Source organism: Comamonas sp. BIGb0152 (genome assembly GCF_024809975.1).
Lineage (GTDB): Bacteria > Pseudomonadota > Gammaproteobacteria > Burkholderiales > Burkholderiaceae_C > Comamonas.
In genome coordinates, this window is sequence record NZ_JANUDY010000001.1 from 112,180 (window position 1) to 169,850 (window position 57,671).

50 protein-coding genes and 1 pseudogene (2 of these 51 only partly in view) are annotated in these 57,671 nt (G+C 62.0%); 31 read left to right on the forward strand and 20 right to left on the reverse strand.

Features of this window, described 5'->3' with window-relative positions; all coding sequences use genetic code 11:
* The 3 genes from M2375_RS00535 to xdhC all read right to left on the reverse strand — a co-directional run.
* A protein-coding gene (locus M2375_RS00535) for a GntP family permease (RefSeq protein ID WP_259163278.1) crosses the window boundary here: on the reverse strand, positions 1–282 show its 5' portion. Its footprint begins 1,107 nt before the window's first position; the window shows 282 of its 1,389 coding nt (coding positions 1–282); its start codon is at positions 280–282; its stop codon lies off the left edge, out of view.
* A gap of 158 nt (positions 283–440) precedes the next feature.
* Positions 441–1,673: a urate hydroxylase PuuD gene (locus M2375_RS00540; RefSeq protein WP_259163280.1), complete on the reverse strand. Its 1,233-nt coding sequence runs from the start codon at positions 1,671–1,673 to the stop codon at positions 441–443.
* Between the two features lie 300 nt (positions 1,674–1,973).
* The gene (gene xdhC, locus M2375_RS00545) at positions 1,974–2,777 is read right to left on the reverse strand and encodes a xanthine dehydrogenase accessory protein XdhC (RefSeq protein ID WP_259163282.1); all 804 of its coding nucleotides are present in this window, start codon (positions 2,775–2,777) and stop codon (positions 1,974–1,976) included.
* Between the two features lie 64 nt (positions 2,778–2,841).
* Between xdhC and M2375_RS00550 the strand changes: the two genes are divergently transcribed.
* On the forward strand, positions 2,842–3,423 hold the full coding sequence (locus tag M2375_RS00550) for a hypothetical protein (protein WP_259163283.1): 582 nt from the start codon (positions 2,842–2,844) through the stop codon (positions 3,421–3,423).
* 72 nt (positions 3,424–3,495) lie between these two features.
* Here the strand turns inward: M2375_RS00550 and M2375_RS00555 are convergent, their stop codons facing one another.
* Entirely contained in the window at positions 3,496–4,080 is a 585-nt protein-coding gene (locus tag M2375_RS00555; protein ID WP_259163284.1) for a YSC84-related protein, read from the reverse strand.
* A 195-nt stretch (positions 4,081–4,275) separates the two neighbouring features.
* Positions 4,276–4,626, reverse strand: a complete 351-nt coding sequence (gene uraH / locus M2375_RS00560; protein ID WP_133854778.1) for a hydroxyisourate hydrolase — start codon at positions 4,624–4,626, stop codon at positions 4,276–4,278.
* 92 nt (positions 4,627–4,718) lie between these two features.
* On the opposite strand from uraH, the gene M2375_RS00565 reads away from it, so the two are divergent.
* From M2375_RS00565 to M2375_RS00590, 6 genes are all read left to right on the forward strand, one after another.
* Positions 4,719–5,396, forward strand: a complete 678-nt coding sequence (locus M2375_RS00565) for a GntR family transcriptional regulator (protein WP_021027041.1) — start codon at positions 4,719–4,721, stop codon at positions 5,394–5,396.
* Positions 5,393–6,352 (forward strand): allantoinase PuuE, encoded by a 960-nt coding sequence (gene puuE, locus M2375_RS00570; RefSeq protein ID WP_259163285.1) that lies wholly within the window; start codon positions 5,393–5,395, stop codon positions 6,350–6,352. Before M2375_RS00565 ends, puuE begins: the two co-directional genes overlap by 4 nt.
* Before the next feature lie 68 nt (positions 6,353–6,420).
* A complete protein-coding gene (gene uraD, locus M2375_RS00575; protein ID WP_259163286.1) occupies positions 6,421–8,196 on the forward strand; it encodes a 2-oxo-4-hydroxy-4-carboxy-5-ureidoimidazoline decarboxylase in 1,776 nt (591 codons plus the stop codon).
* On the forward strand, positions 8,193–9,464 hold the full coding sequence (locus M2375_RS00580) for a M20/M25/M40 family metallo-hydrolase (RefSeq protein WP_259163288.1): 1,272 nt from the start codon (positions 8,193–8,195) through the stop codon (positions 9,462–9,464). Before uraD ends, M2375_RS00580 begins: the two co-directional genes overlap by 4 nt.
* A 241-nt stretch (positions 9,465–9,705) precedes the next feature.
* Positions 9,706–11,193 carry a nucleobase:cation symporter-2 family protein gene (locus M2375_RS00585; protein WP_259163289.1) on the forward strand — a complete coding sequence of 496 codons (1,488 nt, stop codon included), beginning with the start codon at positions 9,706–9,708 and terminating at the stop codon, positions 11,191–11,193.
* 103 nt (positions 11,194–11,296) lie between these two features.
* Positions 11,297–13,600 carry an NADP-dependent malic enzyme gene (locus M2375_RS00590; protein WP_259163292.1) on the forward strand — a complete coding sequence of 768 codons (2,304 nt, stop codon included), beginning with the start codon at positions 11,297–11,299 and terminating at the stop codon, positions 13,598–13,600.
* 148 nt (positions 13,601–13,748) lie between these two features.
* Here M2375_RS00590 and M2375_RS00595 read toward each other — a convergent pair whose 3' ends face one another.
* The 5 genes from M2375_RS00595 to M2375_RS00615 form a co-directional block, all read right to left on the reverse strand.
* Entirely contained in the window at positions 13,749–15,113 is a 1,365-nt protein-coding gene (locus M2375_RS00595; RefSeq protein WP_259163294.1) for a four-carbon acid sugar kinase family protein, read from the reverse strand.
* 5 nt (positions 15,114–15,118) lie between these two features.
* On the reverse strand, positions 15,119–16,396 hold the full coding sequence (locus tag M2375_RS00600; RefSeq protein ID WP_259163297.1) for a ribulose-bisphosphate carboxylase large subunit family protein: 1,278 nt from the start codon (positions 16,394–16,396) through the stop codon (positions 15,119–15,121).
* Positions 16,397–16,426: 30 nt separating this feature from the next.
* Positions 16,427–16,966 (reverse strand): VOC family protein, encoded by a 540-nt coding sequence (locus M2375_RS00605; RefSeq protein WP_259163299.1) that lies wholly within the window; start codon positions 16,964–16,966, stop codon positions 16,427–16,429.
* 129 nt (positions 16,967–17,095) lie between these two features.
* Positions 17,096–18,982: a TRAP transporter large permease subunit gene (locus M2375_RS00610; protein ID WP_404979254.1), complete on the reverse strand. Its 1,887-nt coding sequence runs from the start codon at positions 18,980–18,982 to the stop codon at positions 17,096–17,098.
* 38 nt (positions 18,983–19,020) lie between these two features.
* Positions 19,021–20,040 (reverse strand): TRAP transporter substrate-binding protein, encoded by a 1,020-nt coding sequence (locus tag M2375_RS00615; protein WP_259163300.1) that lies wholly within the window; start codon positions 20,038–20,040, stop codon positions 19,021–19,023.
* 116 nt (positions 20,041–20,156) lie between these two features.
* Here M2375_RS00615 and M2375_RS00620 point away from each other — a divergent pair, with 116 nt between their 5' ends.
* A complete protein-coding gene (locus M2375_RS00620) occupies positions 20,157–21,212 on the forward strand; it encodes a LacI family DNA-binding transcriptional regulator (RefSeq protein WP_259163302.1) in 1,056 nt (351 codons plus the stop codon).
* 236 nt (positions 21,213–21,448) lie between these two features.
* Complete coding sequence (locus M2375_RS00625) at positions 21,449–22,087, forward strand: hypothetical protein (protein WP_259163304.1); 639 nt, start codon at positions 21,449–21,451, stop codon at positions 22,085–22,087.
* A 91-nt stretch (positions 22,088–22,178) separates the two neighbouring features.
* On the opposite strand, the gene M2375_RS00630 is transcribed toward M2375_RS00625, so the two are convergent.
* Positions 22,179–22,832, reverse strand: coding sequence for a flavin reductase family protein (locus M2375_RS00630; protein ID WP_259163305.1), 654 nt, complete (start codon positions 22,830–22,832; stop codon positions 22,179–22,181).
* A 255-nt stretch (positions 22,833–23,087) separates the two neighbouring features.
* On the opposite strand from M2375_RS00630, the gene M2375_RS00635 reads away from it, so the two are divergent.
* The 4 genes from M2375_RS00635 to M2375_RS00650 all read left to right on the forward strand — a co-directional run bounded on the left by M2375_RS00635 (position 23,088) and on the right by M2375_RS00650 (position 26,897).
* Positions 23,088–24,113 carry an ABC transporter substrate-binding protein gene (locus M2375_RS00635; RefSeq protein WP_259163306.1) on the forward strand — a complete coding sequence of 342 codons (1,026 nt, stop codon included), beginning with the start codon at positions 23,088–23,090 and terminating at the stop codon, positions 24,111–24,113.
* 70 nt (positions 24,114–24,183) lie between these two features.
* On the forward strand, positions 24,184–25,212 hold the full coding sequence (locus M2375_RS00640) for an ABC transporter substrate-binding protein (RefSeq protein WP_259163307.1): 1,029 nt from the start codon (positions 24,184–24,186) through the stop codon (positions 25,210–25,212).
* A gap of 57 nt (positions 25,213–25,269) precedes the next feature.
* Positions 25,270–26,100 (forward strand): ABC transporter ATP-binding protein, encoded by an 831-nt coding sequence (locus M2375_RS00645; RefSeq protein WP_259163308.1) that lies wholly within the window; start codon positions 25,270–25,272, stop codon positions 26,098–26,100.
* A 20-nt stretch (positions 26,101–26,120) separates the two neighbouring features.
* Positions 26,121–26,897: an ABC transporter permease gene (locus tag M2375_RS00650; RefSeq protein WP_259163310.1), complete on the forward strand. Its 777-nt coding sequence runs from the start codon at positions 26,121–26,123 to the stop codon at positions 26,895–26,897.
* A gap of 105 nt (positions 26,898–27,002) precedes the next feature.
* Here M2375_RS00650 and M2375_RS00655 read toward each other — a convergent pair whose 3' ends face one another.
* The 3 genes from M2375_RS00655 to M2375_RS00665 all read right to left on the reverse strand — a co-directional run bounded on the left by M2375_RS00655 (position 27,003) and on the right by M2375_RS00665 (position 28,981).
* A complete protein-coding gene (locus M2375_RS00655) occupies positions 27,003–27,764 on the reverse strand; it encodes an anti-sigma factor domain-containing protein (protein WP_259163311.1) in 762 nt (253 codons plus the stop codon).
* A complete protein-coding gene (locus tag M2375_RS00660; protein ID WP_259163312.1) occupies positions 27,761–28,339 on the reverse strand; it encodes a sigma-70 family RNA polymerase sigma factor in 579 nt (192 codons plus the stop codon). Before M2375_RS00660 ends, M2375_RS00655 begins: the two co-directional genes overlap by 4 nt.
* A 69-nt stretch (positions 28,340–28,408) precedes the next feature.
* The gene (locus M2375_RS00665) at positions 28,409–28,981 is read right to left on the reverse strand and encodes a DUF3455 domain-containing protein (RefSeq protein ID WP_259163313.1); all 573 of its coding nucleotides are present in this window, start codon (positions 28,979–28,981) and stop codon (positions 28,409–28,411) included.
* Between the two features lie 260 nt (positions 28,982–29,241).
* On the opposite strand from M2375_RS00665, the gene M2375_RS00670 reads away from it, so the two are divergent.
* Together M2375_RS00670 and M2375_RS00675 are read left to right on the forward strand one after the other, a co-directional pair.
* On the forward strand, positions 29,242–29,808 hold the full coding sequence (locus M2375_RS00670; protein ID WP_259163314.1) for a fasciclin domain-containing protein: 567 nt from the start codon (positions 29,242–29,244) through the stop codon (positions 29,806–29,808).
* 328 nt (positions 29,809–30,136) lie between these two features.
* A complete protein-coding gene (locus tag M2375_RS00675; protein WP_259163315.1) occupies positions 30,137–30,904 on the forward strand; it encodes a FadR/GntR family transcriptional regulator in 768 nt (255 codons plus the stop codon).
* A 27-nt stretch (positions 30,905–30,931) separates the two neighbouring features.
* Here M2375_RS00675 and M2375_RS00680 read toward each other — a convergent pair whose 3' ends face one another.
* Together M2375_RS00680 and M2375_RS00685 are read right to left on the reverse strand one after the other, a co-directional pair.
* Positions 30,932–32,893: an NACHT domain-containing NTPase gene (locus M2375_RS00680; protein WP_259163316.1), complete on the reverse strand. Its 1,962-nt coding sequence runs from the start codon at positions 32,891–32,893 to the stop codon at positions 30,932–30,934.
* A 323-nt stretch (positions 32,894–33,216) separates the two neighbouring features.
* Complete coding sequence (locus tag M2375_RS00685) at positions 33,217–33,717, reverse strand: hypothetical protein (protein WP_259163318.1); 501 nt, start codon at positions 33,715–33,717, stop codon at positions 33,217–33,219.
* A gap of 193 nt (positions 33,718–33,910) precedes the next feature.
* Between M2375_RS00685 and M2375_RS00690 the strand changes: the two genes are divergently transcribed.
* The 12 genes from M2375_RS00690 (at position 33,911) to M2375_RS00745 (ending at position 50,115) form a co-directional block, all read left to right on the forward strand.
* Positions 33,911–34,945, forward strand: coding sequence for a ligase-associated DNA damage response exonuclease (locus M2375_RS00690; RefSeq protein WP_259163320.1), 1,035 nt, complete (start codon positions 33,911–33,913; stop codon positions 34,943–34,945).
* On the forward strand, positions 34,942–36,657 hold the full coding sequence (locus tag M2375_RS00695) for an ATP-dependent DNA ligase (RefSeq protein WP_259163323.1): 1,716 nt from the start codon (positions 34,942–34,944) through the stop codon (positions 36,655–36,657). The genes M2375_RS00690 and M2375_RS00695 overlap by 4 nt, the downstream gene beginning before the upstream one ends.
* Positions 36,650–39,283 (forward strand): ligase-associated DNA damage response DEXH box helicase, encoded by a 2,634-nt coding sequence (locus tag M2375_RS00700; RefSeq protein ID WP_259163325.1) that lies wholly within the window; start codon positions 36,650–36,652, stop codon positions 39,281–39,283. The genes M2375_RS00695 and M2375_RS00700 overlap by 8 nt, the downstream gene beginning before the upstream one ends.
* Positions 39,283–39,987, forward strand: a complete 705-nt coding sequence (gene pdeM / locus M2375_RS00705; protein ID WP_259163328.1) for a ligase-associated DNA damage response endonuclease PdeM — start codon at positions 39,283–39,285, stop codon at positions 39,985–39,987. The genes M2375_RS00700 and pdeM overlap by 1 nt, the downstream gene beginning before the upstream one ends.
* Before the next feature lie 189 nt (positions 39,988–40,176).
* A complete protein-coding gene (locus tag M2375_RS00710; RefSeq protein ID WP_259163329.1) occupies positions 40,177–41,217 on the forward strand; it encodes a hypothetical protein in 1,041 nt (346 codons plus the stop codon).
* A 340-nt stretch (positions 41,218–41,557) separates the two neighbouring features.
* A complete protein-coding gene (locus M2375_RS00715) occupies positions 41,558–43,636 on the forward strand; it encodes a catalase (protein ID WP_259163330.1) in 2,079 nt (692 codons plus the stop codon).
* 284 nt (positions 43,637–43,920) lie between these two features.
* Positions 43,921–45,285, forward strand: a complete 1,365-nt coding sequence (locus M2375_RS00720) for a GntP family transporter (protein ID WP_259163332.1) — start codon at positions 43,921–43,923, stop codon at positions 45,283–45,285.
* A gap of 112 nt (positions 45,286–45,397) precedes the next feature.
* On the forward strand, positions 45,398–46,321 hold the full coding sequence (gene ltnD, locus M2375_RS00725) for an L-threonate dehydrogenase (protein ID WP_116925784.1): 924 nt from the start codon (positions 45,398–45,400) through the stop codon (positions 46,319–46,321).
* Positions 46,318–47,595, forward strand: a complete 1,278-nt coding sequence (gene otnK, locus M2375_RS00730; protein WP_259163333.1) for a 3-oxo-tetronate kinase — start codon at positions 46,318–46,320, stop codon at positions 47,593–47,595. Before ltnD ends, otnK begins: the two co-directional genes overlap by 4 nt.
* 14 nt (positions 47,596–47,609) lie before the next feature.
* The gene (locus M2375_RS00735) at positions 47,610–48,296 is read left to right on the forward strand and encodes an aldolase (protein ID WP_259163334.1); all 687 of its coding nucleotides are present in this window, start codon (positions 47,610–47,612) and stop codon (positions 48,294–48,296) included.
* Positions 48,297–48,364: 68 nt separating this feature from the next.
* On the forward strand, positions 48,365–49,174 hold the full coding sequence (gene otnI / locus M2375_RS00740) for a 2-oxo-tetronate isomerase (RefSeq protein WP_259163335.1): 810 nt from the start codon (positions 48,365–48,367) through the stop codon (positions 49,172–49,174).
* Between the two features lie 95 nt (positions 49,175–49,269).
* Positions 49,270–50,115 carry a MurR/RpiR family transcriptional regulator gene (locus M2375_RS00745; RefSeq protein ID WP_259163336.1) on the forward strand — a complete coding sequence of 282 codons (846 nt, stop codon included), beginning with the start codon at positions 49,270–49,272 and terminating at the stop codon, positions 50,113–50,115.
* Between the two features lie 204 nt (positions 50,116–50,319).
* On the opposite strand, the gene M2375_RS00750 is transcribed toward M2375_RS00745, so the two are convergent.
* Entirely contained in the window at positions 50,320–51,981 is a 1,662-nt protein-coding gene (locus M2375_RS00750; RefSeq protein ID WP_259163337.1) for a hypothetical protein, read from the reverse strand.
* A gap of 184 nt (positions 51,982–52,165) precedes the next feature.
* On the opposite strand from M2375_RS00750, the gene M2375_RS00755 reads away from it, so the two are divergent.
* Positions 52,166–52,432: a hypothetical protein gene (locus M2375_RS00755; protein WP_259163338.1), complete on the forward strand. Its 267-nt coding sequence runs from the start codon at positions 52,166–52,168 to the stop codon at positions 52,430–52,432.
* A 246-nt stretch (positions 52,433–52,678) separates the two neighbouring features.
* On the opposite strand, the pseudogene M2375_RS00760 reads toward M2375_RS00755, so the two are convergent.
* A pseudogene (locus M2375_RS00760) lies at positions 52,679–53,107 on the reverse strand (transposase); the annotation flags it as partial.
* A gap of 263 nt (positions 53,108–53,370) precedes the next feature.
* Between M2375_RS00760 and M2375_RS00765 the strand changes: the two are divergent.
* The gene (locus tag M2375_RS00765; protein ID WP_259163339.1) at positions 53,371–54,339 is read left to right on the forward strand and encodes a tripartite tricarboxylate transporter substrate binding protein; all 969 of its coding nucleotides are present in this window, start codon (positions 53,371–53,373) and stop codon (positions 54,337–54,339) included.
* Positions 54,340–54,417: 78 nt separating this feature from the next.
* On the opposite strand, the gene M2375_RS00770 is transcribed toward M2375_RS00765, so the two are convergent.
* Positions 54,418–54,639 (reverse strand): hypothetical protein, encoded by a 222-nt coding sequence (locus M2375_RS00770; RefSeq protein WP_259163340.1) that lies wholly within the window; start codon positions 54,637–54,639, stop codon positions 54,418–54,420.
* A 368-nt stretch (positions 54,640–55,007) separates the two neighbouring features.
* Here M2375_RS00770 and M2375_RS00775 point away from each other — a divergent pair, with 368 nt between their 5' ends.
* Complete coding sequence (locus M2375_RS00775) at positions 55,008–56,438, forward strand: MFS transporter (protein WP_259163341.1); 1,431 nt, start codon at positions 55,008–55,010, stop codon at positions 56,436–56,438.
* A gap of 9 nt (positions 56,439–56,447) precedes the next feature.
* Entirely contained in the window at positions 56,448–57,095 is a 648-nt protein-coding gene (locus M2375_RS00780) for an aspartate/glutamate racemase family protein (RefSeq protein WP_259163342.1), read from the forward strand.
* A gap of 31 nt (positions 57,096–57,126) precedes the next feature.
* On the opposite strand, the gene M2375_RS00785 is transcribed toward M2375_RS00780, so the two are convergent.
* Positions 57,127–57,671: the 3' portion of an FAD-binding oxidoreductase gene (locus M2375_RS00785; protein WP_259163343.1), read on the reverse strand. Its footprint extends 733 nt past the window's final position; the window shows 545 of its 1,278 coding nt (coding positions 734–1,278); its start codon lies off the right edge, out of view; it ends in the stop codon at positions 57,127–57,129.

The window sequence follows — 57,671 nt, forward strand, 5'->3', positions numbered from 1 at the left end:
GGCATTGGCCAAGCGCTCAGTGGTGCCCGAATCAGCCAGGATCTTGCCCAGCATGGCGCCCAGCGCAATCACCACGCCCACGGCGCCCAGGGTTTTGCCCGCGCCATTGGTGATGTTCTTGGCAATCTCGCCGGGTGCCATGCCGGTGGCAAAGCCCACGCCGATACAGACGATGAGCAAGGCCAGCAAAGGGTGCAAGCGGATGCGCGAGACAATCAGCGCGACCAGCACCAGCACGCTCACCAGGGCGGTGAGCAGCAATTGGATATCGAAATTTGACATGCGAGAAGAGGTGGATTTGTGACACGCATCCCCGGCCGCCCATCGCAAAGAGGGGCTTGGGCATGCCCCAACCCGCGTATCCTACGCCGATCCGCAGGCCCGGGCTGTAGTCGGGCTTCGCCGCGCCGGGCGCTTGCCCAACCCCCTTGCAGCTGCCCTCAGGGCGCCGTCGCGGCACCTGATTCAAACCAGCGCTTGACCAGATCGCGCTCGTCCGCACTCAGCCCATCGGGGTTGCCAAAGGGCATTTTGCGCAGCAGCACCACCTGCTGGTAGATCTGCTGGGTGTGCTGGGCCACCTCGCCGGGGCTGTCGAGCTTCACATTCTTTTGCGCCAGGCCGGTGGCGCTGTGGCACAGCACGCAATGCTGGGCAAACACCTTGGCCACCTCGCCATAGGGCACGGCGCCGGCGGCGGGCTGGCTGGCGGGAGCGGCCGTGGCCGCCACGGCCGGCTTGGGGCCGGGCCGCAGCCAGGCGATCACACCCAAAATTACCAGTACCCCTATCAGCGCATAAGGCCAGGGGTGCTTGTTGCGGCCGAGCTTGTGGCCATGGCGCAGCACAAAGAACTGGCGAATGGCCGCACCGGCAAACATCATGCCGATCAGCACCAGCCAGTTGTACTTCTGGTTGTAGAGCCAGCCATAGTGGTTGGACAGCATCGCAAACAGCACCGGCAAGGTGAAATAGGTGTTGTGCACACTGCGCTGCTTGCCGCGCTTGCCGTAGATGGGGTCGACCGGGTCGCCGTTCTTCAGCGCCCGCACCACGGTGCGCTGGCCCGGGATGATCCAGAAGAACACGTTGGCGCTCATCGAGGTGGCCAGCATCGCGCCCATCAGCAAGAAGGCTGCCTGGCCCGGAAAAATATGGCAGGCCAGGTAAGCGGCGATGCAGACCAGCACCAGCACCATCGCACCCACAATCGCGTCGCCATGCTTTTTAAAGCCAAAGACGCGGCAGATGCCGTCATACAGCAGCCAGAAGACCGCCAGAAAGCTCAGCGCCGCGAACACCGCCAGCGGCGCGCTCATCGCATTCGGGTCGGCCGGGTTGACCAGGTAGATATTGGCGTTCCACAGGTAAGACACCGTCAACAGCGCAAAGCCGGACAGCCAGGTGGTGTAACTCTCCCAGTAGAACCAGTGCAGGTGGTCCGGCAGCTTGGGCGGGGAGACATTGAACTTCACCGGGTGGTAGAAGCCCCCGCCATGCACGGCCCACAACTCACCGCTGACGCCCTGCTTTTTCAGGTCCTCGTCTTCCGGCGGGGTCAGGCTGCTGTCCAGAAACACAAAGTAGAACGACGAGCCCACCCAGGCAATGGCTGTGATCACATGCAGCCAGCGCAACAACAGGTTCGCCCAATCGAGGATATAGCCTTCCATTGCTCTCATCCTTGGCAGCGTGGGGGCTGCCAGTGCAAGGGAGGGGGTTGTACCCCGCTCTCCTCGTCAAGACACCAGCAGTTGGATGCTGGCGACTTGTTGAACCTGCTCACCACGGCGGGCGATCTGAGCAGCAGACAGGCCGCAATCCACAGCCATCATCGTCATGACCGGGGCACCGCTGCGACCTTTTGTAGACTTAAAGTGTATGCAATTTCTGCCGCCCGTTGGTCGGCAAAAAGCCGCAAGTCCCCTAGATAAAACCCTGATGCAATGCAGCAAAAGCGGAGGCGGCGCCGCTCAGCCTTGCAGGTGTTGCAGCAACTGGGCAGCCACCGCTATCGCAATCACCTCCGGCGCCTTGCCCTGGATGCCGGGCACGCCAATCGGGCAAGTGATGCGGGCAAACTCATCGTCGGCAAAACCCCGTTCGGCCAACCGGTGTGCAAAGCTGGCGCGCTTGGTGGCGCTGCCGATCAGCCCGATCAGGTTCAGATCACCATGGTCGCGCTGGCGCTGCAGGCAGGCCTGGGTGATCCGCAGATCCTGCTGGTGGTCGTGGGTGAGGATGAACACACTGCTGCCTGGGGCCAGATCTGTCACCGCCCTCTCGATGGGGTCGGAATACTCGGCCTGCACATGGGACGGCAGCTCGGGCGGAAACAGCGCCTCGCGGCTGTCCACCCAGGTGATGTGCAAAGGCAGGTTGCTCAGCACCTGCACCAAGGCTGCGCCTACATGCCCTGCCCCGAACACCGCCACCGGGCTGCAATCGGGGGCCAGGCGCTGCGCCAGGGGCTCGCTGTCGGCCTGCGCAATGCGCTGAAAACGCAGCTGCACCGCACCGCCGCAGCACTGACCCAGCCGGGGGCCCAGCGCAAAACGCTCGCTCAAAGGCGCGCCACCGCTGGCCAGCAGCTCGCGTGCCTTGCTGGCCGCCAGCCACTCCAGGTGGCCGCCGCCAATCGTGCCCAACTGGTCCTGGGCAAACACGGCCATCCAGGCACCGGCATCGCGCGGTGCTGATCCCTGTGTAGACTCCACCTGTACCAGACAGGCATCCTGCGTCGCGAGGCGCCCCAACAATTGCTGTAGTACCGGCATGCCTTGTTCCATGATGAAAATACGGCCTGCCGTGCTGCACAGCCGCAATAGACAGATTTGTACCATGAGCGATCGACCACCCACCTCCTTGCTGTCACGCCTTTGGCATACGCTTTTTCGTATACCGCCCAGGGCGCCAGCGCCTGCACCTGCACAGGCATCGGCAAACGCCGCGACCCAGACGCTTGACCGAGATTCAGAGGGTGATATTGCCCTCCGCCACACCGAGTTGCCAGACCGGCGCAGTCCCCTTGCGCGCACCGACGGCGCACAAGAAGAGGCTCCCGGCACGGACGGCAACCCCGCCGATGAAGAGGCCTACCGCAAGCACTGTGCCCAGCACCTGTATGCCCGCTACCCCGAGCGCATCTACCCGGGCATGCTGCCGCCCATGCTCTATGCCATCGGGGTGCTGGAGCTGCTGCTCGATGAAGACGGCCAGATCCAGGAGCTGAACTGGATGCGCGAGCCCGCACAGGCGCAAGAGGTACCAGCCCTGATTGAGGCACTGGTGCGGGCGGCGGCGCCGTTCCCCGCCCCCACGCACCTGGCCGACGGCGAGGTCATGGTCTCTTACACCGATACCTGGCTGTGGGATGCATCCGGCCAGTTCCAGCTGCACACCTTGAGCGAAGGCCAGCGCTGAGGGCCAGCCAAAGCCAGGCGCAAAAAAACCGGCCTGCTGGCCGGTTCCTGTTCAAAGCCCTAAGGCCTTGTCTTATTCCTTGATACGGGTGATCTTCGCACCTTGCAAGGACACGCCAGCTTCCAGGCCGGCATTGTTCAGCACAAAGCTGGTCACAGGGGCTTGGGCCGACGTGGTGTCGACGCTGCCATTGGCGCCTATACGGCCAGCGGCCACGGTGGCATCTGCGCCCACCGACCAGCCATTGCTCTGGCGGAATTTCTCCAGCGCCTCTGTCGTGTTGAACACATAGATGACCGCCTTGGACTGGCCACCGGCCTGCCAGCCAATCGACGCGCCGGTCGTGCTGTAGTAGCTGTCGCTGCGGTTGCCAACGCGCAGCACGCCACGGCCATGCTCCACCCCGATCACAAAGCTGCCGCCAATGACCGACGGGAACACCAGCACACCCTTGGAGCGGGCCACCAGCTCCTTGGAACCCGGCGCCGTCTGGTACAGGCGCTCCAGCGCTGCATTGGTACGCGCATCCACCGACGTCTCATCGGCGCGTGGCGCATTGTTGGTGTCAGGCTTGGTGACCGTGCAGGCCGCCATCGACAGAGCTCCCGCAACCACCGCAGCAGCTACACCCAGGGTGCGCATAGAAAAACGTTGCATACCTACTCCTTTTGATCTGGTGTTATTTCGATCAGGTTTGCCCCGCCATGGATACAGCGGCGCACCTAGGAGCAGATAGTAGCCACACCTGGTGACGCTGGCAGGCCGCAGATACAACTTGCGGCTTCGGCCTACAGTTTTGGCGATGCGTGCTTGAGACAGGTCAAGGCTCGCCACCGCAGCAGGCCAGCGGCCTCAAGACCCCCGATACGTCGAATAGCTCCAAGGACTCACCAGCAGCGGCACGTGGTAGTGCTGGTCGGCATGGGCCACGCCAAAATCCAAATTCACCTGGTTCAGAAAGTTGGGGCTGGGCAGCTCCACGCCCTTGGCGGCAAAGTAGGCCGCCACTTCAAAGCTCAGGCGGTAGGTGCCGGGGCGCAAGGTCGCGTTGTCAAACAAGGGGGTTTGGGTGCGGCCGTCGTGGTTCAGGGTTTCGCGGCGGATCAGGCGCAGCTCGCCGCCGTCGGTGGCGTACAGCGCGATGTCCATGCCCGCAGCGGGGCAGCCGTGCATGGTGTCAAGAACGTGGGTGCTCAGGCCCATAGGTAAATCTCCTGATGATTCTGGGTAAGATCGGACTGGTGATGTGCACTAAAAGTGTATACACTTTTTGTCATTAGGCCTACTATCCTGACATGGAATCCACCTCAACGTCCACCATCGCCCAAGCCCTCACCCGTGCCATCGTCGAGCACCGGTTGCTGCCGGGCACCAAGCTGGCCGAGCAAAAGCTCGCGGACCATTTTGGCGTATCGCGCACCTTGGTGCGGCAGGCGCTGTTTCAGCTGTCGCAAAACCACCTGGTCACCCTGGAGCCCGCACGCGGCGCCTTTGTGTCCACCCCTTCGGTGACCGAAGCACGCCAGGTGTTTGCCGTGCGCAAGATGCTCGAAGCGCAGATGACCCGCAGCTTTGTCGAAACCGTCACACCCAAACAGATCAAGGTCTTGCGCGAGCATGTGCGGCAAGAAGCCGCTGCCGTGCACCGTGCCGATGTCACCGAGCGCACCGAGCTGCTGGGCGACTTCCATGTGCGCATGGCTGAGCTGATGGGCAACGATGTGCTGGCCCAGCTGCTGGGCGATCTGATCTCACGCTGCGCGTTGATCACCCTGATGTACCAGTCGGCCAGCGCCGCCGCCCATTCGCACGAGGAGCACGAAGAGATTGTGCAGGCCCTCGCCCGCAAGGATGCCGAAGGCGCGGTGCAACTGATGATCGCGCACCTGGAGCATGTGGAGCAAGGCCTGCAGTTCGAACGCGAGATTCCCAGCAACGATTTATCCATGGCTCTGTCCTCGATCACGCTATGACCTACGACGCTACCACCCCCTACCCCCGCGACCTGATTGGCTACGGCCGCGATGTGCCCCATGCCCAATGGCCCCAGGGCGCACGCATTGCGGTGCAGTTTGTGCTGAACTACGAGGAAGGCGGCGAAAACCATGTGCTGCATGGCGACCCGGGCAGCGAGCAGTTCCTCTCGGAGATGTTCAACCCGGCCTCCTACCCCGACCGCCACATGAGCATGGATGGCATCTATGAATACGGCTCGCGCGCTGGTGTGTGGCGCCTGCTGCGCGAATTTGAAAAGCGCGGCCTGCCGCTGACGGTGTTTGGCGTGGCCACGGCCTTGCAGCGCCACCGCGAGCTGGCCCAGGCGTTCTCCGATCTGGGCCATGAGGTGGCCTGCCACGGCCTCAAGTGGGTGCATTACCAAAATACGCCTGAAGAGGTCGAGCGCGCCCATATGCAGCAGGCGATGGACATCTTCCACAGCCTCTACGGCAGCCGCAGCACGCACGGCCTAGGTTGGTACACCGGCCGCGACAGCCCCAACACCCACCGCCTGGTGGCCGATTTGGGCGGCTTTGCGTACGACAGCGACTACTACGGCGACGACCTGCCCTTCTGGATGAAGGTGGGCAAAAGCGATGGCACGGCTGCCCACCAGCTGATCCTGCCCTATACCTTGGACTGCAACGACATGCGCTTTGCGCTGCCCCAGGGCTACTCGCACGCCGATCCCTTCTTCCAGTACTTGAAGGACAGCTTTGATGTGCTGTATGCCGAAGGCGACCCGGCCGGCGAGAACCGCCCCAAGATGATGAGCATCGGCATGCACTGCCGCTTGCTGGGCCGCCCGGGCCGCATCACCGCCCTGCAGCGCTTTTTGGACCATATCCAACAGCACCAGAACGTCTGGGTCTGCAAGCGCATCGATATTGCCCGCCACTGGGCCCAGCACTTTCCCGCCCCCACGCTTTGAAAGATGACACAGCGCCACGCCGGAGCGAAGAGAAGCGCTAGCACTCCATCCATTCGATAGGAAACACCATGGCCCTGACCCTGGAACAACTCAACCAAGCCACGCCCGATGCGGCGCTGGCCATGCTCGATGGGCTGTACGAGCATTCGCCCTGGATTGCCCAGGCCGCGCTGGCCCAGCGGCCTTTTGCCTCGCTCGCCCAGCTCAAGCACGCGATGGTGCGCGTGCTGGCCCAGGCCCCGGTCGATGCCCAGCTGGCCTTGATCCGCGCCCACCCCGAGCTGGCGGGCAAGGCCATGGTGGCCAACACCTTGACAGCAGAATCCGCCCTGGAGCAAAACCGCGCCGGCCTGACCCAGTGCACGCCTGAGGAGTTTGCGCAGATCCAGCAGCTCAATGCGGACTACAACGCACGCTTTGGCTTCCCCTTCATCCTGGCGGTGCGCGGGCCACGCGGTGTTGGCTTGCTCAAGCAGGACATCATCGCCACCTTTGCAAGGCGCCTCAACCACCACCCGGATTTTGAGCGCAACGAGGCCCTGCGCAATATCCACCGCATTGCCGAGATACGCCTGAACGACAAGTTTGGCTACGAGCCGGTACTGGGCAATGACGTCTGGGACTGGCAGGAACGCCTGGCCCAGCACAGCGACGAGGGCTTTGCCGAAAAAGGCCAGCTCACCGTCACCTACCTGACCGATGCCCACCGCGCCTGCGCCCAACGCATCAGCCACTGGATGCGCGACAGTGGATTTGACGAAGTCGAGATCGATGCGGTCGGCAACGTGGTGGGCCGCTACCGCCCCGCGCAAGAAGGCGGCAAGTACCTGCTCACCGGCAGCCATTACGACACCGTGCGCAACGGCGGCAAGTACGACGGGCGCCTGGGTATCTTTGTGCCGATGGCCTGCGTGCGCGAGCTGCACCGCGCCGGCAAGCGCATGCCCTTTGGCATCGAAGTGGTGGCCTTTGCCGAAGAAGAAGGCCAGCGCTACAAGGCCACCTTCCTGGGCTCGGGCGCGCTGATCGGCCACTTCAACCCCCAGTGGCTGGACCAGGCCGATGCCGCCGGCATCACCATGCGCGAGGCCATGCAACATGCCGGCCTGTGCATTGACGACATCCCCAAGATCCAGCGCGATCCCTCGCAGTACCTGGGCTTTATCGAGGTGCACATCGAGCAAGGCCCGGTGCTGACCGAGCTGGATATTCCGTTGGGCATCGTCACCTCCATCAACGGCAGCTCGCGCTATGTCTGCGAAATGCTTGGCATGGCCAGCCATGCCGGCACCACGCCCATGGACCGCCGCCGCGACGCCGCCTGCGGCGTGGCCGAGCTAATGCTGTATGCCGAGCAGCGCGCCGCGCAAGATGGCGATTCGGTCGCCACCGTTGGCATGCTCGAAGTGCCCAGCGGATCGATCAACGTCGTGCCCGGTCAGTGCAAGTTCAGCATCGACATGCGCGCCCCCACCGATCCGCAGCGCGACGCGCTGGTGCGCGATGTGATGGCCCAGCTCGAAGCCATCGCGCAAAAACGCGGGCTGCGCTACCGCGCTGAGCAAACCATGCAAGCCGCAGCCGCGCCCAGCGCGCCCGCCTGGCAGCAGCGCTGGGAGAAGGCGGTGGCCGCCCAAGGCCTGCCGCTGTTCCGCATGCCCAGTGGCGCCGGCCACGATGCGATGAAGCTGCACGAGATCATGCCCCAGGCCATGCTCTTTGTGCGCGGCCTCAACAGCGGCATCAGCCACAACCCTTTGGAGTCATCCACCGCCGATGACATGCAGCTGGCGATAGACAGCTTCAGCCACGTCCTTCAACAATTAGAAAACGAAACCGTATGACCACGAACAACGCCACCTACGCCGCCCTGGACCAGTGGATCGACCAGCACTTTGACGAGCAGGTGCAGTTCTTCCAGAAGCTGGTGCAAGTGCCTACCGACACCCCGCCTGGCGACAACACCCCCCACGCCGAGCGCACCGCCGAGCTGCTGCAGGCCATGGGTTACACCGCCGAAAAGCATGTGGTGCCCCAAGCCGATGTCGAAGCCTATGGCATGACCTCGATCACCAACCTGATCGTGCGCCGCCCCTTTGGCGCGGCCGGCTCGGGCCGCACCATCGCCCTCAACGCCCATGGCGATGTGGTGCCGCCCGGCGAAGGCTGGACGCATGACCCCTATGGCGCCCGCATTGTGGATGGCAAGCTCTACGGCCGCGCCGCTGCGGTGAGCAAGTGCGATTTCTCCACCTTCACCTACGCCTTGCGCGCACTGGAGGCCGTGGCCAAGCCCAGCCAGGGCGCGGTGGAGCTGCACTTTACCTACGACGAAGAGTTTGGCGGCCTGCTGGGCCCCGGTTGGTTGCTGGAAAAAGGCCTGACCAAGCCCGATCTGATGGTGGCCGCCGGCTTCAGCTACGAAGTGGTGGTGGCCCACAACGGCTGCCTGCAGATGGAGATCACCGTACACGGCAAGATGGCCCATGCCGCCGTTCCGCACACCGGCGTGGATGCGCTGCAGGCCGCCGTGGCCATCATGAACGACCTGTATGCGGAAAACACCACCTACCAAAAGGTCAGCTCCCAGGTCGCGGGCATCAAGCACCCCTACCTGAACATTGGCCGCATCGAGGGCGGCACCAACACCAATGTGATCCCCGGCAAGGTCATGCTCAAGATCGACCGCCGCATGATCCCCGAGGAGAACCCGGTCGCCGTGGAGGCCCATATCCGCCAGGTCATCGCCAACGCGATGGAGCGCTTCAACACCGAGCGCGGCTACCGCGGTGATGATGCCGTGCGCGTGGACATCAAGCGCCTGCTGCTGGCCAATGCCATGACACCACTGGCTGGCAACCAGCCACTGGTCGATGCGATCCAGACCCATGGCGAGGCCGTGTTTGGTGAGAAGCCCCCTGCTGTTGGCACACCGCTGTACACCGACGTGCGCCTGTATGTGGAGCGCGGCATTCCCGGCGTGATCTATGGCGCCGGCCCGCGCACCGTGCTGGAAAGCCATGCCAAGCGCGCCGACGAGCGCCTCGATCTGGAAGACCTGCGCCGCGCCACCAAGGTCATCGCCCGCTCACTGGTCGATCTGTTGGCCTGAGCCAACGCAGGCGGGCCCTAAGGCCCGCTAAAACATCCCCTTACCAACCGCCCCCAAGCCCGCCGCTTGGGGGCGGTTTTCTTGGTGTGCACCAGCATGCCAGCGGGCAAATCCCAGCCATCTGGGCCAGCGCTTGAGGGTAATCAGGGGGTGGCCGCCAGCCATCATTTGTATACACTTTTTGTATGGATTTTTAAGGCTTACCTCTACCAATCAAGTTCCCCCGATGAGGAGTGAAGACATGCAAACGGATAAACACCCGGTCGATCAAATGCTGCCGCTGGGGCGGCTCACCACCTTGGGCTTGCAGCATGTGCTGGTCATGTACGCGGGGGCCGTGGCCGTGCCTCTGATCGTGGGCCGCGCGCTCAATCTCGATTCGCACCAGATTGCCAAGCTGATATCGGCCGATCTGTTTGTCTGCGGCCTGGTCACCCTGATCCAGGCCTGGGGAGCCACGCGCTGGTTTGGCATCAAGCTGCCGGTGATGATGGGTGTGACCTTTGCCAGCGTGGCACCGATGATCTCGATGGCGCAGACCACCGGCGGCGTCTATGGCGCAGGGCTCATCTTTGGCTCGGTCATCGGGGCGGGGGTCATCTCGATACTCATCTCACCCCTTGTCAGCCGCATGCTGAGGTTTTTCCCGCCGGTCGTCACCGGCACCATCATCACCGTCATCGGCATCAGCCTGATGCGCGTGGGCATCAACTGGATCTTTGGCAACCCGGTCGGGCCCACAGCGCCTTCCGTGCCCAACCCCGAGCACGTCAAATGGCTGCAAAACGCCCAGGTGGCGGCGGGCGCCCCAGGTTCAGCCTTGCCGCCCATTCCGCATGGCCTGGCCATTCTGCCCTCCGTCCCCAACCCGCGCTATGGCGATCTGAGCGGCGTTGGCATCTCGGCCCTGGTGCTGGTTTCCATCTTGCTGATCACCAAGTTTGCCAAGGGCTTTTTTGCCAATATCGCGGTGCTGGCAGGCATTGTCATTGGCGCCGTGGTTGCCACGGCCATGGGGCTGATGACCTACGAGAAAGTGGCGCATGCCGAGTGGTTCGACTTTGTCATGCCGTTCGAGATCGCCACGCCGGTGTTCGACCCCATCCTGATCCTGACCATGACCTTGGTGATGATCGTCGTGATGATCGAATCGGTGGGCATGTTCCTGGCGCTGGGCGACATGACCAACAAGGAGGTCACCCCGGCAGACCTGACCCGGGGCCTGCGCACTGATGGCCTGGGCACCTTGCTGGGCGGCATCTTCAACACCTTCCCCTACACCAGCTTCTCGCAAAACGTGGGCCTGGTGGCCGTCACCGGCATCCAAAGCCGCTTTGTCTGCGTGGCTGGTGGCTTCATCCTGATCATTTTGGGCGTGCTGCCCAAGCTGGGCGCCTTGGTCGAATCCCTGCCCACGATGGTGCTGGGCGGCGCAGGTCTGGTCATGTTCGGCATGGTGGCTGCTACCGGCATCCGCATCCTGTCCAATGTAGATTTTCGCCATAACCGCTACAACGCCATGATCGTCGCCGTGTCCATCGGCTTTGGCATGATCCCGCTGATTGCGCCGCAGTTCCGCCAATGGATGCCCCATGCCATCCACCCGCTGATCGAATCGGGCATCCTGCTGGCGTCGATCAGCGCCGTCGCTTTGAACCTGTTTTTCAACGGCGCCAAACTCGACCAGGCCCAGATCATCAAGGCTGCGCAGCAAGCAGATGCCCACTGACAAGATTGCTGCGGTGCAGCATCGAAACTTAGGCCCACTGCCCCATAGGGATGGGCCTGCGCCTTTATCATCCGCTTGGTACACACTGGATTGACTCACTCTTATGGCACAACAACTGTCCGCCGCCGAACAGGCACTGCGCGAAGCCGCACTCGAATACCATCGCAGCCCCAGCAAGGGCAAGATCTCCGTCACCCCCACCAAGCCGCTGTCCAACCAGCGTGACCTGTCGCTGGCCTATTCGCCAGGCGTGGCCTACCCTTGTCTGGACATCGAAGCCGATCCCAGCCTGGCAGCGGACTACACCTCGCGCGGCAACCTGGTCGGTGTGATCACCAACGGCACCGCCGTGCTGGGCCTGGGCGATATCGGCCCGCTGGCCAGCAAGCCGGTGATGGAAGGCAAGGGCTGCTTGTTCAAGAAGTTCGCCGGCGTCGATGTGTTCGACATCGAACTGGCCGAGCGCGATCCCGACAAGCTGATCGACATCATCGCCAGCCTCGAACCCACCCTGGGCGGCATCAACCTCGAAGACATCAAGGCACCCGAGTGCTTCTACATCGAGCAAGAGCTGTCCAAGCGCATGAACATTCCGGTGTTCCATGACGACCAGCACGGCACGGCCATCATCTCCAGCGCCGCACTGCTCAACGGCCTGGAGCTGGTGGACAAGCAAATCGGCAACGTCAAGATCGCCGTCTCCGGCGCGGGCGCTGCCGCCATTGCCTGCGTCGACGTGATGGTAGGCCTGGGCGTCAAGCGCGAGAACATCTTCATGGTGGACTCCAAGGGCGTGATCTACGAAGGCCGCCCCGGCAACCTGGATGTGTCCAAGGCCCGCTACGCGCAAAAGACCGAAGCCCGTACCCTCGCCGACGTGGTCAACGGCGCTGACGTGTTCCTGGGCTGCTCCGCCCCTGGCGTGCTGACCGCCGACATGGTCAAGACCATGGCCGACAAGCCGATCATCCTGGCACTGGCCAACCCCGAGCCAGAAATCCGCCCTGAGCTGGCCAAGGCCGTTCGCCCGGATTGCATCATCGCCACCGGCCGTTCGGACTACCCGAACCAGGTCAACAACGTGCTGTGCTTCCCCTACATCTTCCGTGGCGCGCTTGACTGCGGCGCCAGCAAGATCACCGAAGCCATGAAGCTCGCCTGCGTGCGCGAAATCGCAGCCCTGGCCAAGCAAGACGTGAGCGACGAAGTGGCAGCCGCCTACCAGGGCAAGGAGCTCAAGTTCGGCCCCGACTACCTGATCCCCACCCCGTTCGACACCCGCCTGATCCTGCGCATTGCGCCCGCCGTGGCCAAGGCCGCGCAAGAGTCCGGCGTGGCAGCCCGCCCGATCGAGGACATCGAAGCCTACCGTGAGAACCTCACCCGCTTCGTCTACCAAACCAGCATGTTCATGCGCCCGGTCTTTGCAGCAGCCAAGGCCAACGTGCAACGCGTGGCCTACGCCGAAGGCGAAGACGACCGCGTGCTGCGCGCCGTGCAAGTGGCCGTCGACGACGGCCTGGCCAAGCCCATCCTGATCGGCCGCCCCGCCGTCATCGAAGCGCGCATTGCCAAGGCCGGCCTGCGCCTGCAACTGGGCAAGGATGTGGACATCGTCAACCCCGAGGATGACCCGCGCTTCCGCCAGTACTGGGAGGCTTACCACCAGCTGATGGGCCGCAATGGCGTGACCCCCGAGGTAGCCAAGTCTGCCGTGCGCCGCTCCAACACCGTGATCGCCGCACTGATGGTGCACCTGGGCGATGCCGATGCCATGCTCTGCGGCGTGATGGGCCGCTTTGACAGGCACCTGGGCCATATCGAAGACGTCCTGGGCCACAAGTCCGACGCCAACCGCCTGGCCACCGTGAACGCGCTGATGCTGGAAAACCGCACCCTGTTCATCGCCGACACCTACATCAACGAAGACCCCACCGCCGAAGAGCTGGCCCAGATCGCCAAGCTTGCCGCGCAAGAGGTGCAGCGCTTTGGCCTGCCCCCCAAGGTGGCCTTCCTGTCGCACAGCAACTACGGCTCGTCGCTGCGCAAGTCGGCGCTCAAGATGCGCGCTGCCCGCGACCTGTTCGCCGCTGCCAACCCCGACATCGAATGCGATGGCGAAATGCATGGCGACGCTGCCCTGGACGAGAACGTGCGCGAGCGCACCTTGATCGAGTCAAGCCTGACCGGTGAAGCCAATGTGCTGATCTGCCCCAACCTGGACGCCGCGAACATTCTGTTCAATGTGCTCAAGACCACGGCAGCGCATGGCACCACCATCGGCCCCATCCTGCTGGGCAGCGAGGCACCCGCCCATGTGCTGACCCCCTCGTCCACCGTGCGCCGCGTGGTCAACATGACGGCCCTGGTTGCTGCACAAGCGCAAGCACGCAAGGAAGGCAAGTAAGCGCTGGCGCGGCCCAGGCCGCGCCTTTGCTTGCGCTGCACACCTGCTGCACAACCCACAAAAAGATAGCCCCAGGCACAGCGCCTGGGGCTTTTTTACGTCTGCCATCTGGGTTGCATGCGGGTCTTCAACCAGCCCGCTGCGCCGCTCAGCCCGCCCCCGTCACCAGGCGGTCGAACAGCTGCGCATCGCCCATCTGCCCGCCTTTGAGCATCAGCTCCAACCCATCGATGCGCGGGTCATCGCTGCGCGCCACGCTCAAGGTCACCCCGGGCGCCAAGGTGCTGTGGAACGCCAGCCCCCACAGCCCCAGCGCCTGCGTCGCCAGGCTGGAGGTATCGCCGCCCGCAATCCCCAGGCGCCGCAAGGGCTGGCCCTGTGCAGCGGCCAGGCGCAAGGTCTCTGCCACCAGTTGCGCACTGCGTTGTGCCACCGCTGCGGTGGTCGCAGCGTTTAGGGTTTGATCGGGTCGGCTGGTGTGCGCCAGCATAGGGCGCCCTTGCAGCAGCCCATGGGCCAGCATCGCAGCGCAGGCTGGCAGATAGCCCTGCTCCGCCAACAGCCGCCCCACATCCACCTCGTGCTTGTCATAGTGCTGGCAGGCGGCAATCTGTTGGCTGGATACGGGCGACAGGCTGCCGACAAACACCAACACGGGGCCTTGCGCGGGTGCCAGCAGGCGAGCCACTGGCGCATCGCCCAACAAGCCCAGTTGGCGCCAGCCGGCCAGCAGGCACTGCTCCACACCACTCGGCCCCACGGCCAGCAACGGCGACTGCTGCGCATGCGCCCACAGCAGCGCGCCAATTTGGGGCAGTTGGGCTTCGTGCACCAGGTCGACCAGCCAGGCATCCGGCGAAGGGCGTTCTCCCTCTCGCGCTTCTTGTGCCTGCATCCAACGCTGCAGCACATCCGTATCGCCACCCGCCAGCTCCAGCTGCCGGGTGCTCAGCAACCGTATATCGGCCAGCCCCTGCTTGGCCAGGTGCAGGCGCAAATCGGCCTCGTCCATGGGGGTGACGGGGTGCTGCCGCATCGTGGGATGGCGGTCAATGCGCTGCACCGCGCCCCCCGGCCCGGCCTGCGCAAACAGATTGCCAAAGGCGCAAAAGCGGCCGATATTGGGCTGCCCGCCAACGATGAACGCAGGCGAAGCCGCTGCCACCTTGCGCAGCGCCGCCACGGCCGCACCAATGCTGCCCACATGCGGGGCACTGTCAAAGGTGGAGCAGCATTTGTAGTGCAACACGGGCGCGCCGCTGGCGGCCATAAACTGCGCCACCGGCGCCAGCGCTGCGGCCATTGCAGCGGGCGGCAGGCTGCGGGCTGCACCGGCAATGCCGATGGCCTGCAAGGGCCCGGCTTTGGCGAGCTGCGCCTCAGTCGGCACCTCCAGAAAAAGCAGAGAACGCAGGCCCGCCTGCGCCACCGTGGCCAAGGTGTCGGTCGCACCGGTAAAGTCATCGCCATACCAGACGACGGCGGGCTGGCCGCGCAGCAAGGTATCCAGCATGCCGGCTATCCGCGCTTGCCAAAAAACTGCAGCGCCCGGGCCAGCTCCGGCGCATGCCAGGCATAGTCCTCCAGGCTGCTGCCTTCGCTAACGGCGGCCCAGGCCTGGCGAATGCTCACGACACCGGCAGCGGGGCCATCCGGGTGCGCCAAAATGCCGCCGCCCGACATGAACAGCAGGTCATCGCTTTGCAGCGCCGCCCAGGTGGCCGGCACCGTGCCCGCCCACTGGCCCGATGAGAACGCGGGCAGCACGCGGTCATCCTGCGCGGCCGACAGGCGACGCTGGCAATCCTGCGCGGATTCCACCACTTCGGCATCGGGCTGCGCAAACTTGCCCTGCAAACCATGCACATGCACATGGTCCACGCCGGCCAGGCGCCACAAGCTCTGGTAGGCCTGGTAGCCCATGCCCAGCATCGGGTCGCGCGACAGTGCGCCATAGCCATTGCGGTGGGCATGCAGCGCCAAAGGCGTGTGGCGCCGCAAGCTCTGGATGCCCGACAGTCCGCACCAGTTGATGCTGGCCATCACGCAGCTGCCGCCCTCCTTTTGCACCAGGTCGGCATGGCGCAGCATGGCACTGGTTTCGTCCGTGATATTGAAGGCCACCATTACCCATTTGCCGGTGCGCTCGCGGTGCTCGCGGATCACGCGCATCACCGCAGGAATGCGCTCCTGCAGCGGTGCATGTGCCGGGTTGGCCGATACCTCATCGTCCTTGATAAAGTCCACACCGGCATCACAGAGCTGCCGCACCAGGTCGGCCGTCTGCTGGGCCGACAGCCCCACATTGGGCTTGATGATGGTGCCCACCATCGCGCCCTCGCTGGCACCAATGCTGCGCCTGGTGCCGGCCACACCCATGGTCGGCAGATCGAACTGGTCGCGGTAGTCCGGCGGCAAGTCCAGGCTCTCCAGCCGCAGGCCCGATACCTCCCCCAGGTCATACAGATTGCCGCTGACCGTGGCGGCCAAGGTGGGCAGGTTGGGCCCCACATTGGCGATAGGGAAGGCAATGCGCACACGGGCACGCTGCCAGTTAGCGCCCTCGCCATAGCCTTGGCGCGCCAGCCAGGCATTGGGCAGGCTGGGGCGCTGCACGCTGCCCAGCGGCTGCACCTGCAGCACCTGGGCACGGGCACGTGCCCGCAGGTCATCGGTCTCGCCGGCCACGCGGGTAAAGGTGCCGCAGGATTGCTCACCGGCCATCACCTCGGCAACGGCCTCGGGCGCCAGCGGCGTCTCGATCAGGTAGCTGGCTTCAAAATGGGTAGATTTCATCGCATTTCCAGGCCCAGGGCGGGCCGGCCATCACAGGGTGTTGAGGTCAGGGAAAGGGCGCACGGGGTTCTGGCCATCCCAGTCCTGGGAAGCTGCGCGGATCAGGTCAAACATCCGTCCCTTGGGGCCCATCACCTCGGACAGCTCGATCACCGTGCCCGGGTGGTACTCGGTGTCAAAGTAGATAAAGCGGCCGTTCTTGCCCACCTCGCCACTCATCTGGGGCTTGAAGCCCTGCGCCAGCAAGCGCTGCAGATCGGCGTCGTAGTCGGTGGTCCAGTACGCCACATGCTGCAGGCCCGTGCGGCCGGCGCGCAAAAAGTCGCGGTACATCGACGGCACATCGTTGCGCACCTGGATCAGCTCCACCTGCACAAAGCCCGAGTTGGCCAGCGCCACCGAGTTGTGCGGCTGGTAGCGCTCGCCCGCGTACTGGTAGTTCTCAATGGGCACCTGCGGGTTGTAGAACCAGGGGCCCACGCCCAAGGTCTCGCTCCAGTACTGCATCGCAGCTTCGATATCGTTGACCACATAGCCCAGCTGGCGGATTTCTCCCAAAAAGCGACTCATTGCATGTCCTTCGTTTGTTGTTTCGTTGGTTGTTTCGTTGATGGCATAGGCGCTGCCTCACGTGGTGTGCACGCGATGCAGACAAAGACCGAGAAGCGGGCCACGGACCGCAGCCCGCTTAGAACCTGTTTACAGAAAGCCGGTAGAAATCCAGGGGATGGCCGCCACAAAGAGCAGCCCGATGAACAGGGCCAGCATGTAGCCGCCAATGGGGCGAATGCCCTCGTTGGGATTGACCTTGCTGATCGCGCAGGCGCCGTAGTAGCCCACGCCAAACGGCGGCGCAAACAGGCCAATGCCCATCGCAAAAATCACCACCATCGCGTAATGCACTTCATGCACGCCCACTTGCTGGGCAATGGGGAAGAGCAGCGGGCCAAACAGCACGATGGCCGGGATGCCTTCGAGCACACTGCCCAGCACGATGAAGCAGACGATGGAGATCGCCAGAAAGCCCCAGCTGCCACCGGGCATGCTGGTCATGGCCTTGGCCAGATCGGACGAGAAGCCCGACTGCGTCAGCCCCCAGGCCATGCCGGTGGCGCAGCCCACAATCAGCATGATCGCGCCCGACAGCGAGGCGGTCTCCACCAGCATGGGCTTCAAACGCCGCCAGTCAAAGCAGCGGTAAATAAACAGGCCCACCACCACCGAATAGATGACGCCGATGGTGGAGACCTCGGTCGCCGTCGCAATGCCTTCCACCACCGCGGCGCGGATCACAAAGGGCAAGGCCAGCGCCGGCAGTGCAATCACCAGCAAGCGGCCAATCTGCTTGCCGCTAAAGCGCTCGACACCGCTCAGGTCTTCCTTGCGGTAACGCCACCACACCACGCAGCACAGCGCTGCGCCCAGCACCACCGCAGGCAGCATGCCGCCGGTAAACAGCGCGGCAATCGATATGCCGGTGACCGAGCCAATCGTGATCAGCACGATGGACGGTGGAATGGTCTCCGTCTGCGCGCCGGTCGCAGACAGCAGCGCCACCAGATCGCCCTCCTTGGCGCCGCGCTTTTTCATCTCGGGGAACAGCACCGGTGCAATGGCGGCCATGTCGGCCACCTTCGATCCGGAAATGCCCGAGACCAGGTACATCGCGCCAATCAGCACATAGGACAGGCCCCCGCGCACGCGCCCCAGCAGACTGGCCAGAAACTGGATCATCGCCTTGGCCATGCCGGTCATCTCTATGAGCGAGCCCAGAAAAATGAACATCGGCACGGCCAGCATGATCAGGTGCGACATGCCCTCATCCAGGCGCCCCACCATCACCACCAGCGGTGTGCGCGTGGTCAGCGCCAGGTAGCCAAAGGTGGCCAGCGCAAAGGAGAACGCAATCGGCACGCCCGCGAACACCGTGCCCGCCACCACCAGCACAAAAAAGATCACCAGGTTGAACTTGCCCAGGCTCTTGAACAGCGGCTGGCACAGCCAGAACAGCAGCACCAGCGCCCCCACCAAGGCCACGGCTGCCAGCGCCTTTTGCCAGGTCGTCTGCGTCATGAGGCGCAGCAAGGCCACCACGGCCATCAGGCCCATGCCCACCGGCAGCGCAGCAGCGCGCCAGGCATTGCTCAGCTCCATCGCCGGCGTGGTGATAAAGGCCTCTTCCTCCGCATACTCATACGCGGGCCCCAGCACCATCAGCAAAAAGGCCAGCGATGCCGCCAGCGCAAAGGCCTCCAGCGCTGCGCGCAGGCCCGGCCGCACGTTGTTGATAAAGGCCGTCATGCGCATGTGCTCGCCCCGGCGCAAGGCGACCACAGCGCCCAGCATGGACAGCCACAGAAACATCAGCGAGGCCAGCTCGTCGGACCAGACCAGCGGTTGGTGGAACACATAGCGCGCCACCACGCCAGCAAACAGCACAATGATTTCGGCCAGCACCAAGGCGGCGGCGGCAGTCTCGACCATGGCGCCCAGGCCACGGTCAACGCCCCGGGCCAGCGTTGCGCATGGGTTGTCGGGGGGCGCAGTCAAGAGATCCGCCTGGGCGGAGGATACAGAGTGGGACATGGAAAAGCTCTTATTCAGGACGGGTAAAGCAGCAGCGCTTACGCGAGCTTGCCGACGGCGCCTTCCAGCAGGCTCCACACGTCCTTGCCAAACCGGCCTTGCCAATCCTTGTAAAAGCCCGAGCTGCGCAGCGCGGCACGAAAGCTCTCCGCATCCGGCTGGTTGAACTGCAGGCCCTTGCTGGCCAGGTCGGCCTGCACCGAGGCATTGAGCTGGCTGATATCACCACGCTGCGCCATGCCCGCATCGTTGATGGCGGTGGCAACAATCTTCTTCACATCGGCCGGCAGGCTCTCCCACATGCGGCCATTGGCAATAAACCAGTAGCCATCCCAGATATGGTTGGTCAGCGAGCAGTACTTCTGCACCTCGTACAGCTTGGCCACCTGGATGATGGGCAGCGGGTTCTCTTGCGCATCCACAATCCGGGTCTGCAGAGAAGAGTACACCTCGGAGAACTGCAGGCTGGCCGGTGCGGCGCCCAGGCCTTTGAACATCGCAATCGGCATGGGGCTCACCGGCACGCGGATCTTGAGGCCATCCATGTCCTTGGCGCTTTGCACCGCGCCCTTGCTGCTGGTGGTCTGGCGGAAACCGTTGTCCCACATCTTCTCGAACGCATAGAGCTTGCGCTTGGCGATCTCGGCCCGCACCATGGTGCCTACCGGGCCGTCCATGGCCTTCCAGACCTGGTCGTAGTTGTTGAACGCAAAGCCCACCGCATTGATGGCGGCTGCCGGCACCAAGGTGGCAATCACCAGGGCCGAAGGCGTGAAGAAATCAATCCCGCCCGAGCGCACCTGGGACAGCATGTCGGTGTCACCACCCAGCTGGTTGTTCGGGTAGATGGCCAGCTCCACCCGGCCATTGCTTTCCTTGCGGATGCGGTCGGCCGCTTCTTGCGCGCGGACATTGAGCGGATGGCTGAGCGGCAGGTTGTTGCCGTATTTGAGCGAAAACTCGGCCGCCCGCGCGATCCGTGGAAAGCCCGACACCATGCCTGCGGCAGGCAAGGCGGTCAGTCCCTTGATGAGGGAACGGCGGCTGAGTTCGGTCATGCTTGTCTCCTAATATTTGATTTGAATTGATGTAATGGCACAGATCTCACATTGGAAGATATGCAAACCTCTTGCTATAGTCAAACCCACAAAATGATTGAATCTGATGTTTTCTGATGCCTAATCACCCTGCAACGCCCCCGCAGCGCCTCACGCTCAAAACCGTGGCCGCCCTGGCGGGCGTGTCCACCGCCACCGCCGACCGGGTGCTGAACCAGCGCCCCGGCGTGCGCCCCATCACCGTGCAGAAAGTGCGCCAGGCCGCGCAGGCGCTCGGCTACCTGCCCGATGCCTTGGCCGATGCCGCGCCCCAGTCCGCACCCTGGAAGCTGGCCTTTGTGCTGCCCCAAGGGCAGAACCCCTACCTGCGCATGCTGGGCGACACGATTGGTTTTTCAGAAAGCCACCAGGCGCCGTTCAATGTGAAATGCCAGGTGGAATATGTAGAAAGCTTCAACCCCGAAGCGCTGGCCGCCACCTTGCTGCGCCTGGGCAAGCGCGTGCAAGGCATCGCCTTTATGGCGATTGAGCACCCTGCCGTGCGCGAAGCGGTGCAGCAACTCGCCGACCGGGGTGTGCCGACCTTGACCGTCATCTCGGACCTGGACAACAGCGCCCGCATTGCCTATGTGGGGCTGGACAACCGGGCCGCCGGCCGCACCGCCGCCTACCTGCTGGCCCGCTTTATCGGCAGCCAGCGCCGCGATGCGCAAATTGCGCTGATTGCAGGATCGCGCAGCTACCTGGCGCATGAGGAGCGCGAGGGCGGCTTTTTGCAACTGCATGCCGAGCAGTTCCCCGACATGCAGATCCTGGGCCTGCGCGAGAGCTATGACGACTCCTCCCGCAACTACCAACAAACCAAGGAGCTGCTGCAGCGCCACCCGCATATCGCCGGCATCTACAACATCGGTGGTTCATCAGATGGCGTAGGCCGCGCGCTGCAAGAAGCCGGCCGCGAACACCAGGTCGTCCTCATCGGCCACGGCCTCAGCCCCGACACCCGCGCCCTGCTGATCAACGGCACCATGGACGCCGTCATCACCCAAAGCCACCTGGGCATCATCATGAGTTGCATCCGCATGTTCAGCAATCTGCGCGACCAGCTCGACACGATGACGGCGGTGGACATCGTGCGCAGTCAGGTTATTTTTCGGGAGAATTTGCCTTGAGGGGGAACGTGCTAGGTTTTACGCAGTGATCTTTGATTTCCACCCAGGATTCATGCTCTGAGGAGTGAATGACTCAGGTCGGTTATGGCGGTCGGCCGTGTTGTGACCTTCAACATCTGTCTGGGAGTGGCAGTCGCAGTTCAGTTGGCCAACTTCGCCAGCTAACACCAGATATTGCCAAAGCAACGACGTGGCTTATATTACATTAGCTCTCGAAGCATCTTTCCCACCGCACAATGTCCAAAAAATCAGAATCCGGCTGTTTAACTGTCTTTATAGTCTTGGCGTGCTTGAGCCTCCTCGGAAAGTACATATCCATTAAATATGTTCTCCTTGGAGTGGGACTATGGATGATCTTCAGTTGGCTCCGCAATGGAAACCAACGAAGGAAAAGCAAGCAAGATGAACAAGATGCAGCCCAGGCTGCCGAAGATGGACGTATCGCTCACCGCGATGCAGATACCCAAACCGAACCCTATCAATACAACTGTGTAGGCCATCCTAACGTGACTTTGGCGATTCGCTACGGAATTGCGAACTTGAAAAGGGAGCCAGAAGAATGTTCCGAAGATGAAGAGCAAATTCGGAACTCTATACAGCTCAACCCCACTGAGGAGCCAGCTGACTCAATTCTCCTTCGAAAGATCCGGCGGATAGATAAAGACCGGTTTCTTGCTGAACTGCCAGAATTCGGAAATCGAAAGGTGGTTGTGGTCATTGAGCAGTATTCAGAGTCAGTAAAGACCTTTTATCCACTAGACGAATCGTGGTTTAAGCGACACGCCGAATTCGAGCGAACACTTAAAGATAACAGGACTTTCACGCTCAAAGAACTAGCCAAGTTCCATGTAGAAAAGACAATTCCGGGGGCATGATAGATGCCTCTTTTAACCCGCCACCAGAAATCTGGCATTCTTCAATTTTCCTTGACCGAAGCATTTTGAAGATTAACAAGAGCCCCGCCCCTCACATCTCATCAATCGCCGTACTCCCCACCCCACTCTGCGCGGCAGCCAACCCCTCACCCGCCTCAATCGCAAAGCGCTCCCGGCAGTTGATATAAAAGCTCGCGCCAAAGCGCCCGACGGGGAAAAACTCCTGCAGGCGCACCCGCCATTTTTCGGTATCGACCAGGCCGTCGCGCACGGCCAGCCATTGCACGCGGCCGATGAAGACATAGCGGCTCGCGGTTTCGAGGGTTTCGTGCAGCACGCACTCAAAGGCTACGGGGGCTTGCACGATGCGTGGGGGGCGCACGCTTTGGGAGGGGGTCGCTGTCAGGCCCGTGTGGTCCAGCTCACTCTCGTGCGGGGCCAGGCGGTCGCCGCAGCGGTGCATGGCGGCGGCCATGGCTTCGTCGGCGATGTGCACCACAAACTCTTGGTCACGCAGGATGTTGGTGGCGGTGTCTTTTTGCGCCGCATCTTGTAGCTTGTTCACGCTCAGCATCACCACGGGCGGGTCCTCGCCCATCATGTTGAACATGCTGAATGGGGCGGCGTTGACGGTGCCGTCTGCGCCCAAGGTCGTCACCAAGGCTATAGGGCGCGGCACGATCAGGCTGGCCATCAGCTTGTAGCGTTCGTAGGTGCCCAGCTGGGCAAAGTCGATCTCGGTCATCTGCGCTCTCTTGTCGTCGGAATGAGCCATTCTGCTTGCAATTGCCATGCCGGGCCGTGGCTGCTGCAGTAGCCGAGCAAGCATGTATACAAGCTGCACCAAGCAGATGCGCGGCCCTGCATCAGCGCGTGCACGCATCCACATTCGCCGTCTTGCATTTGCACCAGCCTGGTGCAGCAACGCCCGCCAGTAGAGGGGCTTACAAACTGGCACCGATCTTGCAAACGACCTTGTATGCAACATCGGAGGCTCCCCATGCACAAGCGCAGTTTTCTGAAGACCACCGTCGCCGCTCTGGCGCTCTCTTGGGGCGCGGCCCAGGCGGCAGATACGCCCATCAAGTTCCAGCTCGACTGGCGTTTTGAAGGGCCCGCCGCCTTCTTTTTGCAGCCGGTAGCGCAAGGCCTGTTCAAGGCACAGGGGCTGGATGTGAGCGTGGATTCGGGCAATGGCTCGGGGGGCGCCGTCCAGCGCGTGGCCTCAGGTGCTTACGACATGGGCTTTGCCGACCTGGCATCCGTCATGGAGTTCCATGCCAACAACCCCGATGCGCCCAACAAGCCGGTCGCGGTCATGGTGGTCTACAACAACACGCCGGCCTCGGTAATGGCGCTCAAAAAGTCGGGCATCAAAACCCCGGCCGACCTCAAAGGCAAAAAGCTCGGCGCCCCGGTGTTTGATGCGGGTCGCAAGGCCTTCCCTATTTTTGAAAAAGCCAACGGCGTGGGCAATGTGACCTGGACCGCCATGGACCCGCCCCTGCGCGAAACCATGCTGGTGCGCGGCGATGTCGATGCCATCACCGGCTTCACCTTCACCAGCCTGCTGAACCTGGAGGCGCGCGGCGCCAAGGCCAGCGACGTGGTGGTGATGCAGTACGCCGACTATGGCGTCAAGCTCTACGGCAACGTGATCATCGCCAGCCCCAAGATGATCCAGGAGCGGCCCGAGGCGATCAAGAAGTTCCTCACCGCCTTTGCACAAGGCGCCAAGGGCGTGATGGCCAACCCGGCCCAGGCGATCCAGTCCGTCAAGGCGCGTGATGGCATCGTCAATGTGGCGCTGGAGACGCGCCGCCTGCAGCTGGCTATCGACACCGTCATCAACAGCGCCGATGCCCGCAAGGAAGGCTTTGGCCATCTCGACAGCAGCCGCCTGAGCCTGATGGCCGCGCAGGTCTCCGACGCCTATGGCACCAAAACCCGCGTCAAGGCCGAAGACGTCTGGAACGGCAGCTTTCTGCCATCGGCCACCGTGCTGGATGTGCTACCCAAAAAGTAAGCCATCCCTCGCCTTCTCCACCGCATCGCTCCCCGCCTCATCGACTACCCCCACCTGACGAGACCCTCCCGTGAAAAAACGCAGCTTCCTCCACGCATCTCTCGCCCTGCTGGCCGCCGCCAGCACCTGCAACGCCCTGGCCCAGCCGCTGACGCCGCTCAAGTTCCAGCTCGACTGGCGCTTTGAAGGCCCGGCCGCGCTCTTTGTGCACCCCGAGCAAAAGGGCTACTTCAAGCAGGCCGGTTTGGATGTGACGGTGGAAGCAGCCAGCGGCGCCGGCGCGATCCAGCGTGTGGCCTCGGGCACGCATGACCTGGGCTTTGCCGACCTGGCCGCGCTGATGGAGTTCCATGCCAACAACCCCGATGCGCCGATCAAACCGGTGGCCATCATGGTGATCTACAACACCACACCGGCATCGGTGATGGCGCTGAAGAAATCGGGCATCACCAAGGCCAGCGATCTGACGGGCAAGAAACTGGGCGCGCCGATTTTTGACGCCGGCCGCCGCACCTTCCCGATCTTTGCGCAGGCCAATGGCGTAGGCGCCGTGCAGTGGAGCACGATGGATCCACCGCTGCGCGAAACCATGCTGGTGCGTGGCGATCTGGATGCCGTCACCGGCTACACCTTCACCAGCCTGCTCAACCTTGAAGCGCGTGGCGTCAAGGCCGAAGACGTGGTCGTGCTGCCCTACGCCACCCACGGCGTGCAGCTGTATGGCAATGTCATCATCGCCAGCCCCAAGCTGATTGCAGAAAAGCCCGAAGCGGTGCGCGCCTTCCTCAAGGCCTTTGCCAAAGGCGCCAAGGAGGCGATTGCCGATCCGCAGGCCGCCATTGCCTCGCTCAAGGCCAAGGATGGCCTGGTCAATGTGCCGCTTGAGGTGAAACGCCTCAAGCTCACCATCGACACCGCCATCGACGGCAAGGGCGCACGCGAGGAAGGCTTTGGCCAGCTGCGCACCGAGCGCCTGGGCCAGATGGCCGAGCAGGTCGCCAAGGCCTATGAAACCAAGAACCCCGTGCCCGCCCAAGCGGTCTGGAACGGCAGTTTTCTGCCCAGCGCTGCCGAGCTGGACATCCTCCCCAAGCGCTGATCCCGCCGCCTGCAGGGCGCTGCCTGCGCCCTGCCTTTTTGAAGACGATTGCACCCTATGACGGCCTCCCTCCAAGACCCCGCCTTTGTTGAGTTTCGTGATGTCTGGCTGGCTTACAACGACGAGTTGCAGGCCAAGAACCAGTTCGCCGTCGAAGCCATTGACCTGCAAGTGCGCCGTGGCGAGTTCATCGCCATCGTCGGCCCCTCGGGCTGCGGCAAATCCACCTTCATGAAGCTGGCCACCGGCCTGCGCATGCCCAGCATTGGCAAGATCCGCATCGATGGCCAGCCCGTCACCGGCCCGCTCAAGATATCGGGCATGGCCTTCCAGTCGCCGTCGCTGCTGCCCTGGCGCACCACGGTCGACAACGTGTTGCTGCCGCTGGAGATTGTGGAACCCCACCGCAGCCAGTTCAAAGCGCGGCGCCAAGAGTACGAAGAGCGCGCCCGCCGCCTGCTGCAAAAGGTGGGCCTGGGCGGGTATGAGGACAAGTTCCCCTGGGAGTTGTCAGGTGGCATGCAACAGCGCGCCAGCATCTGCCGTGCGCTGATCCATGAGCCCAAGATGCTGCTGCTCGACGAGCCCTTTGGCGCCCTCGATGCATTCACCCGCGAAGAGCTCTGGTGCATCCTGCGCGATCTGCATGCCGAGCAGCAGTTCAACGTCATCCTTGTCACGCATGACCTGCGCGAATCCGTCTTCCTGGCCGATTCCATCTACGTGATGAGCAAGAGCCCCGGCCGCTTTGTCGTGCGCCGCGATATCGACATCCCCCGCCCGCGCGATCTGGAGCTGACCTACACCAAAGAGTTCAGCGACATCGTGCATGAGCTGCGCGGCCACATCGGTGCCATGCGCAAGACCGGCACCGCCATCCACCAGTAAGCGCCGGAGCCCTCCCCTTTATGTACAAGCTCAACAACCCCAAGCTCGAACGCTGGTCGCCCTGGCTGCTGCTGGCCGCCGTGGTCATCCTCTGGCAAATCATCTGCTCGGCCTTCCAGGTGTCGGAATTTATCTTCCCCAGCCCCTTGCTGATCTGGCAGCAGTTTCTGGAGTTCCACACCACCATCGCCGCCCATGCCTGGCGCACCTTCTGGGTCACCATGGTGGGCTTTGGCATTGCCATCATCGTCGGCGTGCTGTTGGGCTTTGTCATCGGCAGCTCGCGCCTGGCCTATGCCGCCGTCTACCCGCTGATGACCGCCTTTAACGCGCTGCCCAAGGCCGCTTTTGTGCCCATCCTTGTGGTCTGGTTTGGCATCGGCATTGGCCCGGCCATCCTCACCGCGTTCCTGATCAGCTTCTTCCCCATCATGGTCAACATCGCCACCGGCTTGGCCACGTTGGAGCCGGAGCTGGAAGATGTCTTGCGCGTGCTGGGCGCTAAGCGCTGGGATGTGTTGATGAAGGTCGGCCTGCCCCGCTCACTGCCCTACTTCTACGCCTCGCTCAAGGTCGCCATCACCTTGGCCTTTGTCGGCACCACCGTGTCCGAGATGACCGCCGCCAACGAAGGCATTGGCTACCTGCTGATCTCCGCCGGCTCATCAATGCAAATGGGCCTGGCCTTTGCGGGCCTGCTGGTGGTGGGCGCCATGGCGATGGTGATGTATGAGCTGTTCAGCCTGGTAGAAAAGCGGACGACGGCATGGGCACACCGAGGTGGCGACAACCGCTGATGCGGTATTGCTGATCCGCCGATTCCAGTCGATATCCGCCAATACCCGGCAGACCAAAGCAAAGGGGCCAGTGATGGCCCCTTTGTGCTTTGGAATGGACTCGCGCTAGATCTGAACCGCGCGGCCGATGAACTGGATCGGCCCTGTCGGCTTGCCAATTGGCGATCCGCCCGCTGGCTCCAAGGTCAGCTCAAACAACTGGTTGGGCTGCAGCGGTGGCAGCTTGTCGACGGGCACTTCAATCGCTTCACCCGGCTTGACGAGGCCCAGCGACACCGGGGCGCTCCAGCCATCGGCCTTGGTCCAGAACTGCAAGGATTTCTCGGCTGGCACCACATCGGTGCCCAGGGGCACCAGGCGCAGCCGGTCGGACGCCTGGGCCTGCACCAGCCAGCCAGGGGCCTGGCTTTGCGGCGCGGCCAGCACGACAAAGTAGCGTGCGGGGGCGGGCGCTGCGGCATCGCCCAGTACCAGCACACCGGCCAGCACGGCGGCGGCGGCAAAACCGCTGCCCGCCAAACCGCGCCACAGCGCCAGGCTGTCCCAATGCCACCAGCGGCTGCTGGCAGCGGATCCGGCCGGGGCTGCAGCACGCTGCGTCGCAACCGCAGGCCACAGGCTGGCGGTAATGCGCGGCCACAGGCCAGGGCTGGGCTCTTGCGGCGGGGCCAGGCTCGTCAAAGGCTGCAGGCGCTGCTCCCAGGCATCCACGGCGGCGCGCAGTTCCGGGTCATGCGCCAGGCGGTCTTCGATAGCGCGGCGTTGCGCGGCATCCTGCGTGCCCAGCACATACTGGCCGGCAAGGGTCTGCAGGTCGTCCGGGCTGTCGCCATCAGGCGGCAATTGGTTGTTGGTATCGGCGCTCATTGCATGCATTCCCGCAGGGCGCGCAGGCCCCTCTGTATCCACGCTTTGACGGTTCCCAGCGGGGCCTGCACCCGCGCTGCAATCTCACTGTGGCTGCAGCCATCTACATAGGCATGCAGCAGGCATTCGCGGCGCTGCGGCTCCAGGCCATCCAGGCACTGGCCCAGGCGGCCCAGTTGGGCCTGGCGGGTCAAGGCATCGCCTTCTTCCTGCCAGGCAGCCATCGCGGCGCTGGCTTCATGGGCAGCAGCTGTGGGCTCATCCAGTGCGCTTTCGCGGGCGCTGCTGCGCACCCGGTTCAGTGCGGCGTGCCGAACAATGCTATAGATCCAGCCTCTAGCCGCACCCCGCGCCGCATCAAAACTGTGCGCCTTGCTCCAGATCGACACAAAGGCATCGTGCAGCACATCCTCTGCCGCTGCGCGGCTGCGCACAATGCGCAGTGCCACCCCCAGCAGATAGCGTGACTCTTGCTCGTAAATACGCTGCAGCGCATGGCGGTCGCCACGCGCGCAAGCAGCTAGCGCCAAGGCATGGTCAAAATTGTCGTCGGTCACAAAAGCGGCAGGCGGCATGAAGGCGTTCCACGAAGAAGGAAAGGGGAGGAAATCCTTCTTCGAGTGTAGCCGCTAGCGCACAAAAACTTACACTGGCTTCCAGAAGATGTAGTCAGCCTGGTACTGCACCACGGCCTTCTGGCCCTTTTGCGCTGGCGTGCAAGGCTTGTCCGCCGGTGCCACGCCGCCCTTCAATGCCACGCGCTGGATATGGCTCACGCCTACCAAAGCACCGCTGCCCATCGCAGGGTTGGCCTTCACCAACTGGTACGGCAGGTTGCCAGCACCCGATGGCGCCACGGCCAGCTGGGTTGCCGTCAGCTTGGAGCCATCATTCGCTTCCCAAGTGGCGGGCGGACCATAGTAGCGGCCCACCGTCTTGCCAGCGCGGTCCTTTAGCACCGCATCCGGGCCTACAAACACCCATTCGGTCTGGCCGGGGGCGTTGGCCTTGTCGCGGCATTCGTAGGTGATATCACCCGAGCCCACCGTTTCCCAGGCCACCTTGTGTCCGGCTGGCACCTGGATGGTTGCTGGCAGCGATGCCTGCGAGAAAGCCTGCTCCTTTTTGTGCATCGAGCCGCAAGCGGTGAGCAGGCCGATGGAAGCCACTGCGGTGGCGATGGCGGCGATACGGGGAGCTGTGCGAGAGGTCAACATACGAGTTCTCCTAAGTGAGGGGGACAGAAGGACGAGAGTGAAAACAGCGCTGTTTGATGTGTGCTGTTAGTAGTACTAGTCCTCTGCGGCAGATTTGGATGCAGTGGATGCAGAATTTTTTTGCGCACCCTGCATCACTCCCCTGCTTCACCTCTTTGCAAAACTATTTCTAGATTTGTTGAATCCACTGCGCCACCCGCTGCGTATTCCAAACAGCCGCAACGTTTTTCGGCTGAACATCCACACGCAAGGAGCATCTCATGGCCTCGATTCAAAGTACCCGCAAACTGGTCTCTTATGGCATCGCTTTCATGGTGGCAAGCACATCAGTCGCTGCAATCGCCAAAGACGTGATGGTGGGCGGTGCGCCCATGCTGCCGACCAAGGACATCATCGACAACGCCGTCAACTCCAAGGACCACACCACCCTGGTGGCAGCAGTCAAGGCAGCAGGCCTGGTAGAGACCCTTAAGGGCCCAGGCCCCTTCACCGTTTTTGCCCCCACCAATGAGGCATTCGCGGCCCTGCCCGCCGGCACCGTAGACAACCTGCTCAAGCCTGAAAACAAGGCCATGCTGACCACCGTGCTGACCTACCACGTGGTCCCCGGCAAGTGGGATGCCGCAGCGATCAGCAAAATGATCAAGGACGGCGGAGGCATGGCCAGCATCAAGACCGTCAGCGGCGGCACCTTGGTCGCCAAGGCCCAGGGTTCCAAGGTCATGCTGACGGACGAAAAAGGCGGCACCGCCACCGTCACCATCCCCGATGTCTACCAATCCAATGGCGTGATCCATGTGATCGACAAGGTACTGCTGCCTAAATAAGGCGGGTGTGGATGCAGCCGCTGCGATGCATGTAGGGTTGCTGACACTGCGCACTAACTAAGTATTGAGCTGCAGGCTGCCGGATGGGGCCTGCGGCTTTTGCATTGCTGAGCTGTGCACAGCTATGGTCTGCCCAGCACCCGCGGCGATGCGCAATGCGTTCAAAGGCCACCTCCGCCGCCAGCCAAGCCTCGGTGTAAACACCGTATAGCGCTAAACCATGCGCCACGGGCACAGCCAGCGCCCCAAGGCTGGAGTACAGTGAGCGCCATCCTGCGGCGCTGGCAACCCTGGCGCCCGCGCCACATAACTTGCCCCGCCTCCTTGCATGCCGATCTCCTTCACGCCCATAAAGGCCGCCAACTCCCTAGCAGACCAAGTGGCCCAGGCGCTAGAGGCCAGCATTCGGCAAGGGCAAATGCAACCCGGAGACCGCCTGCCCACAGAGCTGCTGCTGGTGGCGCAGTTTGGGGTGAGCCGAACAGTGGTGCGAGAGGCGCTGTCCCGCCTCAAATCCAGCGGCCTCGTCGCCTCCCGCCAAGGCAGCGGCGTCTTTGTGCAAGCCCCAAGGGCTGAACCACTGGACCTGGAAAAAGGCCATGCCGCCTCGCAAGAGGCCGTCATCCAGATCGTAGAAGTGCGCCGCGCGCTAGAGGCCGAAGTGGCAGAACTAGCGGCCGCCCGCCGCAGCACCGCCGATCTGCGCCGCATCCGCGCTGGCGTCAAGGCCCTGGCCAAAGCAGTGGCTGATGGCCAAGACGGCGTAGCCGAAGACGTCGCCCTGCACCGCGTCATCGCCCAGGCCTCTGGCAACCCTTTTTTGCTCAGTACTTTGGATTACCTGTCGCAGGTTCTGGCGGGTGCCACGCGCATCACGCGGGCTAATGAGGCGCGGCGGCAGGACTTTGCCGCTGCAGTGACGCAAGAGCATGCGCGGATTGTGGAGGCGATTGAGGCGGGGGACCCGGCGGCTGCGCGGGCGGCAGCGACCGCGCACATGAATAACGCGATTGACCGGATCCGGCAAGCGGATCCGGCGTTTTGGCGGCAGGATGGGGAGCGGTTGGCTCGGGTGTTGTTGGGGGGAAAGGAGTAAGGTCGTCGTTTCCAACTCCCGCCTATGTCACCAATTTACGTCATACATTTCATTGCAATCATTGTTGCGAGTATGCGCCATACCTAAACCTTCTGGCTTCAACTCCATCGCTGCCATCTGATTAATAAACGATCTTTCATAATGGCTCCGTAGATAGGCCATTTTACGCCCCCGTTTCCTGGAGAATATCGCTTTGCGTTTCTCCTGCTGCTGAATGATTTTCAGTGCATCTTCAGCTTGCTTATCAGCTTTCGTCAGAAAAATATCGATTGCTTCCCAGAAGTGCTCCCCACCCAATTTTGTAATTAACAGCGAAACTGGTATTTCATAAACAACAAGACCAGATTCCTCTTTACCATTTAAACCACCCAGCAATTCATTGATGCTATTAAATGTCGGAGAATCAGGAAGTATTCTCGTCATTGAATCAACTAAAAATTCTGCAAAGCCTCTCATCCCGCAGTATTTTTCCGCCTGAAAGGGCCCAAACGAGTGTATCTTAAGGATCTGTTTGTTTTCATCGGAGGCCGCTAGTGTTAAAGCAAGTTCCGGATGACACTTTGCTAAAATATTTATTAGAGCCTTATTTGTCCGTATATTTTCTCCATCAAAGTAAATGGATCGAATACTTCTACTTTCAGGAATAGCGAAGTCTCTACTGTATCGAAATGCATCAATTTCTCGCAAGAAAGAGAGCATTTCCCACCAATGCCGCGAATCCTGAATTATATCCTCATAAAACATTGCAGCTACTTCATCTGATGAATGCCTAATAAACGATGCTGCATAGTATTCCATAATACTCTTGTGCAAGAATGTCGTGGTATCAAGCCCCTCTTCAATCATTAAGCATGCCACCTTTGTGAGATCTAGCTTGAATTCTTCTGATTCACAATTACAATTTTCAACATACTCCTGGGCCGCATCAAACGATTCTTCGAATTGCTCTATTGATAAAGAACGAGTGATGCCATTCTGCATTGACATAAAACAAAATGCTTCGAAAAGATTCTGAAGTTTCCTTTCGGAAAGACCACTATAATGTTTCCTCGAATATGCTGCTTTTAACTTGTCGTGACGAGTGAAAACAACATGAAATAGTTTATCGAAAAATTCCGGAAGCGTTTCAGGTATCTCATGCTCTGACTGATAAACAATCACAACCATCGTCAACATTAATGGCGTTGATATTAAGCTAGCTAACCTACTTGGACTATTTCTTATTGCCTCCCTAATTTGTTCAGCCTGAACGGCAGCTATCCCAAGCTTACTGATAAATGGCACATAGTCCTCATGCATAAGAGGCGCCACAGGAATAACTCTAAAAGCAGCACTTTTTTGAATCGCATTGTTTGGCCTAGACGTAACAATTATCAGAAGTTCGGGGAATTTTTGCGAGAGAAACTCTAAGTCATACAATATTTCTTTTTCAAGTGACTCATCAAGTTCGTCAAAGCCATCGAGAAGATAGGCAAGACGCCCAGATCGCTGCAGATAGTTTAAAGTGTCGCCATCTACCTCAATGTCATAACTTGATAGTTGCTTAATTATTGCTTGCTGCAATGTGAGTTTGGAGCTCAAACTTCTCATTTCAATAAACACTGGCAATCTTTTAGCATCATTGCTCAAAATCTCTTCTATTGCAAGGTTGCGCAATAGCATTGATTTCCCTTGACCAACAGTGCCCTCAACTACAGCATTTTTCCCCTCCAAATCTGCCAGCCTTGTAGCCGGCTTTGGCATCCCATCCAAAATTAATGTTGATGGGTAATAAAAGCTTGAAAGCGATGCTTCCTTTTCTGGACTCCAAATAGTTTTTACTTCATCAATTGCCTGAATTCTGCGGGCTAGTTTTCGCGGGAAACTTCTCTCTTCCCATCTTTGAAAACCGCTGATTCCGATTTTTTTAGCACCTTTATATAAATCATTGATCAGAGGGGTTAACAATTTTGCCGTCAGTGAGATGACTGCAGTCGAAGCAAGTGGCATTTATAAAATCCTAAGGCTTGATTTTTATTTGATGTAAGTGAATTTTCTTACAAACATTTCAACTTTACATTATCGATCACAGTGCAAAATCTAGGTGACCGGCTATACTTTGCACGACAGAATACCATACTTCGTACGGATATAAAATACAACATAACCATACCTCCATGAGCAACCATTAATTGATTTAGCGAAAAACCAAGACGGCACTAGCCACCACTATTTAGAAAAAACAGTTAATACATAAAACCTTTGAAATCTCCACGCACGTTTGCAAAATTCAGCAACTCCAACGTACCTATAGACACCGAGGAAAACGCTTTTCATTTTGAAAAGACAACCTTTAAAAGCTCGGTCAATCCTCCTGTTACCGAACTCTGCACAGGTTCATCAACGCGCAGAGAATCTTCCAATTTCTTATTCTCCAGCCTCAGCTTCTCAACCTGAAGCTGCAACAATTCCAGCTGAGCCTTGTTCTGTGCATCTACCATCGGCTGTATCTCTCTGCGCCAGACCCAAAATCCATAAATAATTCCGAAAAAAGCGAAAGCTATAACACCACTTAAGATATTTACAAAAAGTTTTCTGTCCTTGACCACCACTTCTTTCTCACGTTCCAGCACAGCAAGCTTCGCCTCCTGAGCACGTGTTCGCACATCCAAAGACTTAAGCTCTTCGATCTCCGGATAGTTCTTCATGACAATTGCGTTACTCGCGGTCGTAACGGATATCATTTGCCAAAAAGAAAAAACTAGAACTACTAATGAAAACAGCGCAATAAATTTATAGATGTTGTCTGTAGGAACCGGAACGCGATCAAGCATATGTCACCCCCTTAACAGTTGATCGTATCAGTGACTTCATCAATAAAGCTAGCCATCTAGCCACTCGGGACGCTTATTTAGCGATCATCTCAGCCCGAGAACTTGCACGAATCTCGAGCCTCCCCCCACTCCCGCACCCCAACAAGGCAAACTCTGACGCCCACCCCCGCCCCCGCAGCCGCAGAATTTGCCCATGCTCGCTGCTTCTGCATCTGCCAACGCCCCACCCGCTGACGTCATCACCCTTACCGACAAAGGTCTGTACTGCGCGGCTGGGGATTTTTTTATTGATGCCTGGAAGCCGGTACACCGCACTTTTGTCACCCACGGCCACTCGGACCATGCCCATATAGGAATGGGCGAGTACTACTGCAGCACAACCAGCGAGCCGATATTGCGCTGGCGGCTGGGAGAGCAGAACATCCATGCGCTGCCGTTTGGGCAGACCATCACGATGGGAGACGTGCAGGTATCGCTGCACCCGGCGGGGCACATATTGGGATCGGCCCAGGTGCGGGTGCAGCACGGCGATGCGGTGTGGGTGTTTACGGGCGACTTCAAGCGCGAGCCGGATCCGACCTGCGAAGCTTTTGAGCTGCTGCGCTGCGACACCCTGATTTGCGAGGCGACCTTTGCCTACCCGGTGTACGCCTGGCCCACGATGGCCCATGAGGTGGAGCGCATAGAGCGCTGGGTAGCGCATTGCAAGGAGCAGGGCAAAGCGGCGGTGCTGTATGCCTACAGCCTGGGCAAGGCCCAGCGGGTGCTGGCGGGATTGGCTGGCAAGCTCGATGCGCCCGTATTGCTGCATGGCGCAATGGCACGCGGCACCGATATTTACCGGCAGGCGGGCATTGCACTGGCCGCTACCGAGATGGTGGCCGATGTGCCCACCGATACCGATTTTGCTGGCCGCATGGTGCTGGCACCGCCCTCCGCGCAAGACTCCGCCTGGCTCAAACGCTTTAAACAGGTGGAGCAAGGCTTTGCCTCGGGCTGGATGCTGCTGCGCGGCAACCGGCGGCGGCGCAATATGCAGCGCGGCTTTGTCATATCGGACCATGCCGATTGGCAGGAACTCGTCGACACGATTACCGAGAGCGGCGCTCAGCGCGTGCTGGCCACCCATGGCAATACCGATGCGCTGATCCCCTACCTGCAAAGCCTGGGCATACAGGCGGAGCGGCTGCGTACCGCCTACGGCGACGAAGAGGAGGCGGCCGAATGAACCGCTTTGTGGCGCTGTACCAGCTGCTGGACGAGGCATCCGGCACGCGCGACCGCGAGCTGGCGCTGCAGCAGTACTTTTCCCGCTCCACTGCAGCCGAGGCGACCTGGGCCGTGTATGTGCTGAGCGGCGGCAAGGTGAACACCGGCAAGAACCGCCTGGCCACTACTACTGAGTTGCGCATCTGGGTGAGCGAGCTGACCGCCCTGCCGCTGTGGCTGGTGGAAGAGAGCTACCGCCAGGTGGGTGACCTGGCGGAGACCTTGTCCTTATTGGTGGCGGCTTGGCAAAAGCAGCGTACCAACCACCCCGAGCTGACGGATGCGCCCGGCACCGCCCTTGCACCCGATGCCGATGCGCCTTGGCATGCATCCCTGCTGGGCGCGACCTTCAAGCCACCCGACAACGACAGCCGCCTGGACGAATGGACCGAGCAGTTTTTGCTGCCCCTGGTCGCCACCGATGCCGAGCAGCGCAAGCGTGCGATACAGCAGGCCTGGCAGCAGCTGGATACCCCTTCGCGCCTCGTCTTTAACAAGCTGCTGACCGGATCGCTGCGTGCAGGCGTTAACAAGCGCAGCCTGCAGAACAGCCTGGCGCCCCTGGTGGGGATATCTGCCGCCGATATGGCGCACCGCATGGTGGGCGAATGGTTGCCCAGCGCCCAGGCCTATGAGGCCTTGATGGACCCAGACACCAGCGCGCAGCTGCTGGACAAGCCCTACCCCTTCTACCTCGCATCCCCGCTGCCGCAAGAGCCGGAAGCCTTGGGCGACCCCAAGGACTGGCTGGCTGAATGGAAATGGGATGGCATCCGCGTGCAGCTGGTACGCCGCCAGGGCCATGCGCCCTATCTGTGGTCGCGCGGCGAGGAACGGCTGGATGGCCGCTTTCCGGAGCTGGAAGCCGCCGCCGCACTGTTGCCGCGCGACATGGTGCTCGATGGCGAATTGCTCGCCTGGGACTATGAACAGAACAAGCCGCTGGGCTTTGTCGCGCTGCAAAGCCGCATTCAAAAGCGCAAGCCTTCTGCAAAACTGATGCAGACGGTGCCCGCACGCATTCTGTTTTACGACCTGCTGGAATTTGAAGGCGAAGACCTGCGCGCCCAGCCGCTGGAGCAGCGCCGCGCCAGGCTGGAAGAGGTGATTAACCAGGCCCAACTGCCCGCGCTGGGCCTGTCGCCCCAGCTGCCGTTTGATGACTGGGAGGCACTGGCCCCTTTGCGCAACACCGCTGCGGAACGCAACGCCGAAGGGCTGATGCTCAAGGCGCTGGCCTCCCCCTACAAGGAAGGCCGGCGCCGGGGCGACTGGTGGAAGTGGAAGGTGGACCCGTTCAGCATTGATGCGGTGCTGATCTATGCGCAAAGCGGCAGCGGCCGCCGCAGCACCTTGCACACCGATTACACCTTTGCCGTGTGGAGCGGCGATGCGCTGGTGCCTGTCGCCAAGGCCTACTCGGGCCTTACCGATGTGGAGATATTGCGGCTGGACAAATGGATTCGCAGCCACACGGTGGAGCGTTTTGGGCCAGTGCGCTCGGTCACGCCCAGCCTCGTGTTTGAGATTGCGTTTGAAGGCGTGAACCGCTCGACCCGCCACAAATCAGGCGTGGCGGTGCGCTTTCCGCGCATCTTGCGCTGGCGCGAGGACAAGACCGCGCAAGATGCGGACCAACTGAGCGCATTGTTGGAGCTGGCCGATGGCTGAGCTCGACAACCCCATGGCCCCCAGCGACCGCGCGATGCAGCGTGCCGGCAAGCGCTGGCGCGACTGGTTGAAGGAGCAGGAAATAGGCGCGGCGGTCTTCCAGCAGCAGGCTTGGCGCGCCTATGCCGATGGGCACAGTGGTTTGATATCAGCCCCCACCGGCCGGGGCAAAACCTTGGCAGCGCTGGGCGGGCCTTTGATGCAGGCGATGGCCGAGGCCGAGACTCCTGAGGGCCGCGCCAGCCATGGGCCACGCATGCTGTGGGTAACGCCATTGCGCGCGCTGGCCAGCGATACCCGCGAGCGCATTACCGGCCCGGTCGCGGCCGTACTGCCCCATTGGCAAGTGGCGATGCGAACCGGCGACGCCACAGCACGTGACAAACGCCTGACCGATACCGGCAAAGCACAACTGGTGGTGATAACGCCAGAATCCCTGGCGCTGCTGCTGAGCCATGAGCGCAGCCGCGAGCAGTTCAGCCAGCTGCGCTGCATCGTGGTGGATGAGTGGCATGAGCTCTTGCCCAGCAAACGCGGGGTATTGCTGCAGCTGAACCTGGCGCGCATCCAGGCGCTCGCACCGGGCGCGCAGGTCTGGGGCCTATCGGCGACGATTGGCAACCTGGCAGAGGCCAGCGATGTGCTGCTGAGCGCCTGGCAGGTGCAAGCGCCAGCGCTGATCCAGGACATGCGGCCCAAGCCTTTTCATCTGCACAGCATTACGCCGCCGCTGGGCACACGCATGCCCTGGGCGGGGCATTTGGGCCTGGCCAATTTGGGCGAGGTGGCCAAGCTGGTCTTCAGCGCGCCCAGCACGATTGTGTTTACCAACACCCGTGCGCAGGCCGAGCTGTGGCACACGGCGCTGGCCAGCATTTGGTCCGAGGATGCGGACACCTTGGCCATCCACCATGGCTCGCTGGACCAGGGGGTGCGGCAGTCGGTGGAGCAGCGCTTGCGCGCAGGCACCCTGCGCTGCGTGGTGGCGACCAGCAGCCTGGATTTGGGCGTGGACTTCCCCGCCGTCGAGCGCGTGATTCAGATTGGCGGTGCACGCTCTGTGGCCCGCATGGTGCAGCGCGCTGGCCGCGCCAAGCACCGGCCCGGCGCTGCCGTGCATGTGGAGGCCGTTGCCACCCAGGCGATGGACCTGGCCGAGTTTGCCGCTGTGCGCGAGCTGGCCGAGGCGCAGGTGTATGAGCGGCGCGAGCCCCTGCGCCTGTGCTTTGATGTGCTGAGCCAGCATGCGATGAGCGCGGCGCTGGCGGGGGGCTTTAGGCCGCCGGAGCTGTTGGCGGAGGTAAGGCGCACAGCAGCCTTTCGTGATTTGAGCGATGCGCAGTGGCAGGCGGTGCTGGCGTTTTTGCAGCATGGCAGCGATTCGCTCGTGCAATACCCGCAGTACGAGCGCCTGCACTGCGAAGATGGCCTGTGCCAGCCGGCCAACACCGGCGTGGTGCGCATGCACCGCATGTCGATTGGCACGATCACCGCGCATGGGGCCGTGAACGTGCAGTACCTGCGCGGCGCGCGGCTGGGTTCGGTAGAAGAGGCGTTTATTGCGCGGCTGAGCGCTGGCGATGTGTTTAACTTTGCCGGCCGCAGCCTGGTGCTGGTGCGGCTGGAGAACAATACCGCCTGGGTGCGCCGCAGTGCCGAAGTGGGCCTGCTGACCCCTGCCTGGGCCGGATCGTTGATGCCGATGTCCTCATCCCTGGGTGAGCGCATGCAGCAGTTGCTAAGCCGGGCCGCCACCAGCCCTGCTGCCGATGACGCACCGCATGCCCGCGAGCTGCAATGGCTGCAGCCGCTGCTGCAGCTGCAAAGCCAGCGATCGCTGGTGCCGGGGGCCGACCAGCTGCTGATTGAGCAGGTCGGCAACACCCAAGCCACCCAAACGGCCAAGGCCGCGCCGCTGTTTGTCTACCCCTTTGCCAGCAGGGTGGCGCATGAGGGGCTGGCGGTGCTGATTGCCACGCGCCTGGCGCATCTGCAGGCCAATACCTTTGCCTGGGCTTGCAATGAGATCGGACTGATGATCCAGCCCACCTTGCCGGTGGATGCCAGCGCCGTGGACTGGGCGGAGATTTTTAAGCTCGATGGTTTGGATACCGATCTGCGCTCAGCCGTCAACTTTGGCGAGCTGGCGCGCAAGCGCTTTAAAGAGATTGCGCAGATTGCAGGCCTGGTGCAATCCAAGGTGCCGGGCAAAAAAAGCCGCGCCAGTGACCGGCAATTGCAGGTGTCTGCCAGCCTGCTGTTTGATGTGCTGAGCAAGTACGACCCCGAGCACCTGCTGCTGCGCCAGGCCCGCCAGGAGGCGCTGGACCAGGAGCTGCACCTGCCGACCATGCAAAGGCTGCTGGCCAGCATTGCGGGTCGTCAGATCGCATTGCGCTTTCCGCCCAAACACACGCCGTTTTCGTTCGGGCTGTGGGCAGAGAGCTTTCGTGGCCAGCTCAGCAATGAGACCTGGCAAGACAAGGTGCGCCGCATGGCCACCCAACAGGAGCGCCAGAGCCCTGGCGAAACCACCCACCCAAAGGCGGCGCCACACCCGGACGCACGCAAACAGGGAGCGGCCAGCCGCGTGCGCCGCCCCCGACAACCAGAGGATTCTTCTTGATGGCAGGTACGCATTCCGCCCAGCTCTTCTCTCCGATTCAACTGTCACCATCACCGCAAGACCATGTCGCCGCCAGCATTGCCGGCATGGAGTTTTTGGTACTGGCCGAGCGGGGGCTGTTCTGGCCCCAGGAGAGCATGCTGATCATTGCGGATTTGCACCTGGGCAAGAGCGATATCTTTAGGCGCCGGGGCGTGGCCGTGCCGCTGGAGGTGCAACGCCAAGACCTGCTGCGCCTGCACCAGATTTTGCAAAAGTGGCAGCCGCAGGAGCTGGTGATTTTGGGCGATTTTGTGCATGGCCGCTTTATTGGCGAAGACACCTTCCAGCTCTGGCAGAACCTGCGCTGCGCCAACCTCAAGACCCGCTTTCTATTGACCCGTGGCAACCATGACCGCTACCTGCAGACGGAGGACTTGCTGCTCGATGATGTGCAGACCCATTTGCCCCGCCACCAGGTGCTGCTCAGCCACGAACCGCTGGGTGCCGGTGTGCGGCATTTCTCGCTCAATATCCATGGCCACGTCCACCCTGCCATGCGCGTACCGCAGATGCGCAAACGCCTGCCTTGCTTGGCCTACTCTGCGCCTTACCTGAATCTGCCGGCTTTCTCAGAGTTCACCGGCTCGGGGCCCATGGCTGTGCAGCCGCTGCATGCCTGGGTGTTTGCCGATGACGGCGAGGCGCCGGTGGCGGTGTATTGACGGCTATGTTCTTGGCATCCGGTTGTACACGTCTGCTCCTCCGACGCCCAAAAACCAAGCTAGGCGCACCTCTGCGCAGATCGGCTGATGCAGTAAACCGCCAACTTCGCACGGTCAGCACGGCATTTCGCCTACAAGAATTTCAAGGCCAAAAAGCAGAATGAAAGCCTTATCTAACAAGGAATAGCAATGGTTACCACCACATACGTAGAGGACGACAGAATCGTCGCTGGCGCCGTACCACGCGCTATCGCGGGGCACAGTGAAAGCGCGGTATCTTGGGCCGCCATTTTTGCGGGGGCGCTGGCAGCAGCGGTGCTGTCGCTGCTGCTGTTCATGCTCGGCATCGGGCTGGGCCTGTCATCGGTGTCGGTCTGGTCCGGCCGGGGGGCCGATGGCGACACCATTGGCTGGGGGGCAGTCGCTTGGCTGGTGTTCACGCAGCTGGCCTCGGCTGGCGTGGGTGGCTATATTGCGGGCCGCCTGCGCACCAAGTGGCAAGGCGTGCACACCGATGAGGTGTACTTCCGCGATACGGCGCATGGCTTTTTGGCCTGGGCATTGGCCACCATGCTGATGGTGGCGGTGGCCGGTTCGCTGGCGGGTGCTGCGATCACCGGCACGGCCAAGGCGGCAGGTGCCGTGGTCAGCGGTGCTGCGCAAGTCGTGGGCGGTGCGGCCAGTGGTGCCACCGGTGTCATCGGTGGTGCGGCCTCTGCCGCGCTGAGCGGCGCCGCCGGCGTGACCGCGGGCAAGGCCAATGAATCGGGCTCGGACCTGAACTACTGGATCAACAGCCTGCTGCGCCAAGGTGGCCCCACCGAGCAGCAAAAGCAGGACATCAAGGACAGCGCGCAAAACGTCGCCCAAAAGGCCCGCTCCGCCGCCGATGATGCCAGCGAGATGAGCACCGTGTTTGTGCACTCGCTGCAAGCCGGTTCGCTGTCGGACGATGACCGCCAGTACCTGGGCCGCTTGGTGGCACAGCGCAGCGATATGAGCCAGGAAGAGTCCGAGAAGAAGGTGCAAGCCACCTACGACCAGGTCAAGCAACAGATCGATAAAGCCAAGCAAGCCGCCCAGGATGCCGAAGTGAAGGCCAAGCAAGCGGCAGAGCAGGCCCGCAAGGCCACCGCTTACTCGCTGCTGTGGATGTTTGTGGTCCTGCTGATTGGTGCCTTTGTGGGCAGCCTGTCTGCCACCTTCGGCGGCCGCCAGCGCGACGCTTAAACCACCCTACGCCTGACCTGATTTAACCCTTTTGCCTGCGGGCAAGCCTAGAAAGGAAACACCATGCGATCCATCCTGCTTTGGCTGATTGGCGTGCCGATCCCGATCATTATTTTGATTGCGCTGTTCTTCCATTAAGCGCAGCACCACCACAGCACCCAGGCCGCCCACCAGCGGCCTTTTTTGCGCCTTGCTGGCACGGGAAGCAGGCGCGCACCTCAGCGTCCGCATACAGCCAAGCCCTCCAAATGCCTACAAGCCTTTTGCCGCACAGCGGTCATCCTTGAAGGCTTGAGCCCACCGGCAGAAACGCACTGCCAACATAACCTGGAGATCCACGATGACCACCCGCAAAACGACCTCGTCCACCGCACCCACCCAAGGCGCTGGGGGCGAGCTGCATGAGCAGGCCGGTGACGGCCACCCCGTAATGACCACGCAGCAAGGCATTCCGGTATCCGACAACCAGAACTCGCTGCGTGCCTTCAACCGGGGCCCCACCCTGCTCGAAGACTTTGTGCTGCGCGAGAAGATCACCCACTTTGACCACGAGCGCATTCCAGAGCGCATCGTGCATGCACGCGGCACGGCAGCACATGGCTACTTTGAGCTGAGCCAGTCGCTGAAGAAATACACGACGGCCAAGGTGCTGACTGAAGTCGGCAAGAAGGTGCCGATCTTTGCGCGCATCTCCACCGTGGCGGGCGGCGCCGGCTCGGTCGATACGCCCCGCGATGTGCGCGGTTTTGCGATCAAGCTCTACACCGACGAAGGCAACTGGGACCTGGTGGGCAACAACATTCCGGTGTTCTTTATCCAGGATGCGATGAAGTTCCCCGACTTGGTGCATGCCGTGAAGATGGAGCCCGACCGGGGCTTTCCGCAAGCGGCTACCGCGCATGACACGTTCTGGGATTTCATCTCGCTGATGCCCGAATCGATGCACATGATCATGTGGGCGATGAGTGACCGCACGATCCCGCGCAGCCTGCGCACCATCGAAGGCTTTGGCGTACACAGTTTTCGCCTGGTCAACGACAAGGGTGAAAGCACCTTTGTGAAGTTCCACTGGCGGCCCCAGCTGGGCATCCAGTCAACGGTATGGGACGAAGCGGCCAAGCTGCAAGCGGCCGACAACGACTTCCACCGCCGTGACCTGTTTGAGGCGATTGATGCCGGCCATGCCCCCGCCTGGGATTTGTTTGTGCAGCTGTTCACGCAGGAAGAAGCCGATGCCCTGCCCTATGACCACCTGGACCCGACCAAGATCATTCCCGAAGAAGTCATTCCGCTGACCAAGATTGGCAGCTTTACCCTGGACCGCTGGCCAGACAATTTTTTTGCCGAAACCGAGCAGGTGGCTTTTTGCCCCGCCAATGTGCCGCCCGGCATTGATTTCTCCAACGACCCTTTGCTGCAAGGCCGCTTGTTCTCCTACCTGGACACACAGCTGTCGCGCCTGGGCGGCCCCAACTTTACGCAGATCCCCGTGAATGCGCCCAAGTGCCCGTTTGCGCACACCCAGCGCGATGGCCATATGCAGACCGAGGTGCCCAAGGGCCGGGTCGCCTATGAGCCTTCGAGCCTGGACCCGAACTCGCCGCGCGAGTCACGTGCCCAGGGCTTCCGCTCGTTTGCGCAGCCTTCGGAGGCCGATGCCAAGAGCCGCATCCGCCCGGAAAGCTTTGCCGACCACTACAGCCAGGCGCGCATGTTCTACACCAGCCAGAGCGAGATAGAGCAGGCCCATATGGCCACAGCCCTGGTGTTTGAGCTGTCCAAGGTGCAAACGCCCCATGTGCGCGAAGCCATGGTGGCCCATCTGCTGGTGATTGACAGCGACCTGGGCAAGCGCGTGGCCAAGGGCCTGGGCCTGGCTGCGCTGCCCAAACCAGCCAAGCCGGCGGTGCCCGTGCAAGACCTGCCACCCAGCCCCGCGCTGCGCATCATCGACCGCATGAAGCCGACCCTGGAAGGCCGCTGCGTAGCGATCCTGGTGGACGATGGCTCGAACGCCGAGAATGTGGCCGCGCTGCAAAAGGCCATCCTGGCGGAGAAGGCCATGGTCAAGATCATCGCACCCAAGATTGGTGGCGCGACCTTGAGCAACGGCAAGCACATCGCCGCCGATGCGCAGCTGGCCGGCGCGCCATCGGCGCAGTTTGATGCTGTGGCTTCCGTCATCCCGATGGCATCGGGCGAGATGCTGAGCAAGGACAGCGCGGCGCAAGACTGGTTCCGCGATGCCTTTGGCCACCTGAAGGCGATTGCCGCTTGCAAGGCCACGCATCTGATCCTGGATGCCGCCGGTGTGAAGCCCGATGAAGGCGTGTTTGACCCCAAGGATGTGGCCGGGTTTATCAAGGGCGCGAAGAGCCGCTTCTGGGAACGCGAACCTAAGTTGCGTACCTTGGCTTGATGGCTCGGTAGATCGCCAAGGCTAGGGCTTTGGCTCCGCCGGGATAGACGTCCCTCACAAGGCGCTGCAGTGCAAACTGCGGCGCCTTTTTATGCATATAGCCGACGCGCATCCGCTTGGCAATCGCTCGCAAAAAACCCTGCGCCATCGCGGGAAAGTACGGTGCAAACCCGGTTCTGCCCAATGCTATGATCCGGCAAAATTTGTATGATAACCATACCAGTCCTTCGAGGTGCAATGCCTGGAAGGTCCTTCTAATAAGTCAACGAGACAAGTCCTGACACATGACGACCATTGCCCTTTTGAGCATTGCAGGCGCCAGCATTGCTGCGCTGTTGCTGCTGATCATCCGATTCGAAATCCATGCCTTTGTGGCGCTGATGCTGGTGAGCCTGTTGGTGGCACTGGCAACCGGCATACCGCTCGCTGAGATCATTCCCACCTTGATAGCCGGCATGGGCGGTACCTTGGGATCGGTGGCGATCCTGGTGGCGCTGGGGGCGATGCTGGGCCGGATGATCGAGGTGTCGGGCGGCGCCAATACCCTGGCGCAGCGCTTTAGCCAGCTGCTGGGCCCCAAGCGGGTGCCGGCAGCGTTGACGGCGGCGGCATTGGTGCTGTCGATCCCCGTGTTCTTTGATGTGGGCTTCATCATCCTGATCCCCATCATCTATGGCTTTTGCAAGGCCGCTGGCGTCAGCCCCATCAAGTACGGGCTGCCGGTGGCCGGCATCATGCTGGCCACCCATGTGGTGGTGCCACCGCACCCGGGCATTGTGGGCGGCGCAGCGGTGCTGTCGGCCGATGTGGGCTGGATCACGCTGATTGGGCTGGGCATCTGTATTCCGCTGGCCTTTGTGGCCCAGTGGGTGGGCGGCTATTTGAACCGCCGCCACTACGCGATGCAGCCGGAAGCCGAAGCCCAGTTCCGCAACTTTGGCAGCGGCGATGCGGCCGATGTCCCTGCCGCCAAGCTGCCCGGTGTGGGCGCCGTGCTGACCCTGATCCTGGCCCCGCTGGCGCTCATCATGCTGGGCACCACGGCGGCAACCATGCTGCCCAAGGGCGATGCGCTGCGCGATTTTCTGGCCTTTACCGGCGCACCGGTGTTTGCGCTGATGGTGGCGATTGGTCTGGCCTTTGTGCTGCTGGTGCGCCCCCTGGGCTGGACGCGCAAGCGCAGCAACGAGGTGATGGAATCGGCCTTGCCTGCAGCAGCCACGGTGATCTTGGTAACAGGCGCGGGCGGCGTTTTTGCGAAGGTGCTGACTGTTAGCGGCATTGGCACCGCGCTGTCGCAGGCGCTGTCGGGCACGGGCCTGCCTTTGATTCTGCTGGGCTTTGTCATCTCTTTGGCCTTGCGCGCGGCGCAGGGCTCGGCCACGGTGGCCATTCTCACCACCTGCGGCCTGCTGGCTGAAAGCATCCAGAGCGGTGGCTACAGCGCTGTGCAGGTCGCTGTGCTGACAGTGGCTATCGGCTTTGGCGGCCTGGGGCTGTCGCATGTCAATGACTCGGGCTTTTGGATTGTGACCCGCTACCTGGGCCTGAGCGTGGCCGATGGCCTGCGCAGCTGGACGGTGCTGACCACCGTGCTGGGCGTAGCCGGCTTTGCGCTGACCTGCCTGGTCTGGGCGCTGGTGGCCTGATCCGCCGCCTGATTTATCGCCTGATTCATCGCTTGCCTATTTGTCACTTGCATTCTTGTGCCCCGGCGCCAGGCCGGGCATTCTCTATTTCTGATTCACGGGAGCTTCTCCAATGACTACACAAGCACAGCACGCCAAGGTTGGCGTCATCGGCCTGGGCGCCATGGGCCTGGGCATTGCCCAAACCTTGCGCAACCGGGGCTACCAGGTCCATGTCTGCGATGTGCGCCCGGGGGCGGCGGCCGACTTTGCCAGCGCCGGTGGCGTGGCCTGCGCCCACCCGGCCGAGCTGGCGGCGCAAGTGGATGTGGTGGTGTCCGTCGTCGTCAACGCCGCGCAGACCGAGGCCGTGCTGTTTGGCGAGCATGGCGCCGCGGCCGCCATGCGCCCCGGCAGCACCTTTGTGATGTGCTCCACCGTGGACCCGAACTGGTCCATCGCGCTGGAGGCGCGCCTGGCCCAAAGCGGCGTGCTGTATGTCGATGGCCCGATCTCCGGTGGCGCGGCCAAGGCAGCGGCCGGCCAGATGACGATGATGACCTCGGCCACGCCCGCGGCGTATGCGGCCGCGGGCGATGTGCTCGATGCGATGGCCGGCAAGGTCTACCGCCTGGGCGACAAGGCGGGCGCGGGCAGCAAGGTCAAGATCATCAACCAGCTGCTGGCAGGGGTCCATATTGCCGCAGCGGCTGAGGCCATGGCCCTGGGCCTGCGCGAAGGGGTGGACGCTGCGGCGATCTACGAGGTCATCACCCACAGCGCCGGCAACAGCTGGATGTTTGAAAACCGCATGGCCCACGTGCTGGCGGGTGATTACACGCCGCTGTCGGCCGTCGATATTTTTGTGAAGGACCTGGGCCTGGTGCTGGATACCGCGCGCGCCAGCAAGTTTCCGCTGCCGCTGGCAGCCACTGCGCACCAGATGTTCATGCAGGCATCGACTGCCGGCTACGCCAAGGAAGACGACAGCGCGGTGATCAAGATCTTCCCCGGCATCACCCTCCCCCAAGCCGCCAACGACGGAGGCCAGCGATGAGCGGCGCCGCATTGAAGCTGGGCTGCATTGCTGACGACTTTACCGGCGCCACCGACCTGGCCAACAACCTGGTGCGCGCCGGCATGCGCGTGGTGCAGACCATTGGCGTGCCCAGCGGCCCGCTGGGTACCGAAGTGGATGCTGTGGTAGTCGCCCTCAAGTCACGCACCATCCCCGCCGACCAGGCCGTCGCCCAGTCGCTCGATGCCCTGCGCTGGCTGAAAAGCCAGGACGCGCAGCAGATCTATTTCAAATACTGCTCCACCTTTGACAGCACGCCCGCCGGCAATATCGGTCCGGTGACGGAGGCCTTGATGGATGCGCTGGGCAGCGATTTCAGCATTGCGACGCCTGCGTTCCCCGACAACAAGCGCACCGTCTTCAAGGGCTATCTGTTTGCCGGTGATGTGCTGCTGAGCGAAAGCGGCATGCAAAACCACCCGCTGACTCCCATGACCGACCCCAACCTGGTGCGCGTGCTGCAGTCGCAAACCCGGCGCAAGGTGGGCTTGATCGACCACAGCGTGGTGGCCCAGGGCGCGACGGCCATACAAAGCCGCATCGCGGCGCTGAAAGCAGATGGCGTGGGCATTGCGATTGTTGATGCGGTATCGAATGACGACCTGCTGCGCATGGGCCCGGCCTTGGCAGATCTGCCACTGGTAACGGCAGGCTCGGGCGTGGCGATTGCGTTGCCGGCCAATTTTGGCCTGCAGCCCAGCAACCAGGCCGCTGCCTTGCCGGCGGCCTACGGCCTGCAAGCGGTGGTGTCGGGCAGTTGCTCGGTAGCGACCAATGCCCAGGTGGCGCACTTTATTGCCAGTGGCCGCCCGGCGTTGGCGCTGCAGCCACTGCGCATGGCCGCCGGTGACGATGTGGTGCGCGAGGCGCTGGACTGGGCGCGCCCCCATCTGGCCAGTGGCCCGGTGCTCGTCTACTCCACCGCCGAGCCCGACGACGTGCGCGCCATCCAGGCCCAGTTGGGCGTGGAGCAGGCCGGTGCCATGGTCGAGCAAACCCTGGCCGCCATTGCGCGCGGCCTGGTGGAGCTGGGCGTGCGGCAGCTGATCGTCGCCGGTGGCGAAACATCGGGTGCCTGTGTGCAGGCGCTGGGCATTGCACAGATGCGCATTGGTGGCCAGATTGACCCGGGGGTGCCCTGGTGCCATGCGGCCAGCGCTGCAGCGCCGGAGGGCTTGCACATCGCGCTCAAATCGGGCAACTTTGGCAGCACCGATTTCTTCACCAAGGCATTTACCTGCCTGCAAGGCTGAACACCATGGTCTTTATGGACGAACCCAGCGCCCGCGCCGAGATATGCCGGATAGGAGCATCGCTGTTCGCACGCGGCTATGTGCATGCCAGCGCCGGCAATATCAGCGTGCGCCTGGCCGATGGCTACCTGATCACGCCGACGGATGCCAGCCTGGGCCAGTTGCTGCCCGAGCGCCTGGCCAAGCTCGATCTGCAAGGCCAGCAGCTGAGCGGTGACCGCGCCAGCAAGACCATCGTGCTGCACCAGCGCATTTACGCGGCCAGCGCCAACACGCCCACCCCCGCCGGCTGCGTGATCCACACCCACAGCCGCCAGCTGGTGGCCTGCTCGCTGCAAGCCACTGCCGTGCCGGGGGTGGAGCCAGCGGCCGAGTTGCTGCCGGCGCTGACGCCCTACTTTGTGATGAAGGTCGGCCGCGTGCCCCATATCCCTTACCACCGCCCCGGCTCGCCCGATGCGGCGCAGGCCGTGGCCGAGGCGATTGCGCAGTACGCGGCCGCTGGCCGGCCGATCCGCGCGGTGATGCTGGCGCGCCTGGGCCCCAATGTCTGGCACGAAAGCCCGGCTGCGGCGATGGCCGCGCTGGAAGAGCTGGAGGAAACCGCCCTGCTCTGGAACCAGTGCCGCGCACAGCCGCCCGCGCCGCTGAGCGACGCCCAGATTGACGAGCTGCGTCAGAGCTTTGGCGCCCACTGGTAAAACCCTAGCGCTGCCTGCCGCGCTGATGACTTGCTGGCAGGCCGCATCCCCTATTTGGAAAGCACCCCATGCCCCGTTTTGCCGCCAACCTGTCCATGCTCTACAACGACCTGGACTTTCTGGACCGCTTTGCCGCCGCCGCCCGCGATGGTTTCACTGCCGTGGAATACCTCTTCCCCTACGCCTACGCGCCTGAGCAACTGGCGGCCTTGCTGCAGCAGCAGGGCCTGCAGCAGGTGCTGTTCAATGCGCCGCCGGGCGACTGGGACAGTGGCGAGCGGGGGATTGCCTGCATTCCCGGGCGTGAGGCCGAGTTCCGCGACGGCATTGCGCAGGCGCTGCGCTACGCCAAGGCACTGCAATGCCCGCGCCTGCATGTGATGGCGGGGCTGGTGCCTGCGGGCGTGGATGCGGCTACCGTGCGCGCCACCTACATCGCCAATATCCGCCATGCGGCCGAGCAAGCGGCGGCGCAGGGCGCGCGCATTCTGCTCGAACCCATCAATGGCCGCGATATGCCCGGCTTTTTCTTAAGCCGCCAGGACCAGGCCCATGCGCTGGTCACCGAGATTGGCGCCGCCAATGTGCAGGTACAGATGGACCTCTACCACTGCCAGATCGTCGAAGGCGACCTGGCGATGAAGATCCGCCAGTACCTGCCCACCGGCCAGGTCGGCCATATCCAGATCGCCGGCGTGCCCGAGCGCCATGAGCCCGATGTGGGCGAGCTGAACTATCCTTATCTGTTTGCGCTGCTCGACAGCCTGGGCTATGACGGCTGGATTGGCTGCGAATACAAGCCAGCACGCGGCGCAGCGCCCCATGCCACCAGCGATGGACTGGGCTGGCTGCAGCCCTACCTGACCAAGGCGCACTAAGCACCGCCATGGTGGATGGGTCGATGGGGTGGATGGCCTGCCCTAGAATCCCCTCATCCCCCTTTAGCCGCAGGCCCCGTGCCCGCCGCCATGCGATGCGACCACAAGCGACCGAATCCTTTTTGCAGCGGGTGCGCCAGCACCTGCAGGCACTGCCCGCGACCGAGCGGCAACTGGCCGACTTTGTGCTGGAGTTCCCCGGCGAGCTGGCCAGCTACGCCGGCAATGAACTGGCCCAGCTGGCAAAGGTGTCGCCCTCGACGGTAAGCCGCTTTATCCGCCGCCTGGGCTATGAGAACTACGAAGAAGCCCGCCGCCAGGTGCGCGAGGACAAGCAAAGCGGCTCGCCGCTGTTCCAGTCGGCGGCCGAGGCTTTTCAGCGCGGACAGATGCTGGCCACGCACCGCGAGCGGTCCCTGGCCAACCTGACGAACACCCTGGACCAGCTCAGCGAGCCGCAGCTGAGCGAGATCGTGCAGGCCATCATCGCCGCCCGCCAGGTGCTTATCTTTGGCAGCCGCAGCAGCCACGCCTTTGCGCAGTACCTGCGCTGGCAGATCATCCAAGTGGTGCCCCAGGTCACCACCTTGCCCGGCCCCGGCGAGACCTTGGCCGAATACACCGCCCAGCTGGGCAAGAACGACTGCGTCATCCTGTTTGGCATGCGCCGCCAAACCCGCCAGATGGCCGCCCTGCTGGCCAGCGCCAGCAAGGCCGGCGCCGCTGTGCTGCTGGTCAGCGACCAGGCCTCCCCCCACTATGCCGCCGCCACCTGGTCCATCCAGTGCGATTGCCATGGCCCAGGCCTGCTAGACAACCATGTGGCCGTGATGGCAGTCTGCGACCTGCTGGCTACCATGGTGCTGGAAGCGGCCGGCGCGCCGGGGCGCAAGCGCCTGGCTGCCATTGAGCAGCAGCATGAGCAGCACCAGGAGTTTTGATGTCTGCGGGGCTGTACCGACGCAGTAGAGCCCTGCTGCCCTACCCGTAGGGCGTTCTTGCGATTGGCTTGTGCGGCCGCTGGCCGACGTGGATCTAGGAGTGCCCGATGTGCATTCGACATTGAGATGACGGCACTCGGCCACAAGCTGAATTTCCAGCGATGATCATTTATCTTGCGACCCATCGAGACCAAGAGTGGAACATTAATCGAGTGGCCCAAGCCCCACGGAGTTGCCAAAACGATCACGCACGCGCAGGAATGGCTGGCCGCGCCCCATGTCCGGCATGTGCATGAACTGGTGCCAGTTCCACATGACGCCATTAGGTTCGCCGCAGCTCATGTTCGAAAATTCGGATTGCTTGTTAGGCACGCAGTAGATTTTTCCATCGGCAGTGGCAATGCCGTCTCCTTGGACGTTGTCAAAGCGCGCAATTCTATGGGTGCGGCCAACATACCAATCGCCCCGCATGCGCTCCACAAAATTTTCAGGCGAATCAATTTGCAAACGGCGGATCTTGACAGGGGCCTCGCCAGGCAGCTGCAACTGACCTTGCGTCCACCAGAGATGTAAGTTCGGTTCGCTGTTTGAGCGTGGAGCGCTGAACTCCAAAACCGCAACTCCCGCATCTCCCTCCAATTGGGCAGACTGTGCAGCGCCACCCAGGCTGCGGCCTCCACGGTATTGGCGCAGAGGAATGGTCGCCACGGTCGTGCGGCTGCCCATGCCTTTACTCTGGTAGCTAGCACTCCCCATATGGAAGGTGGGTTGGCCATCAGCTCGGTAGTTGAACAGTTGCAGGATGACGGTATTGCCCTGAATATCAAGTGCAATACCACGACCAGGTTTACCGGTAAGCTCGTCTTCCACAATCCAAGTGCCATTCATGGGCATCAATGTGTTGGATGTGACTGTTGCACTGCATGCTCCAGTAATGCATGTACCACCGGAGCCAAACCATGCAGTCGAGTAGTTTTGCTGTTGCTGCGGGTGAAAGGTGGTAATTCCTTCCCGATAAGTGGGTTCATTCAAGGTGGCTCCCTCATCAAAACCCATTACCGTCACTGTCTGAGGATTTTCCCCAGCAGTGCGCAGCACGCCATGGATATCGAATCCTGCAAATTGCAACTCCAGGCTCTCCACGGAAGGAAGTTCAGATTGAAGCTTGGCCGGAGCGTCATTCGTGTTCGGTGTGCAATGAAGGCGAACCTTGTCAGCAACTACATTGCATTGAAATTGGCGTATGGGGACGAGCATGCCGGTGGTCGGCATTGGAACGTACCAATCGAGATAAGTAGTACCAACGTCACTTAGCCACAGCCTCGCAGGTACGGTCCAGCTTGGATCACCTTGTGAATCCAAGCCAAACAAACGCAATGTACGGACACCCATCTGCACGCGCGGATTGGTCACGCTGGGCTCGTTGTTTACAACTAGAAAGCGCTCTATTGCCACCGCCTGCTCGCCTGGAAACTGGATCGTTCCTTTCACACCGTTGGTGAAATGAAGTGTTACCTGGCCTGCGGATTTGTCTTCCACCGCATCTTGCATGGCACCACCAAGGCTGCGACCATTTTTGTAGCGCATTAACGGTGCAGTCGCACTGTTGCCGTCCATCTGGCCCGTAGCGGTATAAAACGTCGCATCACCGTTCTTTTCATAGCCAAACACCTGCATAAAGAAAGTGTTGCCCTGCACATCAATCGCCAAGCCACGGCCCGGTTTGCCATCCAGTTCATTGCTGACCACCCAGGTCCCGGATTGAGGTGTGAAATCGCGTGCAGCCCAACTTACAGTGCATGTAAGTGCTATTGCCAAGGCAGCAAGGGCTGTGCGTAGCGTTTGGATGTGATTGGTATTTTTCACTTTATCTCCCTCTATTTGGGATCAGTATAGGAGATAGCTGTCAATAGCTCAAAGTCTGCTCAGGGTCGACCAGCAACAGGCATGTGCAGCCGATTGAAGCTGCTGGTACGATGCCTCAAGTCGGCCAGGAGCAAACTCTTGCTCGTTCCTTTAATGCTATCTACACACACCCTAAAACTGCTCGATGAGCTTTGCGCAAAGTCGAAAGACCAATACTCTGAGGGTGGCATCCTTTGGACCTTTGTCGAGGCTGCGAACCAAGCTCATTTTCGAATCAAGGACTCGCGCCGAGAACCGCAAGCCGGTGCGGGCACTGAAGGATGACCTTCAGGTCGATGAGTTTTTGTGGGCTTTTGAAGATGGGCGGACCGAAATGACCGGCAATATCTACATGGCCCGCAATTTCGACAACCGCTACTCCGCATTGGAAATGTGGTGGTCTATAGACTGAGCTTGCCCCGAAATCCTCGGCTGGCGACCAGCTTTCAGTAGATGCCAAAGTCAGTTTTGTGCAAAGCCGGAAGACTGCTTCGGGTCGGTAGCGCCTATTCATTTACTGCGATAGCGGACATCTAGCAGTCACTTGGAGTGCCCTGACGGTCAGCGTCGGCTGCTAACCTGAAAGCCGTCACAGGGCCGGCTCGACTTTGTTGCAAAAATCGAATAGCAGATGGCATGACCCCAACCCCAGACGGATCTATGCCACGGCAGCCACCGGCACGGTTTGAGGACGGCCGATCTGGCTGAAGCGATTGAGCAAGGCCACTCGGACATGCAGCTCCACCACTTGGCGCTCGAACGTACGCGCGGTCACCCGTTCGCCCAGCCGCTTGAAGCAGTTCATCTTCGTCTCCACAAGGCTGCGCCGGCGGTAGCCGCTCCACATCTTCTAGATGCTGCGACCCAAGCGCTTGCACGCGCGAATGGCCTCGTTGCGGTGCGCCGAGCCCGCACTCGACTTCTTCCAATGTCTGGCGTCCTTGCGCGGCGGGATCACCGCCATCGCTTGCCGTTCGGCGATGGTGTCCAGGCAGCCTCGCGTGTCGTAGGCGCCATCCGGGCAGACGCTGTCAATGCGCTCGTCGGCAGCAATCTGTGCCAGCAATTCCGGCAGCATCAGCGCATCGATGTCCCAAGATTTAGGACCCCTCGCAAATGCGGGTTCTCCCTTTGGCCATTGCGGTAGATTGAAGGATGTTGCAAGGTTTGCTGGTCTGTTGCTGAACCTACTGGCCTCAAAACGACCAACCTGCGCCCCAAGGCCCGCATCCTGATGTTTTCCCTTGCGTTGGAGCGCCAGTGCGCCAGCGCTGTCACCCGTGTTGGGGGTACGGAGGGGTGGCGTCGCTAGACTGCAGGGCAAACAAGCTTTCGTGCAAGGAGACAACCATGCAACGCCGTACTTTTGCCGCTATCGCAGTCAGCATTGCCGTTGTGGGCGCTGCTGGTTTTGCCGCGCCCGCCGTGGCACAGGCTGATTACCCCAACCGGCCTGTCGTGCTGATCGTGCCCTATGGGGCGGGTGGTGTGAGCGATGTGGTGGCGCGGGCGCTGGCCCTGTCGATGGGCAAGCAGTTGGGCCAGTCCATCATCATCGAGAACAAACCGGGTGCCGGGGCGTCGATGGGGGTGATGGACATGAAGAATGCCAAGCCCGATGGCTACCGGCTGACTTTGAGCCCGGTGGCTATCTTTCGGCAGCCGCATATCCAGAAGGTGGCCTACGATCCGATTGCCGACCTGACCTATGTGGCGGCCTATATGTCGTACGACTTTCTGCTGGCCGTGGCGCAGGATTCGCCGTTCAAATCGGTCAAGGACATTGTCGAGCAGTCCAAAAAGCAGCCCGGCTCGGTCGATTACGGCACGCCCGGCAAGTTTTCGGCCAACCATGTGCTGATGGCCTTGCTGGAGAAGAAGGCGGGCGTGCAGTTCACCCATGTGCCGTACAAGGGCGATGCCGAGGCGGTGAATGCCTTGATTGCGGGCCACACCAAGACGGGGGTGTTTGGCAATACGGTGCTACCGCATATGCAGTCAGGCAAGCTGCGTGCGCTGGCCATTGCGTCAGAAACGCGCCCACCAGCCTTCGCCAATGTGCCGACCTTCCGTGAGCAGGGCTATGACGTAGTGACGCCATCACCGCTGGGCATTGCCGGGCCCAGGGGCCTGCCGCCCGAGATTGTGCGCAAGCTCGAAGCCGCCGTGAAGTCTGCCATGGACGACCCCGCTTTTCAGCAGGCGGCCGCAAACTATGGAGTGCGGCTGGAGTACCGCAATGCCCAGGATTACAACGCCTTTGCGAAGAAGGCCTTCGCCGAAGAGGGCGCGATTGTGCAGAGCATCGGGCTGGAATAAGGTGCCTGTGGCGCGGATGGTAGGCTGCAGCGGCGACTGCAGCTGCAGCACCCACTGACCAAGCGGATTGACAGCGAGTCAAAGCTTGCAGCTGCCGCGCTGCGCCAGCACCATGCCCTGCAGCGCATCCTGGGCTTGGTGCTGCGTGATGTCGCCTGCCATCGCTGCATGCAACAGCGCATCGGCCGCGCCCAGCATGGCCCAAAGGCTGGCCTTGGGCAAGGCGTGTGGAGCAACCCAAGCTGCCAGCGCCGCCTCGCATTGATCCAAAAATTCCAGCGGGCATTGGCGTTTGAGCATCAATAGCCACCCTAGTCGCTTGAATAATGCCACGTTGTAGACCGGTCGCTGCAACGCTGACGGTTGGGGTGTTTGTGCCCTGACGCCCTCAGCCTTTACCTTATTGATCGCAGCCTCTCTCTTTGTGGCTCCGTACGCCGCCGGTGCAGCAGCTGCTGCACCCTCGCTTTGAGAAAACAACCCCCACCACCCTGGTCCCCGATGCCGAGATAGATGGCACGTTGCTTGCTTAAGCTTGCCTGGTGCATGAAATTTTAATTTCATATGCACCATATTAGTGAAATACCTATACCAAACGTCGCTAAACTGCCCAACACTGGCGCAGCGATCCGATTCGAGCAAGCACGACTCTTCTCAAGGAGCTTTCAATGGCTGGTGGACCTGCACTTTCCTCTGCACCCGACTCTCCCAAGGTGGCCGAACTCGACCAGGCCTTGGACAAGATAGGGGTGACCCGCTCGCACCACACGATCATCTTCTTGATCCTGATTGGCTGCCTGTTTGACAGCTTCGAGCAGAACGCGGTCGGCATCATCGGCCCCATGCTCAAGGAGCAGTGGGGGCTGACGGCGTCAGACATCGGCATGCTCAACTCGGTGACTTTTGCCTGCGCGGCAATTGGCCGCATCGTTTCCGGCTTTATCGCCGACCGCTATGGCCGCCGCGTGATGCTGACGGTGGACCTGCTGCTGTTCACCATTGGTGCGGGGATCTGCGCGATGGCGCCCAACCTGGCGGTGATGGCGCTGGGCCGCGCGGTGGTGGGCTTTGGCCTGGGGGGAGAGATTGCGATTGCGGTCACCATGCTGTCCGAGTTCTGCTCGTCCAAGTTCCGGGGCACGGCAGTGGGCCTGGTGAATGTGGGCGCGGGCGGGCTGGGCAATTTTCTGGCACCGGCTTTTGGGCTCTTGGTGTTCTGGATCTTCCCTGGCGACAACGGCTGGCGCTGGCTGTTTGTCTGCCTGATGGTGCCGGCGTTGCTGGCCGCGTTCTACCGCCGCTACATCCCCGAGACACCGCGCTTTTTGCTGTCGCAAGGCCGTATTGCCGAGACCAATGCAGTGCTGACGCGCCTGGCCTCGGGCAAGCTGGCCGGCGCTGCGCAAGCCACCCATCCCTATATCAGCGATGACGGCAGCAGCACCACGGCGGCCAAGATCAAGGTGCGGGTGACAGAGATTTTCCGGGGCGCACTGGGGCGCCGCACGGTGCCGCTGTGCATCACCATCTGGATGACCTATGGCGCGCAGATTTCGGTGCTGACCTTGATGCCAACCATTTTGGTGGGCCTGGGCTACAGCATGTCCAAGAGCCTGCTGTTCACGATGGTGATGCAAAGCGGCAGCCTGCTGGGTGCGATTGCGGCTTCTGCCCTGGGCTTTCACTTTCCACGCAAACGGGTACTGACCGCTGGCGCCATCTGCGCCTGCCTGGCGGCGCTGACGATTGGCTTTGCGGCCAAGAGCATTGTGGTGCTGCTGATTGCGGGTGCCACCTTCCAGTTCTTTGTGCTGCTGCTCAACACCACTATCTGGATTTATGCGCCCGAGCTGTATCCCACCCGGGTGCGTGCCTTTGGCACCGCCTTCATCCTCGCCACCGGCACCGCTGCTGGCGCGCTGATGCCGCTGGTCGCCGGGCGCCTGTTTGACGGCTTTGGCCTGGGCGGCGTGTTTGGCCTGGCCGCTGCGATGTACCTGGTCTTCATCATCAGCGTGCAGTGCGTGCCCGAGACCTATGGCCAATCCCCCGATGCCGAACCACTGGCTGGCACAACCCCTGCCACGCCCCAATCCTAGTTTTGCTGCATGCCCAAAATACTGCTGATCAACCCCAACACGTCTGAAACCACCACCATGATGATGGCCGAGATTGCCCAGAGCAGTGCACCTGCACATTGGCAGATCCTGGCCCGCACCGCCGACAAGGGCCCGTCAATGATCGTCAACGCCACCGAGTTGGCCCAGGCCGCGTTGGAGGTCGAAGACTGCTGGCGCGAGGCGCCCAGCGACTGCGCTGGCATCATCATCAGCGCCTTTGGCGACCCGGGGCTGGAACGGCTGCGGGCATTGAGCACCGTGCCCGTGGTGGGCATTGCCGAGGCCTCGATGCTGGAGGCGGCCAGCGGCGGGCGGCGCTTTGGCGTGGCCACTGTGACGCCGGATTTGGTGGAGCCGATTGCCGGGCGGGTGGCCGCCGTGGGTTTGGCACACCTCTACACCGGCATCCGCCTGACCGAAGGCGACCCGCGCGCCTTGAGCAGTGATGCCCAGGCGCTGGAAGCTGCACTGGCGCAGGCCGTGCGGCGCTGTGTGGACGAGGATGGCGCGCAGGCCGTCATCATTGGCGGCGGCCCGCTGGGCCAGGCAGCCATTGCGCTGGCGGAGCGCCTGCACTTGCCCATCATTGCGCCCATTCCGGCGGCGGTGCGCAGGCTGGCGCAGCTGATGGGCTGAGCGCGTAAACGATCAGCCCTTGCGCAAGGCCTTAACCGGCCGTGCGCAACTGCCAAAACGGCAATGCCTGCGGCCCGCACATCCCGGTCGCTATGCGCTGGGCCGTCGGCAGCGAGCCGGTCAGGCCCAAATGGCCATGGCCCACGGCCAGCCACAGGCCCTGGATGGCATCGATATGGCCCACCACCGGCACGGAGCCCGGCAGACAGGGGCGGTGACCCATCCAGTGCTGGGCCTCCAGGCCTGCCAGCGCCGGGAAGGCCTCGCGCGCAATGCGCTCGATACCAGCGGCGCGGCGCGGGTTGGGCGGTGCTTTTAAGCCGGCAATCTCGACCGTGCCGCCTACCCGCAGCCCGCCTTCCATCGGCGCGATAAACACCTTTTTGTCGGCCAGCACCACGGTGCGCTCCACCAGGTGCTGGGCACCGGCAAACTGCGCGTGGTAGCCGCGCTGTGATTCGATCGGCAGCAGCATGCCCAGCGGCTTGAGCAGCGCGGGCGCCCAGGCGCCAGCGGCCACGACGATATGCGGCCAGCGCTGCGCATCCAGCGCGGCATCGCCGCTGCGCACGGCCC

Bases quoted from the DNA above. Each gene is read 5' to 3' on its own strand.
- M2375_RS00580 (WP_259163288.1), top strand. From the start codon at position 8,193: ATGACCACGAACAACGCCACCTACGCCGCCCTGGACCAGTGGATCGAC.
- M2375_RS00585 (WP_259163289.1), top strand. From the start codon at position 9,706: ATGCAAACGGATAAACACCCGGTCGATCAAATGCTGCCGCTGGGGCGG.
- M2375_RS00615 (WP_259163300.1), bottom strand. From the start codon at position 20,040: ATGACCGAACTCAGCCGCCGTTCCCTCATCAAGGGACTGACCGCCTTG.
- M2375_RS00695 (WP_259163323.1), top strand. From the start codon at position 34,942: ATGAACCGCTTTGTGGCGCTGTACCAGCTGCTGGACGAGGCATCCGGC.
- M2375_RS00665 (WP_259163313.1), bottom strand. From the start codon at position 28,981: ATGTTGACCTCTCGCACAGCTCCCCGTATCGCCGCCATCGCCACCGCA.
- M2375_RS00540 (WP_259163280.1), bottom strand. From the start codon at position 1,673: ATGGAAGGCTATATCCTCGATTGGGCGAACCTGTTGTTGCGCTGGCTG.
- M2375_RS00655 (WP_259163311.1), bottom strand. From the start codon at position 27,764: ATGAGCGCCGATACCAACAACCAATTGCCGCCTGATGGCGACAGCCCG.
- otnI (WP_259163335.1), top strand. From the start codon at position 48,365: ATGCCCCGTTTTGCCGCCAACCTGTCCATGCTCTACAACGACCTGGAC.
- uraH (WP_133854778.1), bottom strand. From the start codon at position 4,626: ATGGGCCTGAGCACCCACGTTCTTGACACCATGCACGGCTGCCCCGCT.
- M2375_RS00610 (WP_404979254.1), bottom strand. From the start codon at position 18,982: ATGTCCCACTCTGTATCCTCCGCCCAGGCGGATCTCTTGACTGCGCCC.
- M2375_RS00735 (WP_259163334.1), top strand. From the start codon at position 47,610: ATGGACGAACCCAGCGCCCGCGCCGAGATATGCCGGATAGGAGCATCG.
- puuE (WP_259163285.1), top strand. From the start codon at position 5,393: ATGACCTACGACGCTACCACCCCCTACCCCCGCGACCTGATTGGCTAC.
- M2375_RS00715 (WP_259163330.1), top strand. From the start codon at position 41,558: ATGACCACCCGCAAAACGACCTCGTCCACCGCACCCACCCAAGGCGCT.
- M2375_RS00620 (WP_259163302.1), top strand. From the start codon at position 20,157: ATGCCTAATCACCCTGCAACGCCCCCGCAGCGCCTCACGCTCAAAACC.
- M2375_RS00675 (WP_259163315.1), top strand. From the start codon at position 30,137: ATGCCGATCTCCTTCACGCCCATAAAGGCCGCCAACTCCCTAGCAGAC.
- M2375_RS00605 (WP_259163299.1), bottom strand. From the start codon at position 16,966: ATGAGTCGCTTTTTGGGAGAAATCCGCCAGCTGGGCTATGTGGTCAAC.
- M2375_RS00645 (WP_259163308.1), top strand. From the start codon at position 25,270: ATGACGGCCTCCCTCCAAGACCCCGCCTTTGTTGAGTTTCGTGATGTC.
- M2375_RS00600 (WP_259163297.1), bottom strand. From the start codon at position 16,396: ATGAAATCTACCCATTTTGAAGCCAGCTACCTGATCGAGACGCCGCTG.
- M2375_RS00755 (WP_259163338.1), top strand. From the start codon at position 52,166: ATGAGCTTTGCGCAAAGTCGAAAGACCAATACTCTGAGGGTGGCATCC.
- M2375_RS00765 (WP_259163339.1), top strand. From the start codon at position 53,371: ATGCAACGCCGTACTTTTGCCGCTATCGCAGTCAGCATTGCCGTTGTG.
- M2375_RS00685 (WP_259163318.1), bottom strand. From the start codon at position 33,717: ATGCTTGATCGCGTTCCGGTTCCTACAGACAACATCTATAAATTTATT.
- M2375_RS00625 (WP_259163304.1), top strand. From the start codon at position 21,449: ATGTCCAAAAAATCAGAATCCGGCTGTTTAACTGTCTTTATAGTCTTG.
- M2375_RS00630 (WP_259163305.1), bottom strand. From the start codon at position 22,832: ATGACCGAGATCGACTTTGCCCAGCTGGGCACCTACGAACGCTACAAG.
- M2375_RS00635 (WP_259163306.1), top strand. From the start codon at position 23,088: ATGCACAAGCGCAGTTTTCTGAAGACCACCGTCGCCGCTCTGGCGCTC.
- M2375_RS00780 (WP_259163342.1), top strand. From the start codon at position 56,448: ATGCCCAAAATACTGCTGATCAACCCCAACACGTCTGAAACCACCACC.
- M2375_RS00590 (WP_259163292.1), top strand. From the start codon at position 11,297: ATGGCACAACAACTGTCCGCCGCCGAACAGGCACTGCGCGAAGCCGCA.
- M2375_RS00710 (WP_259163329.1), top strand. From the start codon at position 40,177: ATGGTTACCACCACATACGTAGAGGACGACAGAATCGTCGCTGGCGCC.
- M2375_RS00775 (WP_259163341.1), top strand. From the start codon at position 55,008: ATGGCTGGTGGACCTGCACTTTCCTCTGCACCCGACTCTCCCAAGGTG.
- M2375_RS00680 (WP_259163316.1), bottom strand. From the start codon at position 32,893: ATGCCACTTGCTTCGACTGCAGTCATCTCACTGACGGCAAAATTGTTA.
- M2375_RS00670 (WP_259163314.1), top strand. From the start codon at position 29,242: ATGGCCTCGATTCAAAGTACCCGCAAACTGGTCTCTTATGGCATCGCT.
- M2375_RS00690 (WP_259163320.1), top strand. From the start codon at position 33,911: ATGCTCGCTGCTTCTGCATCTGCCAACGCCCCACCCGCTGACGTCATC.
- xdhC (WP_259163282.1), bottom strand. From the start codon at position 2,777: ATGCCGGTACTACAGCAATTGTTGGGGCGCCTCGCGACGCAGGATGCC.
- pdeM (WP_259163328.1), top strand. From the start codon at position 39,283: ATGGCAGGTACGCATTCCGCCCAGCTCTTCTCTCCGATTCAACTGTCA.
- M2375_RS00650 (WP_259163310.1), top strand. From the start codon at position 26,121: ATGTACAAGCTCAACAACCCCAAGCTCGAACGCTGGTCGCCCTGGCTG.
- M2375_RS00770 (WP_259163340.1), bottom strand. From the start codon at position 54,639: ATGCTCAAACGCCAATGCCCGCTGGAATTTTTGGATCAATGCGAGGCG.
- M2375_RS00595 (WP_259163294.1), bottom strand. From the start codon at position 15,113: ATGCTGGATACCTTGCTGCGCGGCCAGCCCGCCGTCGTCTGGTATGGC.
- M2375_RS00700 (WP_259163325.1), top strand. From the start codon at position 36,650: ATGGCTGAGCTCGACAACCCCATGGCCCCCAGCGACCGCGCGATGCAG.
- M2375_RS00555 (WP_259163284.1), bottom strand. From the start codon at position 4,080: ATGCAACGTTTTTCTATGCGCACCCTGGGTGTAGCTGCTGCGGTGGTT.
- uraD (WP_259163286.1), top strand. From the start codon at position 6,421: ATGGCCCTGACCCTGGAACAACTCAACCAAGCCACGCCCGATGCGGCG.
- M2375_RS00660 (WP_259163312.1), bottom strand. From the start codon at position 28,339: ATGCCGCCTGCCGCTTTTGTGACCGACGACAATTTTGACCATGCCTTG.
- ltnD (WP_116925784.1), top strand. From the start codon at position 45,398: ATGACTACACAAGCACAGCACGCCAAGGTTGGCGTCATCGGCCTGGGC.
- M2375_RS00745 (WP_259163336.1), top strand. From the start codon at position 49,270: ATGCGACCACAAGCGACCGAATCCTTTTTGCAGCGGGTGCGCCAGCAC.
- M2375_RS00720 (WP_259163332.1), top strand. From the start codon at position 43,921: ATGACGACCATTGCCCTTTTGAGCATTGCAGGCGCCAGCATTGCTGCG.
- M2375_RS00565 (WP_021027041.1), top strand. From the start codon at position 4,719: ATGGAATCCACCTCAACGTCCACCATCGCCCAAGCCCTCACCCGTGCC.
- otnK (WP_259163333.1), top strand. From the start codon at position 46,318: ATGAGCGGCGCCGCATTGAAGCTGGGCTGCATTGCTGACGACTTTACC.
- M2375_RS00550 (WP_259163283.1), top strand. From the start codon at position 2,842: ATGAGCGATCGACCACCCACCTCCTTGCTGTCACGCCTTTGGCATACG.